This window comes from Roseitranquillus sediminis, assembly GCF_016918935.1.
Classification (GTDB): Bacteria; Pseudomonadota; Alphaproteobacteria; order Rhodobacterales; family Rhodobacteraceae; genus Roseitranquillus; species Roseitranquillus sediminis.
Genome location: NZ_JAFFOB010000009.1, coordinates 1 through 57,141, shown reverse-complemented (window position 1 = coordinate 57,141; position 57,141 = coordinate 1). Strand labels below are relative to the sequence as shown.

Sequence of the window (57,141 nt, the reverse complement as noted above, 5' to 3'; positions counted from 1 at the left end):
TCAGCTCGATGATGATCGTGTTCTCCGGGTCCTTGATCTCTGCCATCGTCTTTCTCCCTTGGGATGCGCGGCGGACCCTAGGGCGCCCGGTGCGCTCTGGAAAGGGCCGGAGCATTGACGCGCGCGCCTGCGGCGGTTCTAGAAGACGCGACACCGAACGGAGGATGTGCTGATGGCCTGGAAGACGCTCGACGACATCGACATGGCCGGCAAGATCGTGCTGACGCGCGTGGACCTGAACGTGCCGGTCGATGATGGACGCGTGGCGGATGCGACGCGGATCGAGCGGATCGTGCCTACGGTGCGCGACATCCTCGACCGCGGTGGCAAGCCGGTGCTGCTGGCGCACTTCGGCCGGCCCAAGGGCAAGCCGAACCCGGACTACTCGCTGACCGTCGTGCGCGAGCCGCTGGCCGAGGCGTTGGGCGTGCCCGTCACCTTTCACCCCGACTGCATCGGCGCCGAGGCGCGGGCGACCGTCGAGGAGATGCGCGAGGGCGAAGTGGTCCTGCTAGAAAACACCCGCTTTCACGCCGGCGAGGAGGCGAACGACGCCGGCTTCGCCGAGGAGCTGGCGAAGATGGGCGACATCTACGTCAACGACGCTTTTTCGGCGGCGCACCGGGCGCACGCCTCGACCGAGGGGTTGGCGCGGCGGTTGCCCTCGGCGGCGGGCCGGCTGATGGAGGCGGAACTTTCGGCGCTGGAAAAGGCGCTGGGCTCGCCGGAGCGCCCGGTGGTGGCGATCGTCGGCGGCGCGAAGGTGTCGACGAAGCTCGACCTGCTGGCGAACCTCGTGCGCAAGGTGGATCACCTGGTGATCGGCGGCGGCATGGCGAACACGTTCCTCGCGGCCGAGGGCATCGACGTGGGCCGGTCGCTGGCCGAGCACGAGATGGCGAGCACGGTGCGCAAGATCATGGCCGCGGCTGACGAGGCGGCGTGCGAGATCCTGCTGCCCGTCGACGTGGTCGTGGCGCACGAGCTCAAGCCGGGCGTCGAGACGCGGGTCGTCTCGGCCGACGCCTGTCCCGCCGACCAGATGATCCTCGATGCGGGGCCGCGGACCATCGACAAGATCACGGCGATCCTCGCCGAGGCTCGGACGCTGATCTGGAACGGGCCGGTCGGCGCCTTTGAGACGACGCCGTTCGACGCCGCCACCGTGGCCGCCGCGCAGAAGGCGGCGGAGCTGACGAAGGCGGGGCACCTGATCTCGGTCGCCGGTGGCGGCGACACCGTGGCGGCGCTGAACCGCGCGGGAGTGACGGATGATTTCACCTACGTCTCGTCCGCGGGCGGCGCCTTCCTCGAATGGATGGAGGGCAAGACGCTGCCCGGCGTCGCCGCGCTCGGCGGCTGAGGCTCCCGGCGTGGCCGTCGATCTGGTAGCCTCGCTCCCAGCGGAGCAGGGAGGCGAGCGATGGCGAGGGAGTGGGCACTGATCACCGGCGCGTCCGAGGGGCTTGGGAGCGAGTTCGCGGACATCGCCGCCGCTGCCGGCTACGGCGTGATCCTCGCCGCGCGACGGCGTGACCGGCTCGAAGCACTGGCGGCGGAATTGGCCGAGCGCCATGGTGCGGAGACCGCGGTGATCGTCATCGACCTCTCCGACCCGGAGGCGCCCGATGCGCTCTGGCGCGAGGCGACGGACGGGCGGCATGTCGCGATCCTCGTGAACAACGCCGGCCTCGGCCGCCACGGGCGCTTCGACGACGGCGGGTGGGAGCAGGAGCTGCAGGTGGTCCAGGTCAACGTGCTGGCACTGGCGCGGCTCTTCAAGCTGGCGGTGGCCAGCATGAAGCGCGCGGGCGGCGGGCGGATCCTGAACGTCAGTTCCACCGCGGCCTTCATGCCGGGTCCGAACATGGCGGTCTATCACGGGAGCAAGGCCTTCGTGCAGAGTCTCGGCGAAGCTGTGGCGCACGAGCTGCGGGGCACGGGCGTAACGGTGACGACATTTGCGCCCGGCGCCACGGCGACCGGCTTTCAGAGGGTTGCGGCGATGCAGGGCGCCCGCATCACTCGCGCGGGGATGCAAGACGCGCGAAAGGTGGCCGAGGCGGGCTGGCGCGCGATGATGGCCGGTCGCCGGAGCGCCGTGCCGGGGCTAGTGAACTTGGCCTTCAGCCTCGGACCGCGCCTGCTGCCGCGGTCTTGGAACGCCGCCGTCGCTGAAGTGGCCCTGTCGAAGGGACGGCCGCGTTAGCGCCACCGGCCCTTGGCCACGGCGCTCGACCGGCCTACACCGAGCGGCAAGCCGCAGTGCCAAAGGGAGACAGCCGATGAAGGCGACACGGACCGTCCAGAAGATCCTTGCGAACTACGAGGGCGAAACGCCCGGCGTAAAGGGCAAGCTCTGCCAGATGCTGATGCACGGGCGCCTCGGCGGCTCGGGCAAGATGATCATCCTGCCCGTCGACCAAGGGTTCGAGCATGGGCCCGCGCGCTCGTTCGCGCCGAACCCGGCCGGCTACGATCCGCACTACCACTACCAGCTGGCAATCGACGCGGGGCTAAACGCCTTTGCGGCCCCGCTCGGGATGCTCGAGGCGGGAGCCGACACGTTCGCGGGTCAGATCCCGACGATCCTCAAGGCCAACAGCGCGAACTCACTAATGAGCGATACCGCGGGCAAGAATCAGGCGATCACCGCGAGCGTCGGCGACGCGCTGCGCCTCGGCTGCTCGGCGATCGGCTTCACGATTTATCCAGCCTCGGACTCGGCGGTCGACATGTTCGAGGAGATCCGCGAGATGCGCGAAGAGGCGGCCTCGCTCGGGCTCGCCACCGTCATCTGGTCCTATCCACGGGGCGAGGCCATTTCAAAGGACGGCGAGACGGCGATCGACATTGCGGCGTACGCGGCGCAAATGGCGGCACTGCTCGGCGCGCACGTCATCAAGATCAAGCTCTCCACCGACCATCTCGAACTGCCGGAAGCCAAGAAGGTCTACGAGGAGCAGGGGATCGATGTCTCCACCCCGGCGGCGCGTGTGCGGCACTGCATGCAGGCGGCCTTCAACGGTCGTCGGATCGTCGTCTTCTCCGGTGGCTCCAAGAAGGGTTCCGACAGCGTCTATGACGACGCTCGGGCGATCCGCGACGGCGGCGGCAACGGCTCGATCATCGGCCGGAACTCTTTCCAGCGCCCGCGGGACGAAGCACTGGAGCTGCTGGGCAAGCTGGTCGACATCTACAAGGGCCGGGACTGACGAAGGGGCGCGCCCGGCGGGGTGTCGAGCCTCGCCGGCCGCCGCCGCATGCGCGGCGGTTGGGCGGGGTGTCCGGCACCGCGCGAAATGGCACGGCTCCCGCCGGACGCCGACGGATGCGTAGTAGAGCTCTGCGATGAATGGGGTGGGCGAGCGGGCGCCGGTCGAGGTTTGAATCACCTTCGAGCGGATCCACTCGGTCACCGGCAAGGCCGGGAACCGCAGGAACGGGCGCGACTGTCGAGGTGCGGCGGAGATGATTACGCAGATCAGGGTAGAGGTGGTCCCATCCAAGGAACCCAGAACAGCACCAGTTATCCCAGCGAGGGGCTGTCGCCGCGTCGATCCTCTGGCGTCCGTCGCCCGGATTGCCGGCGAACGTCTTGCCGATGCCAGCGCCGGCGCAGACCCTGCGGCTGCACCGGCGGTCAGTGAGCCGTCAGCGGCCCCAGGAGCGGACGTCGCCGCAGTCCATGTGCACGAAATTCGAGCTTGAGTACCGGCCGACGCCACCCGCATGGCAGGCTGCCGCGGCCCGCGCCATCTGATCGACCGACCGCGACCGAAGCCTCAGATCCGCGGCTTGGCCCTTCATGTGAAGCGAGTTTCTGGCGACACCGCTCGAGCGGCGGCGCAGCATTGCATTGGTGGCCGGGGAACGGTAGCCGGAGAGGAGCATGTAGGGCTCGTCCACGTCCAGCAGGTTGTGCGTGGCGCTCATGATATCGACCGTGCGCGTGTCGATTTGCTGCACCTCGTTGTTGCGCCAGTCCCGCATGAAGTAGGTGATCTCGTTCAGCGCCTCAGGGATGTAGTCGCCGTCGATCCAGTAGATCGTGTCCAGAGATTCCCCCGTCCGACCCGAATAGATGCGAATGCGCCTGACATCTCCCGAACCACGAAGGAACCCGAAGGCGTTGGAGTAGGTTGGTGCCGCTGTGACGATTCCTGCCGCAAAGGCGCCCAGGAGGGTGCGCCTGTTCACGCACGTCCCGCGATCATGTGTCATGTGATCCTGTGTCCCGTCGCTTGCCCGTGGCCGCTTTAGTTCGCGGTCATTCATCTTCCCGTGTTCCCCCACGGCGTGCATCGGGTATGGCATAGGCATTCTGCCTGACCAAGAGAGTGTTGCGGCCGGCAGCGTGGGTACGCCGCCATAGGCAAATATCTGCTTAACGCTCATGTGACCCTGCTGTCGGAACATTGCCGGAACTGTGGAGTTGCGGCTCGGCAACATCACTGCGAGGCCTGTGCAGTCGAGGCTGGACGAAATGGGGCAGGAGGCAAAACAATGAAAATCAGCACGGCAAGGAGGCAGGCCACGTGAATTTAGCAGATCTGCTGCGGCGCGGAACGCACGCAGCCGTATTCGCATGTCTGGCCGCCGCGGCGACTGCGCAGTCTGGCCTGCCCGAGCCTGCGGAACTGAGCCTCTTCGACCAGGCGATCGCCGAGATCGCGGCTGAAGATCCTGTGCTGGGCGCGTTCTACCGCGACAACGGCTACAACGCGCTCTGGACAGATGACACGCTGGAGGATCGTGAGAGGCTTGAGGCGTTCGTAACCGCGCTTGCTGACGCCGGTCACCACGCGCTCCCCGTCGTGCGTTTCCGTCCGGAGGCGCTGCGCAGCATTCTTGCGGACGCCGACTCGGATCGCGAGCGCGGTAGTGCAGAGGCCGAGATCAGCCGCCTCTACCTCGCCTATGCGGATGCCTTGCAGTCGGGGATTCTGTCCCCGCAGCAGATTGACGGAATCAAGCGCGAGGCGCCGCGGAGGGACCACGCGGAACTCCTGAATGACATTGCGAACCGTGACCCGCGCAAGGTGCTCCGCGCGCTGGCGCCCCAGTCGCCGGAATATACTCGGCTGATGCGGGCCAAGATGGAGCTCGAACGCTTGATCGATAGCGGTGGCTGGGGCGAAGCGGCAGCCGATGTGCGCCTCGATCCAGGCGAGCGCGGGGACGAGGTCGTGGCACTGCGAGCCCGTCTGGCGCGGATGGGCTACGGCGACGACACCGGCAGCGACCTCTTCGATCCCGCGCTCGAGGAGGCGGTGCTCGCGTTTCAGGCGGACCACGGCTTGCTGGAAGACGGAATCGCCGGCCCGAACACACTTGAGCAGATCAATCGCTCGCCTCAAGAACGGATGGGACAGGTGGTGGTGGCGATGGAGCGCGAGCGGTGGCTCAACTTCGACCGCGGCGAGCGCCATGTCTGGGTCAACCTCGCCGACTTCACCGCGTCCATCATTGATGACGGAAAGGTGACGTTCCAGACCCGCTCGGTGGTGGGCGCGACCGCATTGGATCGCCGCAGCCCTGAATTTTCGGACGAGATGGAGCACCTCGTTGTCAACCCGACATGGCACGTCCCGCGCTCGATCGCGGTCAACGAGTACATGCCCGACTTCAAGCGTAACCCCTACGCGCACGGTCAGCTGGAGATCCACTACAAGGGCGAGGCAATCGCGCGCGAGCGGATTAACTGGCACCTCGTGACGGCATCGAATTTCCCGTTCGCGCTGAAGCAGCCGCCGTCGCGGTCGAATGCGCTCGGGCTGGTGAAGTTCATGTTCCCGAACCGCTGGAACATTTACCTGCACGACACACCGGCGAAGGACCTCTTCAATCGCACCACGCGCGCTTTCAGCCATGGCTGCATCCGCCTGCAGGAGCCGTTCGAATTCGCGTACGAGCTGCTGTCGCGCCAGTCGGACGATCCGGAGGCGCTGTTCCAGTCGCGGCTGGCGCAGGGCGTGGAGTCAGTCCTGCCGCTCGAGCAGCCGGTACCGGTCCACCTGGTCTACCGGACGGTGATCACGACGCCGAAGGGTGGGCTGGAGTATTGGCCGGACATCTACGGCAGGGACGCCGCGATACTGGCTGCCTTGCTGGAGGCCGGGGTGGAGATCGGCGCGCGTCAGAGCTAGACACCTACCTGACCGCTGCCGGAGTGCCGGCACAGCTGGGAGGTCTGTCATGGGCTACACGATCCGTCAGATCGCGGACGCGCTCGGGGCTCAGGTCCTGGGCGACGACAGCATTGTCATACACCGTCCCGCCGAGCCGGCCGCGGCGGGCCCGGACGACCTCGCGCTGGCGATGGATCCGAAATATGCCGTGGGTCTGGGGCAGGGCAGAGCCCGCGCCGCGATCATCTGGAATGGTGGCGACTGGCGCGGCCTCGGCCTAGAAGCCGCAATCATTGTGCCGCGGCCACGCTATGCGTTGGCGGGGCTGACGCGCCTGATGGACCCGGGCCCGCAGATCGCCGCCGGTATCCACCCGACGGCCCAGGTGGATGCCTCGGCAGAGGTCGGAGTTGGCGCGGCCATCGGCCCCTTCGTCGTGATCGGCGCCGGATGCCGCATCGGTTGTGACGCACGCATCGCTGCCCACGTCACCGTGGCGGAAGGCGCTGAACTTGGCGAAAGCGCGCTGCTCTCGCCGGGCGTCCGCATCGGGCCGCGCGTTCGGATAGGCGATCGCTTCATCGCGCAGCCGAACGCGGTGGTCGGCGGCGACGGCTTCTCCTTCGTGACGCCCGACAAGTCCGGTGCCGAGCGGGCGCGCGAGACCTTGGGGGATCAGGGCCAGATCACCGCACAGAGCTGGACCCGCATCCACTCGCTCGGTTCCGTCGTCATCGGTAACGACGTGGAATTGGGCTCCAACGCCTGCATCGATGCCGGCACCATTCGTCCCACGCGCATCGGCGACGGCACCAAGATCGACAACCTCGTCACTGTCGCGCACAACGTCGAGGTTGGGCGCGACTGCCTCTTTGCCGGCCAAGTCGGCATCGCCGGCTCCACTCGCATAGGCGACCGCGTCGTGCTCGGCGGGCAGGTGGGCGTGGTCGACAACATCTTCATCGGCGACGACGTCATTGCGGGCGGCGGCACCAAGATCCTGTCGAATGCGCCGGCCGGCCGGGTGATGCTGGGCTATCCTGGCACGAAGATGGACACGTTCCTCGATGGCGCGCGCAACATCCGGCGCCTGCCACGGCTTATGGAGAAGGTCGCCGAGCTGCAGAAAGCGGTTTCAAAGTCGGAGCGAGACGACTAGATCGCGCCCAAGCGAGGAGGTTCCGCCATGGCCGGGAGCGTGAAGGACAGGGTGGTCGCGATCGTGGCCGAACAGGCCGTGCTGGAGCCCTCCGACATCCGCATGGATCAGACGCTCGAGGATCTCGGCATCGACAGTCTGGCGCTCGTTGAATGCATCTTCTCGATCGAGGAGGAGTTCGACGTCGAGGTTCCCTTCAACGCGAACCAGCCCGAGGAGTCGGAGTTCGACATTTCGAACGTCGCCTCCATTGTCGCCGCGGTCGAGGAGCTGGTGGCGCGGCAAAACGCATGAGGCGCGTCGTTATCACCGGCGCGGGCACGATCAACCCGCTCGGCCAGGACGTCCCTGAGACGCTCGCCGCTATGCGGGAGGGGAAGTGCGGCATCGGTCCGCTCGACGTGCGCGATGTCGAGCGCTTGTCGATCCAGATCGGCGGACAAGTCCACGACTACGACCCCGAAGCGCACTTCAATCGCCAGCAGATCGCCCTGTACGACCGGTTCACGCAGTTCACGCTGCTGGCCGCGAAGGAGGCGCTGGCGCAGGCCGGTCTCGACTTCTCCGGACAACTCGCAGGCGAGACCGGCGTAGTGCTGGGCACTGCGGGCGGCGGTGTAAATACTTGGGACGAGAACTACCGGGCCGTGTACGAGGAGGGGAAGAACCGCGTCCACCCGTTCGTCGTGCCGAAGCTGATGAACAACGCCGCCGCGAGCCACATCGCGATCGAGCATGGCCTCCACGGCCCGTCTTTTACCGTCGCCACCGCCTGCGCCAGCTCCAACCACGCGATGGGCCTGGCGTTTCACCTGATCCGGGGCGGCTCGGCAACCGTTATAGTCACGGGCGGATCGGAGTCGATGCTCTGCTTCGGCGGCATCAAGGCGTGGGAAGGGCTGCGGGTCATGTCGCGCGACGCCTGCCGTCCGTTCAGCGCCAATCGCAACGGGATGGTGCAGGGCGAGGGCGCCGGCATCTTCGTCTTCGAGGAGCGGGAGCACGCGCGTGCCCGCGGCGCCGAGATACTGGCGGAGGTGATCGGATTTGCCATGAGCTCGGACGCGGCTGACATCGTGATGCCGTCGAAGCAGGGCGCGGCCCGGGCGATGTCGGGAGCGCTTGCCGACGCGCGCCTCGCGCCAGAGGAGGTGGGCTACATAAGCGCCCACGGGACCGGGACCGCGGCCAACGACAAGACAGAATGCGCGGCGGTGGCCGATGTCTTCGGCGCCCATGCCGCGGACGACCTGATGATCTCGTCGACCAAGTCCATGCACGGCCACCTGATCGGGGGAACCGGGGCGGTCGAGCTGCTCTCGTGCATCATGGCGGTTCGCGACGGCATCGTCGCGCCCACCATCGGCTACGAGGAACCGGACCCGGAATGCGCGCTGGACGTCGTGCCCAACATCGCGCGAGAGGCGAAGGTGGACGTTGCACTGTCCAATGCCTTCGCCTTCGGCGGGTTCAACGCGGTGCTGGCGCTGCGGCGCGCCTGAGGTGAAGTCAGTTGTTGCCGGCCGCCGCGTTGGCTTCGGCGACGGAATCATACCCTGCAGTGAAGCCCGAGAGCGAGACGGTCAGGTCCACCGTCTGGTCCGGCGCAGCCAGCGGGCGAATCGAGATCGTAGCTTCACGCCCGCGCTTGAACTGCTGGACCTCCGCCTCGGTGAAGCCGATCCGGCTGAAGCACCCAACCTGCGAGCAGAAGGTGAAGGGATAGCGCCGCGCCGCGCCGCCATCGACGCTGAGCGACACCTGACCGGTCAGGAGCGTCTCGAGCGGCGTGATGATCGTCGCGCCGGCTGCGGCCTCCTGCGCCTCGGGCAGGGCGAACATGCTGATCTCGGCGACGTTGTTGCCCTCGTCGTCCTGCAGGAGCTGGTAGAGCTGGCACGGATCGTTGCCCTGCTCGGTGCGGATGCAGCGACGCTCCCATTCGCCAAAGACTTCCGCGGTGTAGGTCTGGCCCACCTCCTCGGCCTCCTCGCCCATCGAGAGGCCCATCGTGTCGGTCGTGGTGGCCTCTGCGCCCCCGGTCTTCGTGGACTCGGTCGCTTCGGTCGCGGGCTCTTCGGCTGCCTCCTGCTGCGCCGAAGCGGCGCCGGCAGCAAGCGCGGCCAGAAGGGCCGCGGCGACGATTCTGGTCAGATCGGGCATGTTCCGTCTCGTCCTGTTGTCGAAGGTCGAGGTGCCCTAGCACGCCGGGCAGGCCGTGTCAGCCGGGCCAGGCGAAAGAACGATGGGGATTGAAAAAGGGCCCATCACCGGGGCCCTTTTCCTTACGTCTCATCTCCCTGTCGGACTGGCCGACTTAGTCATTGCGCCGGACGCTAGGACAGAAGGATTCACAGGTCAAGCTGCGCGAACAGAGCTTGGTTTCAAAGCAAAAAAAGCTGCGCCCGAAGGCGCAGCCAGTTCGATCAGGGAGGAAGTCGTCCGTCTGCGACGAACTTCCGCAACCTGACCGATAAGGGTTAACAGATGGTTCTGCCACAGGTCGCGCCGCGCCGCCGCAGCCGCTCCGTCCCCACCGCCTGAGGTGGTGACGTCGCAGGCTTTGCGGTTACTATACGTAAACCGCGAACGACAGGGAGAGGCACATGAGACCGATGGAATGGATGCGGAAGGCGGCGCCTGCAGCTGCTCTCGGGATCGCGATGCACGGACTGCCCGCGTCGGCGCAGACGCCTTCCGGCGTCCTCGTCGTCGGGCAGATCGCGGAGCCGCAGGCGCTGGACCCTGCCGCGGTCACGGCCGTCAACGACTTCCGCATCCTGATGAACGTCTATGACGGGCTCGTGCGCTACAAGGCCGGTACGCTCGAGGTCGAGCCGGCGCTGGCCGAGAGCTGGGAGGTCAGCGACGACGGCACCACATACACCTTCGATCTCCGCGAGGGCGTGAACTTCCACGACGGCACGGCTTTCGACGCCGAGGCGGTGAAGTTCAACTTCGACCGCATGCTGAACGAGGACCACCCCTACTACGATACCGGCCCGTTCCCGCTGTCGTTCTTCTTTTCGGCTATCGACGAGGTCGAGGTTGTGGACGACCAGACGGTGCGCTTCCAGCTCTCCGAGCCCTACGCGCCCTTCCTGTCGAACCTCGCCTATCCCACGGGCCTCATCGTCTCGCCTGTAGCGGTCGAGCAGCACGGCCAGGACTTCGGCCGCAACCCTGTCGGCACCGGACCCTTCCAGTTCGTCGAATGGCGCCCGAACGAGGCCGTGGTGGTCGAGCGCAACCCCGACTACTGGGACGGTGCGCCCGCGCTGGAGGCGGTGGTCTTCCGGCCGATCACCGACGCCAACACCCGCACGGCCGAAATGCTTGCGGGCGGCATCGACCTGATGGTCGAGGTGCCGCCGGTGGCACTCGGCCAGTTCGAGGGCGAAGGATTCCAGGTGGTCGAGCAGGCGGGGCCGCACGTCTGGTTCCTGATTCTCAACGCCAAGGAGGGTCCGTTCGCGGACCAGCGGGTGCGGCAGGCGGCCAACTACGCCATCGACAAGGAGGCGCTGGTCAACGACGTTCTGGAAGGGACCGCCGAGGTCGCGGCCGGACCAATCCCGCCCGCCTTCGCTTGGGCGCACAACGATGCGGTCGAGCCATATCCGCATGATCCGGAGCGGGCGCGGCAGCTCCTTCAGGAGGCCGGGGCCGAGGGTGCGGAGCTCACTTTCTATGTGACGGAGGGCGGTTCCGGCATGCTCGACCCGGTGCCGATGGCCACCGCGATCCAGGCCGACCTCGATGAGGTGGGCTTCGACGTGGGCATCGAGACCTACGAGTGGAACACCTTTCTCGGACAGGTGAACCCAGGCCTCGAGGGCAAGGCCGACATGGCCGAGATGGCGTGGATGACGAATGACCCCGACACGCTGCCCTACCTGACGCTGCGCACCGAGGCGTGGCCGGAGAACGGCGGCTTCAACTCGGGCTACTACTCCAATCCGGAGGTCGACCGGCTGCTGGAGGAGGCCCGCACCTCGACCAGTCAGGAGGAGCGCGCCGAGCTCTACAAGCAGGTGCAGGCGATCGTGCACGAGGACGCGCCCTGGGTCTTCGTGGCGAACTGGAAGCAGAACGCCGTGGTCAGCGATCGGGTCGAGGGCTTCGAGCTCGAGCCGTCGTTCTTCCTGCTGCTCGGGGACGTGACGAAGAACTGAGAAGGCACGTCTGCAGATTTTGGGCGGCACTGGCGGCTGAAGAACGGCCGCCTGCGGCGAGGACATCTTTAGAGCAAAGAGGGGCGTTGCCGATGGGCGCCTACATCGTGAAGCGCCTGATCTCCGCCATCCCGGTGCTGCTCGGCATCACGGTGATCGTGTTCGCGATCATGGCACTGATCCCGGGCGACCCGGCTACGGCGATCCTCGGCAGCTACGCCACGCCAGAAAACGTCGAGCGGCTGAACCGCGACCTCGGCCTCGATCGGCCAGCGTGGCAGCGATACTTCGTCTGGCTTGCGAACATGCTGCAGGGCGAGTTCGGTCGCTCGTTCCGACTCAACCGCCCGGTGATCGACGAGGTGCTGGAGCGGTTCAACGCGACGCTGATCCTCGCCGGCACCTCCTTCGTTCTCTGCACCATCTTCGGTATCCTTGCCGGCACTGTCTCCGCCGCCCGCCAGTACGGATGGGCGGACAAGGCGATCACCTTCGCCGTGCTGCTCGGCATCTCGATACCGTCCTTCTTCCTCGGGATGATGATGATCCTCATCTTCGCGGTGAACCTGCAGTGGCTGCCGGTCTCGGGGATGTACGCGATCTACGGCGGCGGCGACCTGCCTGACCTGCTGTGGCACCTCATCATGCCGGCGACGGCGCTGGCGGTCGTCGCCACGGGAGTTGTTGCGCGGCTGTCGAGGTCGGCGATGCTCGAGGTGCTGCGGCAGGACTTCATCCGCACCGCTCGCGCCAAGGGCGTGCCCGAGCGGCGGGTGATCTGGCGCCACGCCCTCAAGGCGGCAATGGTGTCGATCATCCCGGTGCTTGGCATCCAGGCCGGGTTCGTGCTGTCGGGGGCGGTCTACATCGAGATCGTGTTCCAATGGCCGGGCATCGGCAGGATGCTGGTCGATGCGATCCTGACCCGCGACATCCTGCTGGTGCAGGGCGGGGTGGTGTTCGTCGCCGCCTGCTACGTGCTCTTCAACATTGTCGTGGACGTGGCGCAGGCGCTCCTCGATCCGCGGATCAAGACGTGAGCTTTCTGCGCCGCCTGTCGCGCAACCGTCTGGGGCTGCTCGGACTGATCGTCCTCTTCGTCGTCGTGCTGCTCGCGCTGGTCACGCCAATCCTGCCTCTGCAGGACCCGAACGCGACCGAGACCGCCGACCGGTTCCTGCGGCCGTTCTCGGAAGGGCACCTGCTCGGCACTGACCATCTAGGGCGCGACCTGCTCAGCCGCCTCCTCTGGGGCACGCGGCTCAGCCTGACGGTCGGCTTTGCGGCGGCGGTGATCGCGGCCACCATTGGCGCGGCCATCGGCATCGTCGCGGGCTATTTCGGCGGCACGACCGACAACGTCATCATGCGCGGCGTCGACATGCTAATGGCGTTTCCCTACATCCTGCTCGCGCTCGCCATCGTCGCCGCCCTCGGCCCCGGCCTGCTGAACGCGCTGATTGCGGTTGCCGCTGTGAACGTGCCGTTTTTCGCCCGAAACATCCGCGGCATCACCGTCGGCCTCGCGCACAAGGAGTGGGTGGACGCCGCCCGGCTCTCCGGGATGGGCCACGCTCGGATCATCCTCTCGGAGATCCTGCCCAACGTCGTGCCCGTCATCGTCATCGCCATGTCGACCACCGTGGGCTGGATGATCCTCGAGACCGCGGGCCTCAGCTTCCTCGGGCTCGGATCGCAGCCACCCACCGCCGATCTCGGCTCGATGCTGGGCGAGGCGCGGGCGGCGCTGATCTCGGCCCCGCACACGTCGGTGGTGCCTGGCCTGATGATCCTCATCGTCGTGATGTCGATCAACCTCCTCGGCGACGGCGTGCGCGACGCGCTCGACCCGCGGCTCCGCTCCGGCGCCCTGACCCGGCCGCGCCCGGCGACGATGGTCAGCCGCAAGAGCGTGCCGAAGGGCGAGGGGCGCGGCATCCTCGCCCTGCAGGACCTCGAGACCCAGTTCCATGTAGGTCGCCGGGTCTATCGCGCCGTCGGCGGCGTCTCTCTCCATGTCGAGCCGGGTGAGTGCCTCGGCATCATCGGTGAGTCGGGCTCCGGCAAGTCCGTCACCGCGCTCAGCGTCATGAGCCTTGTCGCCTCGCCACCCGGCGTCATCACCGGTGGCGCGGTGCGCTACAGGGACCGCGACCTCGTCGGCATGCGCTACCTCGACCTCCGCCACCTGCGCGGTGACCGCATCGCCTACATCTTCCAGGACCCGCTCGCGACGCTGCACCCGCTCTACCGCGTCGGCGATCAGCTGACCGAGGCGATCCGGGTGCATCACCGCGTCTCTGGCCGCGAGGCGTGGGACCGCGCCATCGACCTCCTGCGCCAGGTGCGTATTCCAAACGCCGCTGAGCGCGCGAACTCGTATCCGCACGAGATGTCGGGCGGCATGCGCCAGCGGGTCGGCATCGCGATGGCGCTCGCCAACGACCCCGACGTCATCATCGCCGACGAGCCGACTACGGCGCTTGACGTCACTGTCCAGGCGCAGGTGCTCTCCATCCTTGACGACCTGCGCCGCGACCGAGGCCTCGCGATCGTCTTCATCACCCACGATTTCGGCGTGGTGGCGCAGCTTTGCGACCGGGTGGCGGTGATGTATGCGGGCAAGATCGTCGAGCAGGGGCCGACCCACGTCGTCCTCAACGACCCCGCGCACCCCTACACTCGGCTCCTGATCCAGTCCGTTCCCGAGCTTGGCCAAGGCCGGCGCGACCTCGTCTCGATCTCCGGCCTGCCGCCGCCGGTCGAAGACCTGCCGCCGGGCTGTGCCTTTGCTCCGCGCTGCCCGAAGTGCGAGCCCGACTGCACCGTCGCGCCCATCCCGATGCTGGGCAGCGACCACCATGCCGCCCGCTGCATCCACCCCGAAACCCCACTCCGAGAGGCCGCCGAATGACCGCCGCCCTTCGTCTCACCGACCTCTCCAAGACCTTCCCGGTCGGCAAGCGCCTGTTCGGCCCGCCCAAGGGCCGCGTCCGCGCCGTCCGCCCCGTCACCCTGATCGTCGAGCATGGCGAGACGCTGGGCATCGTGGGCGAGTCCGGCTGCGGCAAGTCAACGCTGGCGCGGATGCTGGTCGGCCTGATCCCGCCCTCCACCGGCACCATCGCGATCGACGGCCGCGCCTTCGACAACTCCGACCCCGCCGCCTTTGGCAAGCGCGTCCAGTACGTCTTCCAGGACCCGATCAGCTCGCTAAATCCGCGCAAGTCGATCCGGCAGGTCATGGAGGCGCCGCTCAAGCACCTGCATGGCATGAACCGGGCGGAGCGCGCCACGCGCATCGCCGAAATATTCGACCTCGTGAGCCTGCGCCAGGAGTTCCTCGAACGTTATCCGCACGAGTTTTCGGGCGGCCAGGCGCAGCGCATCGGTATCGCCCGCGCGCTGGCGGCCGAGGCACGGATCCTGATCCTCGACGAGCCGGTCAGCGCGCTCGACGTCAGCGTGCAGGCGCAGGTGCTCAACCTCCTCAACCGCCTCAAGACCGAGTTGGGCCTCACCTACGTCTTCATCTCGCACGACCTCGCCGTGATAGAGGCGGTGAGCGACCGGGTCGTGGTCCTCTACTTCGGCTCGGTCGTCGAGGTCGGTCCGGCGGATGCGATCTTTGCACGACCCCGCCACCCCTACACGCAGCTCCTGGCTGACAGCGCCCCGCGCGTGGGGCGCCCTCTCGAAGCGCCGGAGGCGCGCGAGACCGAATTGCCAGACCCGCTGAACCCGCCGCCCGGCTGCCCGTTCACGCCGCGCTGCCCGCGTGCGACAGAAATCTGCCGCGCCGAGGACCCGCCGCTTGAGGCCAAGGCGCCGGGTCAGCTAGCCGCCTGCCACCATCCGCTCTAGCGGGGTTCGCGTATCCACTCGTGGACGAAGCCCAGCTTTTCGCGGACCGGGGCCGAGATCACGAACGGATAGAGGTCCGAGTGACCCATGGACCGATTCACGTGGTTGAGTGCGATGCCAAGCTCGGCCGCCACTGTCAGCAGCTGCTCGGAGTCCGTCTCCTGATAGGAATCGTAGGTGCCTTCCGCCAGCGTGGGCGAGTGCAGGCCCGCTGCCACGAAGCTGTCGGTGATGTCGGCGAGGTGCAGCAGGTGTGCGAACGTCTCCGCCCAGTCCTCGTGCGGGTGCGCGGTGGCGTAGTTGGTGATGTGCTCGGCCGGCGGCGCCTCGTCGCCGTCGGCCCGCGCATAGTGAGCCTTGAGCGCCTCTCCGTAATCAGCACGCTCGTCGCCAAAAAGCACTCGGAAGCGGTCGAGGAAGGCCTCGTCCCGCGACATCCGCTCGAAGAAGAAGTGGCCCAGCTCGTGGCGGAAGTGCCCCACCATAGTCCGGTATTTCTCGCCCAGCCCTTCGCGCCGCGACACCCGTGTCTCGGGATCCGCCTCGGCGACGTTGATGGTCACGAGGCCGGAATCGTGTCCCATCGTCACCTGCACGTCGCCCGAGGCCGTCGTCTCCGACAGCAGGTCAAACACGGGGCGCGGCCCTTGGTCCGCCTCCTTGAACCAGCCCCAGCGCCCGAGGTTCGCCAGGACCCAGCGCTTGGCCAGTTCCGCCTGCGTCCAGAGAGAGCGGTTATCACCCTGAAAAGCGTCCGGTACCGTTCGCGTCATGGCGCAGGCGCGGCAAAGGCCGCCGTCTTGCGCGGCGGTCCAGTTGCAGTCGATCGTCGGCCGGTTCGGACATGGGGCAGCGCCGGTGACGAAAGCTTCGGCATCGGGTTCGTAGGCAACTTCGGCCCCGCAGGAGCAGGACAGGTTGTGAAAGTAGAGCGGCTCGCCGCAGCTCGGACACTTGAAGATCCGCAAGGCTCCCTCCGTTCGCGACCCGCGCCATGCGGGCGAGGGTGAATGCGCGAGACTGTCACGGGTTGCAGCGGCAGGCAAAACTTCTGCCGCTCCTCTAGTTCCCCGCGGCTTTCTTGGGTGGCACCTCTCCGCGGTTGCGGACGAGACGACGGCGGGTCGGGAAGAGTTGGAGCCCTGTTGCCGCGTGAACGATCCCCCAGAGCCCGCGTGGCGCGAAGAGCATGAAGGCGATGGCAAGGACACTCAGGACCGCCAGGAGCCAGTCACCGTACCCGACCAGGGCGCGTTGCAGAAAGTAGAACGCCAGCACGCCGAGGATCGGCCCCTCGATCGTGCCGAGGCCGCCGATCACCACGATGAAGATGACGCAGATCGTCCACTGCACCATGTCAAAGGCTGTGTCGGGCGCGACCCGCGCGCCCTGCAGGAAGATCAGCGCCCCGGCGACGCCGGTGCCGAAGGCCGCAGCGAGAAAGACCATCCAGCGCATCCGCGCCGGGCGTACCCCCACCGACTGCGCCGTCACGAGATCGACCCGAGCGGCCGTCATGCCGAGGCCGCCGCTGGTTCGCAACAGCCGGTAGACAAAGCCGACGGTCAGCACAGCGAGCGCGAGTGCAGACCAGTATACGAGGATGTCGCGGGCCGCCGCAGCCTCAACGTCGAAAGTGGCCCCCACCCAGTCGGCGCCGAGCATGCCCTCACGCGCCTCGAGCGGTAGAGACAGGTCGGCGCCACCACCGGCCGCGTTCCATTGCGTCACGCCCAGCCGCACGGCTTCGGCGAAAACCCAGGTGCCGATGGCGAACTGCACGCTGCCGAGGCGCAGGGCAAGGACGGCAACCGGGATCGCCAGAACCAGTGCCGAGGCACCGCCGACCAGTATGGCGGGCAGCGGGTCGAGTCGGTAGGCGATGACGGCGGCGAAAAGCCCGTAGGCGCCGATGCCGACGAAGGCCTGCTGTCCCAGGCTGACGAGGCCGGCATGGTGGGCGAGCAGGTTCCAGAACTGAGCGAGGACCAGCATCGTCAGCAGAATGGACAGCTCCCCGAGCAGCTCGAACGAGGCGTAGGCCGGCAGCACCACCGCTCCGCCGACGAGTACCACCGCCATCAGCCCGGCGGCGACCGAGGCCGGGGTGCGGGTGCTCATCCGCCACGCCATCAGCCGGATGCCCGCGGGAAGAGGCCGCGCGGTCGGACCAGCAGCACGGCGAGGAAAGCGACGTGCCCCGCGAGGACCTCCCACTCCGGGTCGAGCGCCGCGCCCGCCGTCTGCGCCACGCCGAGGACGATGCCGCCGGCAAGGGCGCCCCAGGGCGAGCCGAGGCCGCCGATGAGAACCGCCTCGAAGGCGATGATCAGGTACGCCGTCCCGCTGGCCGGCTGAAACTCCGCCAGCGTCCCGGCATGAAGCGCCGCGATTGTCGCCACCACCAGCGAGACGCCTGTCACGCCGGCGAGAAGTCTCGGCGGAGAGATCCCCACCATCGACGCCGTCGCGGGGTCGTCCGAGATCGCTCGCAGCGCCCGGCCTGTCGCGGTGCGCAGAGCCACCCACTGCAACACCAGGACTACCAGCACCGCCGATCCCAGTGACAGGAGCGGCAGGAGACTCACAACCGCCGGCCCGACCTCCACCGTCGCCGTTTCGAGCGGTCCCGGGGAAATCCGCCGGCTCTGGGCAGAAAGGCCCTTTTCCAGCCCAGTCTGGATCACGATCGAGAGGCCCAGCGTGACCAGAAGCGGAGGCAGGATGTCTTCGCCGAGCAGGCGGTTCAGCAGCAGCCGCTGCAGCAGCCAGCCCGCGGCGAAGAGCGCCGGCGCCGCGATCAGCGCCGCGAGGAGAGGCCCGATTTCCAGCAAAGACGCCAACAGCAGGATGACGTAGGCCGCCAGCACGATGAACGCTCCATGCGCAAGGTTGGCGAGCCGCATGACCCCCAGCACCAGGTAGAGCCCCGCAGCGAAGAGCGCGTAGAGCCCGCCGAGCGTCACGCCCTGCATGACTGTCTCGACCCAAATCATCGGCGCCACCCGGACCGCCTGGGCCGGGTAGGGAAGCGAACGCCTTCATGGCTCACGCTCGGACCCCGAAGTAGGCGTCGTGGATGTCGTGGCGCCTCATGTGCTCCGGCCGCCCGAGCAGTGTCACCCGCCCGGCGGTCAGGCAATAGACGCGATCCGCGACCCGCAGCGCCCGTCCGATGTCCTGCTCAGCCAGCACGACCGAGGCGCCAGCCTCGCGGATGCGGGGCAGGATGGCGTAGATGTCGCGGATCAACTCGGGCGGGAGGCCTAGGCCGATCTCGTCGCAGAGAAGGATCCGCGGGTTCGACATCAGTGCGCGCCCGATTGCCGCCATTTGCTGCTGTCCGATCGTCAGCGCCGTGGCGGGGGCCTTGCGCCGCTCGCGCAACATCGGGAACAGCCCGTAGACCGTGCCGAGCGACCATTGCCCTTTGGACCGGCCGTGCCGCCCGCCGATGAGCAGGTTCTCCTCGACACTGAGCGACGGAAAGAGCCTCCGCCCTTGCGGCACCGTCGAGATCCCGAGGCGCGTGACCTGCTCGGCGCTCAGCGCACCGATCGGCCGGCCGTCCAGCCGGACCATCTCAGGCGCATTCCGCACGAGACCGGCGATGGAGCGCAAGAGCGTTGACTTGCCGGCGCCGTTCGCGCCGATGACCGCCACCGTCTCGCCCTCGGCCAAGCCCACCTCCACACCGAAAAGCGCCCGGCAATCGCCGTAGTCCGCGTCAAGCTCCAGCGTCTCTAGGAACGGCTTCGTCACAGCTCAAGCGCGACGTAGGTCTCGCGTACCTCGCGCGAGGCCAGGACCTGCTCCGGCTTGCCGATCGCGATCACGCGACCCTGGTCGAGCACCATCAGCCGATCGACCAACGCGGCCATGGAACGCGATACATGCTCGGTCCAGATGATCGCGGCGCCCTGCGCCCGGATGATTGGCAAGATCACGTCGCGCTCGCTCTGCGTCAGTCCGGCCGTGATCTCGTCGAGGAGGAGCAGGCGCGGCCCGGTCGCCAGCGCCCGTGCCAGTTCCAGCCGCCTGCGCTCGAACGGCGAGAGACTTGCGGCGGGCGTGTCGGAGCGTGACATGAGCCCCGTCTGCTCCAGCACCTGCGCGCAGGGCTCGGCCACCGCGCGCTCGCTGCGGCCAGTGCCATGCGCGGCGGCGACCAACAGGTTCTCGAACACCGTCAGCTCTTCGAAGGGCCGCGGGATCTGAAAGGTGCGGCCGACGCCCAACCGGCACCGACGCGCCGCCGAGGCGCGGGTGAAGTCGCGCTGCATCAGCTCGATGCGGCCAGCATCGGCGGACAGCTGTCCCGCAACGAGGTCCAGCAGCGTCGTCTTCCCGGCGCCGTTCGCGCCGATGATGCCGAGCGCCTCACCCTGCCGCACGTCAAGGCTGACATCGTCGACCGCCTTCGCCGCGCCGAAACGCTTCGAGATGTTCTCCAGCCTCAACAGGCCGGTCTCCGAAGCGATGTGACTACGGCTATTGCCCCACCACCCTACGCGCCAGCGCGACAGTCGGCTCCGTGGTCGGGCTGCGGTTGCGCTCATCACGGCGCGTCAAAGGGCGGACGGCCGGCTGCGAGCGCGGCGAGGATGGCGTCGAGCGCCCCGATCTCATGCTCCGAGACCTCGTGCGTGCGGCCTGGGAACACCTCGGCCCGGACCCGTGCTCCCGCATGGCCGAGACTGACCGTGGCCGCGGCGAAGGCATCGAGCGGGATCCAAGGGTCTTCGTCGCCGCAAGTCGCATAGACGGGCAGGCGGTCGAGCCTTGCGACCGGCCGCTCTGTCCGGACGCCGACGCGACAGCCTGTCAGTACAGCCAGTGCGCCCGGCCACGCTCCCTGGCTGCACGCCCATTCGAGTGCGACGCAGGCGCCCTGGCTGAACCCCGCAAGCAGGAGCGGCCTGCCGGGCGCAGCTGCGCGCAGCTCCGCCACCGCTGTTCCCACGGCATCGAGCGCGGCGGCGAGTTGCACCTCGGTCCGCTCCGTGAGCGGGTCGATTGCCCTTGCCTTGTACCACGACTTGCCGCTCGCGCGGGGCAGTCGGTAGGCGGCGACGGGCGTCGAGAGGCGGCCGAGCACCAGGTCCGCGATGTCCTCCGGCGTCTGCCCTCGGCCATGCACGAAGACGCACCCGACCCTGGCGGCGGTTGCCTCCACGCCGAAACTGAAAGCCTTGCTCACGGCGCGGCCGCGCTCCCGCGCACGGGGAGATCAGCGTGGGAATGGCATCTCATCCTGCCGCGGGCCCGGCGCGCGACGCCGCGCGTCCGCGATACCAGTTGAAGCCGAGCAGCACCGCCAGCGCCAACGAGCCCGCCAGCTCGACCTGAAAGTTGGGATGGAAGACCGCGATCGTCGCCGGGATCACCAGGAGGCGGGAGACGACATCCATCGGCGCGAAAAGATACCCCTCCAGCGCCGCGGCGAAGGCGGCGAGCGCCAGAGCCGCGATGACGCCGGTGAAGATCACGTAGGCCACCGGGCCGCCCAGCACGATCTCGGGATTGTAGACCATGAAGACGGGGATCAGGTAGAGACCCTTGGCGAACTTCCACGCCTGCATCGAGGTCTCGAGCGGCTTGGAGCCCGCGATTGCCGCTCCGGCGAAGCCCGCCAGCGCGATCGGCGGGGTCACGTTGCTGTCCTGCGAATACCAGAACACCACCAGGTGCGCGATCAGCAGCGGGATGCCGAACTCCTGGCTGAGGGCGGGGCCGACCAGCACGATCAGCACGATGTAGGAGGCCGTCACCGGCAGCCCCATGCCGAGGATCAGGCTCGCGATCAGCACCAGGATCAGCGCCAGCACGAGGTTGCCGCCGGAGAAGGCGACCATCATCGACGAGAACTTGAGCCCGAGGCCCGTCAGGCCGACGACACCGACGATGATGCCCGCCACGGCACACGCCATCGAGACCGCGACTGCGTTGCGCGCACCCAGCGCCAGCGCCTCGACGATCAGCGCCAGCCCCGCCTTGCACGCGGCGATGAGGCGAGAGGCGGAGAGGCGCTCGCCCCGGCGCGGCTCGAGGATCAGCATCTCGAGCGCCCCGCGCAGGAACGCCACCGCCACCACCGACACGATCGCCCAGAAGCCCACGCGCATCGGCGAGATGTTTGCGACCAGAAGCCAGATCAGCAGGAAGAGCGGGATGATGAACTGCCAGCCCGCCGCCAGTACGGCGCGCACCTGCGGCAGCTCGGCCGAGGGCATGCCCTTCATCCCCGCCTTCATCGCCACGATGTGCACGAATAGGTAGACGGTCCCGAGATAGAGGATCGCCGGATAGATCGAGATCAGGACGATGTCGATGTAGGGGATGCGGGTGTATTCCGAGATCAGGAACGCCCCCGCGCCCATCAGCGGCGGCGTGATCTGGCCACCGGTCGAGGCGGCGGCCTCGATACCCCCCGCCTGCGCCGGCCGGTAGCCGAGGCGCTTCATCAGCGGGATGGTGAAGGCGCCGGTCGTGACGACGTTGGCGATGGCCGAGCCTGAGATCGAGCCCATGCCCGCGCTGGCCAGCACCGCCGCCTTGGCCGGCCCGCCTGCCTTGCGGCCGGTCGCCGCGTAGGCGAGGTCGATGAAGAACTTGCCCGCTCCGGTGACCTCGAGGAACGCGCCGAAGAGGACGAAGACGAAGATGTAGGTCGCCGCGACGCCGAGAGGCAGACCGTAGATCCCCTCCTGTCCCAGGTAGAGCTGGCCCACCAGCCGGTCCACGCTGTTGCCGCGGTGCGAGAGGATGCCCGGCAGCCATTCGCCGAGCCAGGGCAGCGCGCCGCGCGGCCCGGCGAGGGCGTAGAGGATGGCGACGAGGCCGATGATCGTCATCCCCATGCCGATTGCGCGGCGGCTGGCCTCCAGCACGAGGACGGTGGTGAGGACCCCCATCCAGATGTCGGCCTGGCTCCAGAAGCCGGCGCGCGCGAAGATCGCGTCGAGGTTCCAGACCAGGTACCACCCGCTCGCGACCGCCCCGGCGAGAAACGCCGCATCGATCAACCAGCCCAATGCCCCTCGCTGCCGGTTCGCGCCCCAGACCGGGAACATCAGGAGGGCCAGCACCATGATGAAGGCGAGGTGGATGGAGCGCTGGTAGAAGAGGCCGAGCGGCTCGATTCCCGCGGAGTAGAGCTGGAAGAGCGACAGCGCAATGCCGACCACCAAGATCGCCAGCGCCACCGGCCGCGTCTGCGCCGGCGCGCCGGTCGGGTCGGCGAGGGCCTTTTCAGGCGGCTGCGTCTGTTCGCCGTAGGTCATCGGTACCTCAGGGTGTTCGGTCGAGGCGCAGCGAGACACGTTCGCCCGCAGCCATGGCCGTCAGGTCGTGGACGTCGCCGGCGACCACGAGGCGGTGGTCGACCGAGCCGCGCCCGACGCGCAGGATCAGCCGGTTTTCGGCCACGGGCTCGTCCATATCCTCGATCCAGTAGCCGCCGCCTTCGGCAGTGCGCATCCAGCCGCGGCCGGCGATGGTCCCGAGGCCGGCGGCGAAGTCGTGCAGGAAGGAGCGGTCAAGGATCATGGTGCCACCGTCGTTCCTGAAGCAGTCGGCGACGTCGCCGCCGGTCACGGAATGCTGCCACTTCAGGCACCATTCGGCCCCGTCTGCGACTTCGACCGAGACCAGTGTCGCCCCCTCGGTCTCGACGCTGAGCACATCGGCCGTCGCGGCCGAGGCGAAGGCGGAGAGGGCGGCCGCAATCGGCCACCCCCGGCGCGGCAGCATCAGGGCCGCAGGTCTTCGAGCACGGTCTGGCCGGCCTCTTCGTAGTACCGGATCGCGCCCGGGTGGAACGGGATCGGCGTCGAGCTCAGCGCGAAGTCGACCGTGGTGTCATTTGCCGCCGGGTGGATCGCAATCAGCTCGTCGACATGCTCGAACATGTTCCTGGTGATCTGGTAGGCCAGTTCCTCGTCCATGTCGGCGTGCACGACCAGCACGTTCGGGATCGAGATGGTCGGCACCGGTTCTTCCACGCCGTCGTAGATGCCGGCCTGCAGCGTGTAGGGTGCGAACACCGGCTCCACGCCCACGGCCGCCTCGATCTCCGCCTCGCTGAGCGGGATCAGGCGGATGTCGCGCGTGGCGGCGAGGTTGAGGATGGACGAGGTCGGAGGGCCGACGCTCCAGAACCCGGCGTCGATGTCGCCATCGCGGAGTGCGTCGGCGGTCTCGTTGAAGTTGAGACGCTGCTCCTCAATGTCATCGTAGGTGATGCCGTTCGAGGTCAGGATCTGCTCGGCGTTCACCTCGGTGCCCGAGCCGGGCGCGCCGACGGAGACGCGCTTGCCGCGCAGGTCCTCGAGGCTTTCGATGCCGCTGTCCGCCAGCGTCACGATCTGCACCGCGTTGGGGTAGATCGAGGCGAGGGCACGGGCCTCTTCCACGGGCCGGTCGGTAAAGGGGTCGATCGTGCCCTGGTAGGCGCCGTAGACCGTATCGGCCAGCGCTATCGCAAGGTCGCTTTCCTGTCGCGCGATGAGCGCCATGTTCTCGACCGATGCGCCCGTCACCTCGGCCGTGGCCGACGCGCCGTCGATGTGGTTTCCGATCAGCTCCGCCAGACCGCCGCCATAAGGATAATACACCCCGCCGGTGCCGCCCGTGGCAATGGAGAGCTCCTGCGCCGGGGCGGCCGAGCCGAAGGCCAGCGTCGCCGCGAGGGCGAGTCCCAGTCGTTTCATCATATCCTCCCATGCTATTTCGATATCCCTCCGGCGTGCGGAGGGCGCCCAGCTATCGACACCCCAAGCGCGGCCGGCGTCAAGCAGATGCCGGCCGCGTGGACTGATTACCTGAGGGTCACACGACCGAAGGGAGAGGGATGTGGCGATGCCTCGCTCGTCGCGCACGGGGGCCGGCCCGTGTCGAACCGGCCCCGCCGCGTCAGCCGATCGCGCTGCGCAGCGCGTCCGCCGTTACGTCCACGATGCGGTCCGCCTCTTCCCGCGTCAGGCAGAGCGGGGGCGCGAAGCCGATGATGTCGCCCTGCGGCATGGCTCGGGCAACGACGCCGCGCCGCACCATCTCCGCCACCACTGCGCCCGCCTTCTGCCCGGCCGGCTCGAAGAAGCGTCGTGCCCCCCGATCCTCGACCAGCTCGACCGCGCAGAGCATCCCCTCGCCGCGAACCTCGCCGACATGCGGGTGCTCCGCCAGCGCCTCGGCCATCCGATCGTTGAGATAGGCGCCGACCGTGCCGGCGTTCTCGACGAGGCCGAGGCTGTCGACCAGCTTCAGGTTGGCAACGCCCGCCGCCGCGCCGATCGGGTGCGCTGAGTAGGTCCAGCCGTGGCCGATGGGTCCGTTCTCGTCCGTGCCCTGTTCCAGCACCTTCCACATCCGCTCGCCGATGATCGAGCCGGAGAGGGGGGCGTAGGCCGAAGTCAGGCCCTTGGCGATCGTGATGAGGTCGGGCTTCAGCCCGTAGTGCTTCGACCCGGTCATCGAGCCGAGGCGGCCGAAGCCCGTCACCACCTCGTCCGCGATCAGCAGGATGTCGTGGCGGCGCAGCACCTCCTGGATCGCCTCCCAATAGCCGGCGGGTGGCGGGACGATGCCGCCGGTGCCCAGCACCGGCTCGCCGATGAAGGCGGCAATAGTGTCCGCGCCTTCACGCTCGATCAACGCCTCGAGCTCGGCGACGCAGTGCGCGGTGAACTGGGCCTCGCTCATCGCGGTGTCGGGACGGCGGAAGTAGTAGGGGGCCTCGGTGTGGATCACCTGACTCAGCGGCAGGTCGAACTTCTTGTGGAAGAGGTGCAGCCCGGTCAGCGACCCCGTCATCAGGCCCGAGCCGTGGTAGCCGCGCCAGCGCGAGATGATCTTCTTTTTCTCGGGCCGGCCGAGGATGTTGTTGTAGTACCAGACCAGCTTGATGTTGGTCTCGTTCGCGTCCGACCCGCTCAGGCCAAAATAGACCCGCGCCATCCCCTCGGGCGCGCGGTCGAGGATCATCCTGGCCAGCGTAATGGCCGCCTCGTTCCCGTGGCCGACATAGGCGTGGTAGTAGGCCAGCTCGCGCGCCTGCTCGGCGATGGCGTCGGCGATCTCGGTCCGGCCGTAGCCCACGTTGACGCAGTAGAGCCCGGCGAAGGCGTCGAGCAGGCGGTTGCCGTCGCGGTCCTCGATGTAGACGCCCTCGCCGCCGGTCACGATGCGCTGCGGCGCCTCGCCGCGCGAGAACTGCGCGAGATGGGTCGACGGGTGGAATAGGCTCTCGCGGTCCCACTGGGCGAGTTGGTCGTTGGTCAGCATCTTGTTCATGGCGGTCACTCCTCAGGCCCAGTCGCGGCAGACGTACTTGATGTCGGTGAAGGCCTCGAGCCCGTAGCGGGCCCCCTCGCGGGCGAGGCCGGATTGCTTCATGCCCCCGAACGGGATCGGTGCGCCGGTGACCTTGGTGCGGTTCACGGCGACCATCCCGAACTGGAGCGCGCGGGACGCGCGGTAGATCCGCCGCGGGTCCTGCGTGTGAAGGTAGGCGACGAGGCCGTACTCGGTCGCGTTGGCCCAACCCAGCGCCTCTTCCTCGGTGTCGAAGGGGGCGATGGCGGCGACGGGGCCAAACGTCTCCTCGTGCATGATCTTCGCGTCGGCGGGCACATCGGCCAACACCGTCGCGCGGTAGAAGAGCGGCCCCTGCGGATCACGCTCGCCACCGGTCAGCAGGCGAGCGCCGCGGTCGAGCGCGTCGCGCACGTGCTCCTCCTGCTTGGCCACGGCCCGCTCGTTCATCAGCGGGCCGAGGTCGGGGTCGTCCATGCCGGGGCCGAGGGTCAGCGCCTGCGTCCGCTCGGTGAAGCGGCGGCAGAACTCGTCGTAGACGCTCCGTTCGACGAGGAAGCGGTTGGCGCCGAGGCAGTCCTGCCCGGTGGTGGCGAACTTGGCCTTAATCGCCTCGTCCACCGCCTGCTCCATGTCCGCGTCGGCGAAGACGATGAACGGCGCGTGGCCCCCGAGCTCCAGCACCAGCCGCTTCACCGTGTCGGCCGACTGGCGGTAGAGCAGGCGGCCGACCTCGGTCGAGCCGGTGAAGCTGAGCGCCCGGACGCGGGTGTCGGCGGTCCAGTCGCCGACGATCTCGGGCGCGTCCCCGGTGACGACGTTGAAGAGGCCCGGCGGGAAGCCGGCTCGCTGCGCCAGCTCGGCCAGCGCCAGCGCCGAGAGCGGCGTCTCGGCGGAGGGATGGACGACGGTGGTGCAGCCGGCGGCGATGGCGGCAGCGGCCTTGCGGGTGATCATGGCGGAGGGGAAGTTCCACGGCGTCACCAGCGCGGCGACGCCGACCGGCTCGCGCCAGAGCTCGACCTCGGCGTCGGGCAGGTGCGAGGTCACGCCCTCGATGTTCGGGCGCCGCGCCTCCTCGGCATAGAACTCGACGAAGCTCGCGGCATAGTCGATCTCGCCTCGCGCCTCGGAGATCGGCTTGCCCTGCTCGGCGACCATGATCCGCGCCAGGCCCTCGCGGTGGGTCATCATCTCGCGGTGCCAGGCGTGCAGCAGGCGCGCCCGCTCCTGCGGCAGCGAGACGGACCAGGCGGGGAAGGCACGCTCGGCCGCCGAGACTGCGTCCGCGGCGCCGTCGGCCGTGACCTTGGCGACCCGCGCGACCTCGGCGCCGGTGGCGGGGTCTGTGACGGCGAAGGTCTCACCGGCAGCGACCCACGCGCCGCCGATGTGCGCCTCGCGGCGGAGCAGTCTCGGGTCTGCGAGCGACTGCGCCAGATCTGTCATGTCGTATCCCCACTCATTCTGATGCGAAATCCGGCCCATTCGTGCTCCTCCTCTCGGCTGTGGCCGGCATAGCCCGGGCAGAGTGGAGGATTTCTCCTGCCTCGGCGCCGCACGAGAGGATTCCTCTGTTCTCAGGGCCGCGCGGCGTCAGTCTTCTCCGGTGTCCCGGCGATGAGGTCGAGTGGCGGCGGCGACGTCTTCACCTCCTTCGTGACGACGTAGGTGAAATAACGCTTGAGCCCGATGCGCGCCGCTAGCATGGCGTCGATCAGCGCCTGGTAGCTGACGACGTCGCGGGTGACGACCTGTATCAGATAGTCGTAGCCGCCGCCGAGCGCCCAGCAACCGACGACCTCGTCATAGCGCGCGACCCCGCGCTCGAAGGCCTGGAAGCTCTCCGCCCTGTGGCTCTCCAGCTCGACGGTGACGAAGACGACCACGTGCGGGCCGAGCGCCGCGAGGGCAACGTCCGCGCGGTAGCCCCGGATGAGGCCGGCCTGCTCCAGCCGCCTCAGCCGCTGCCAGCAGGGCGTGGCAGACAGGTTCACCCGCCGCGCCAGCTCGGTCTTTGCGATCCGCCCCTCGCGCGTGAGCACGGAGAGAATGGCGATATCGCGGTCGTCGAGGGCGAGGCGTGGCATCGGAGCAGCCTTCTGACGCTGCCGCGGATTGTCAATCGCGCTCGGGCGGCGGAAGATCGTCTCATGACAATGTGGCCGCCAGAGCCGGATGCAATCGACCGCCCCGCCTACCGATCGCTCGCGCGCCACCTCGCCGCCGCGATCGAGGCGGGAGAGTTCCGGCCCGGCGACCGGCTGCCGACCCACCGCGACCTTGCCTGGCAACTCAACCTCTCGGTCCAGACGGTCAGCCGCGCCTACGACGAGCTCGCGCGGTCGGGCAGCATCTCGGGCGAGATCGGGCGCGGCACCTTCGTGCGCGGGACTGGCGAAGAGAACCCGCCCTACCAGCGACTGGAAGGGCGCGATGGAACGCTCGACTGCTCGATGCTGACGCCGGTCGTGGGCGGCGAGCACACCCGCGCCATGGAGGCGGTGCTGTTGGAGCTCGCCCACGGCGGCTGGAGCGAGGCGATGCGCTCGTTCCGCCCCCGGATGGCGCTGCGGGACCATGTCGAGGCGGCGCTGCCGTGGCTTGCCCGGTGCGGCGTCAGGACGCGCGGCGACCTCGTGCTGCCGACGAACGGCAGCACGCCTGCCATCGCCGCGGCCGTCGCGGCGGCGACCTCTCCGGGCGATTGCGTCGTGACCGAGGCGCTCGGCCACCACACGCTGCGTGGCCTCTGCCTCGGGCAGGGCCTTCGCCTGGCGGGACTGCCGCTTGATGCGGAAGGAGTCTTGCCGGATGCCTTCGCCCGCGCTTGCGAGAACGATCGGGTGCGCCTCCTCGCGGTGATGCCGGCGGGGTCGGGGCCGGCGACCTGCACGATGGGGGGGGAGCGGCGGGCGGATCTGGTGGAGGTGGCGCGGCGGCACGACGTCCTGATCCTCGAGAACGACGCCTGGGGCCCGCTCGAGCCAGGGCGCACCGCGCCGATCGCGGCGCTGGCGCCGGAGCGGACGTTCTACGTCACCGGCCTCGGCAAGTGCCTGATGCCGGGGCTGCGCGTCGGCTGGCTGGTCTCCCCCGAGTCCCTCGTGGCGACGGCGCGGGCGCGTCACCGCGCCGCCAACTGGATGGCGACGGCGCTGATGGCGGAGATCGCGACGCGCTGGCTGCGTGACGGCACCGCACGGCGTCTGCTGGTGTGGCAGCGGCGGACGCTGGCGCGGCGCAACCGGCTGGCGCGCCGGGCGCTGGCGGATACGGTGCATCGCGGAATGCCGCACGGGCTGCACGTCTGGCTCCCCCGGCGCGACGCGGAGGCCGAGGTCGCGCTGGTCGAGGCGGCGGCCCGCCGCGGCATCGCCGTCACGCCCGGCGCCGCCTTCGCCGTCGACGACCGGCAACGGCCCGCCGGCGTGCGCGTCTGTCTCGGCGGAGTGTCCGAGGCCGCGCTCGAGGCGGCGCTGACGCAGGTCTCGCTTGCCGCCGGCGAGGGCGGCGCCGGCGGTCCGGCGACTGCGGAACCGTCACGCAACTGATGCGGCGGGCGCCGCCGAAAGAGGCACCCGCGCCGCCGAACCTGACAATGCTTCCTGCAGATTGTCGTGATTCAATTATCGAATTGACGCTCTTTCGGGGACCAAACAGATTGGTCGCCGACGGGATGGCGGCCGTGGACACAGGATCGCAGCGGCCTGACGCTATGGAGATCAGGCGTCGTCGCGCGTCTCAGGGCGCCGAAGAGGGTTCAGATCCGGCCCAGGGAAAACCAGCCGTCCCGGCCGAGAGCCAGAACAGGGAAGGGAGAACGAACATGCACATCCTCAGAATGACCACCCGCGCGACCATCGCGCTGGGTCTGGCCGCTGGTGCGGCTTCGGCCGACACGTGGCGCTACGCGACCGAGGAAGCCGCCGAGACCGATGTCCAGAACGTCTTCGCCAACAAGTTCAAGGAAGAGGTCGAGGCCAACAGCGACCACACCATCGAGGTCTATCCGTTCGGCGCGCTGGGCGAGTCCGAGGCGCTGCTCGAGCAGGCGCAGGCCGGCATCCTGCAGTTCGTGGACCAGTCGCCCGGTTTCACCGGCTCGCTGATCCCCGAGGCGCAGGTCTTCTTCGTGCCGTACCTGCTGCCGCAGGACAACGAGGCGCTGGTCGAGTTCTTCCGCAACTCGGTCGCGATCAACGAGATGTTCCCCGAACTCTATGCCGAGCAGGGGCTCGAGCTCCTGACGATGTTCCCCGAGGGCGAGGTCTGCATGACCACGCAGGAGCCCGTCCGCACGCCGGAGGATCTCAACGAGGTCAAGTTCCGGGTGATGACCAACCCGCTCCTGGTCGAGAGCTATCAGGCCTTCGGCGCGACACCGACGCCGCTGCCCTGGGGCGAGGTCTATGGCGCGCTGCAGACCGGCATCATCCAGGGGCAGGAGAATCCTGGGTTTTTCCTGGAATCGACCAAGATGTACGAGGTGACCGACGTGATCACCTGCATTGGCCACAACAACTTCACCACGGCGGTGATGGCCAACAAGGACTTCTACGACGGGCTGTCGGAGGAGGACCAGCAGGTGGTCGACAACGCCATCGCGGCGGCGTTCGACTACATCGTCGAGTACCAGGCCGGGCTGCAGGAGGAGAGCCTGCAGAACATTCAGGAAGCCAAGCCCGACATGCAGGTCAATGTCCTCTCGGAAGAGGAGCGGCAGCCGTTCATGGAGACCGCGGGTCAGGTCGAGGACGCGTTCATCGACATGACCGGCGAGAGCGGCCAGCGCATCCTCGATCAGATGAAGCAGGATCTGGAGGCGGCGCAGTCGGCCACCTCGGGCTGATCCCGTAGCACCATGGGTCGGGCGGCAAGTCCGCCCGGCCCGCGCCCACGAGCCGGAGAGCCCGCGTGACCAATCCCAACGAGCCGGTCGCCGACAAGACCCAGACTTCGGCCGCCGATCAGCCGGACACGGACGACTACCATTCCGCGCTTCCCGGCGTGCTTGGCACCATTGACGTCGTAATCGCGCGCGTGGAGGCCGTGCTGCTCGCGGCCGGCGTCCTGCTGATGGCGCTCAACACGATCGCCAACGTGGTCGGCCGCTTCGCGCTGGGTCAGAGCATCTACTTCTCCGAGGAGCTCAACCGCATCCTCATCATCCTCATCACGTTCGCCGGGATCAGCTATGCCGCACGGCACGGCCGGCACATCCGCATGTCGGCAATCTACGACACGCTGCCCGCAAAGGGCCGCAAGGTGCTGATGATCGTCATCGCGCTCGTCACCGCCTTCTTTATGTTCGGGCTCTGCTACTACTCGTTCACATACATCCTGACGCAGGCCGGGCGCGGGCGGGTCCTGCCGTCGCTGCAGATCCCGGTCTGGTACACGCTGATCTGGGTCCCGGTCGGGTTCTTCATGACCGGGGTGCAGTACCTTCTGACAGCCATCAAGAACATGATCTCGCGGGACATCTTCCTCTCCACCGGGGTCCTCGAGGGTTACGGCGACGACGACGAGCGGGAGGTCTGAGACATGGCTGCGGGCATCTTCTCGATCATGATCGTGCTGCTGCTGCTGGGCTTTCCGATGATGATCCCGCTCATCACCGGCGCGTTTGTCGGCTTCTACGCGATGTTCGGCGGCCTCAGTCAGATGGAGACGATGGTGCAGCAGATGATGGCGGGCATCAGGCCCGCCTCGCTGATCGCCGTTCCGATGTTCATCTTCGCCGCCGATATAATGACCCGCGGCCAGTCGGCCGGCCGGCTCATCGACATGGTGATGGCCTTTGTCGGCCACGTACGCGGCGGCCTCGCCGTCTCGACCGCGGCGGCCTGCACGATGTTCGGCGCCGTCTCGGGCTCGACGCAGGCGACGGTGGTCGCCGTAGGCTCGCCGTTGCGCCCGCGGATGCTCAAGGCGGGCTACAACGACAGCTTCGTGCTGGCGCTGATCGTCAACTCCTCTGACATCGCATTCCTGATTCCGCCCTCGATCGGGATGATCATCTACGGCGTCGTCTCGAACACTTCGATCGCCGAGCTCTTCATCGCCGGAATCGGGCCGGGCCTCCTGATTCTCGTGCTCTTCTCGATCTACTCGGTCATATATGCGATCCGGCACAACGTTCTGCCAGAGCCTAAGGCGAGCTGGGGCGAACGGCTGAAGGCGGTGCAGAAGGCGCTCTGGCCGCTGGGCTTTCCGCTCATCATCATCGGCGGCATCTACGGCGGGATCTTCTCGCCGACCGAGGCGGCCGCCGCCTGCGTCCTCTACGCGCTGGTGCTCGAGACCATCGTCTTCCGCGAACTCGACATGAAGGGCGTCTGGGACACCGCCAAGTCCACCGGCCTCATCACGGCAGTGGTCTTCATCCTGGTCGCGGCGGGGGCGGCATTCTCGTGGGTGATCTCGTTCGCGCAGATCCCGCAGCAGATGCTTGGCGCGGTCGGCATTTCCGAGATGGGGCCGATTGGCGTCCTCTTCGTCATCTCCATCGCGTTCTTCATCGGGTGCATGTTCGTCGACCCGATCGTGGTAATCCTGGTCCTGGTGCCGATCTTTGCACCGGTGGTGAACGACGTGGGCCTCGATCCGGTGCTTGTCGGCACGATCATCACGCTGCAGGTTGCAATCGGCTCGGCCACGCCCCCCTTCGGCTGCGACATCTTCACCGCGATCGCGGTCTTCAAGCGGCCCTACGCGGAGGTGGTGCGCGGGACGCCGCCTTTCATCCTGATCCTGCTCAGCGTGTCGGTCGCGCTGATCTTCTTTCCGCAGATCGCGCTCTTCCTGCGCGACCTGGCCTTCGCGGAGTGAGGGGGCGGCATGTTCAAGCGAATACTGGTTGGCTACGACGGGTCCAAGGGGGCCGAGGGCGCCCTGCGCAAGGCGGTGGAGCTGGCCAAGGTCTGCCACGCGCAGGTCCTCGTGCTGACGGTCTACCGCCACCACAGCCTGCTCGAGGCGTCGTTCTCGATGGTCCGGCCGCAGGAGCCGGAGAACATGGACGACCTGATGCGCGGCCACGCGACCGAGGTCGCGGACTACGGCAAGAAGGTCGCGCGCGAGGCGGGTGCCGAGAACGTGCGCGCCTTCGTCAAGGCGGGCCAGCCGTCGCGCTCGATCATCGCATTTGCGCGTGAGCACGACGTGGACCTGATCGCCGTCGGCTGCCGAGGCCTCGGTTCTATCGAGGGATACATGGTGGGCAGCGTCAGCCACAAGATCACCGGCCTGGCCGACCGTCCCGTCCTCGTCGTCTGACGATGGAGGCGGCTTCCCCGTCGCGGATCGCGCCACATCCTGCGGAGCTCGAGAAGGTAGATCGTTTCGCTCGGCTCGGCTTTGTCGCGCTCGCCACCGACCTGACCTTCGAGCGGGACGCGGCGCGGGTGATCCCGCCCGAACTCGGCGTGATGCACGTCGCGCGGATCCACTTCGTAAATCCGACTACACCGGCCAACCTGCTCGCCATGAAGCCGCGGCTGACCGAGGCGGTGTCGCGCCTGGTGCCGGGGCACCCGCTGGCCTGCGTAGGATTCGGCTGCACCTCGGGCTCGATCGTGATCGGCGACGCCGAGGTGGACGCGGCGATCGCAGCGGCGCGTCCGAGGGTCCCGGTGGTGACGCCTGCGCGGGCCGTGCGTCATGCGTTGGCGGCGCTCCGCGTGCGCAGGCTCGCGCTGATGGCGCCCTACGTTCCCGAGACGACGGAGCCGATGATGGCCTATCTCGAGGCTGCGGGCTTCGAGGTCGTCGGCGGGGTCGGGCTGGGCCTCGCCGACGATGGTGACATCGCGCGTGTGACGTCAGACTGCATGGTGCGTGCGGCCCGCGCGGCGGACAGCGCGGAGGCGGAAGCGCTCTTCATGCCCTGCACTTCGCTGCCGGCGATGGCCGTGGCGGCGCGCATCGAGGCCGAGCTGGGCAAGCCGGTGCTGACCTCGAACCAGGTGACGCTCTGGTCGATGCTGGGTCATGCTGGGCTGCCGATGCCGCAGGGATACGGCCGCATCTTCGGAACGCCGCTTCCGGACCTGGAGGTCGCATGACTGGCGTCACGGCGGACGACATCGCGGCGGCGCGGGAGCGGATCGCCGGCCTCGTTCGGCGCACGCCGTGCGACCTGTCGCCCTCGCTTCAGGGCGTGGCGGGCGCGCCGGTCTGGTTGAAGCACGAGCATCACCAGACGACCGGCAGCTTCAAGCTGCGCGGCGCCAGCAACGCCGTCGCGTCGCTCGGGGATGCGGAGCGGGCAGGCGGCGTGGTCGGCGCCTCGACCGGCAACCATGGGCGCGCGCTGGCGCACGCGGCCCGGCGCGCCGGCCTGCGCTGCGTCATCTGCATGTCAGCGCTGGTGCCGAGGAACAAGGTCGACGCCATTGCCGCCGAAGGGGCGGAAATCGTCATCGTCGGCCGCAGTCAGGACGACGCCCAGGAAGAGGTCGACCGGCTGGTGGCGGAGGAGGGGATGACGATGATCCCGCCGTTCGACCACCAGGCGGTGATCGCGGGACAGGGGACGCTGGGCCTCGAGATGCTCGACGATGTGCCGGACCTTGAGACGGCAGTAATCCCGCTCTCGGGTGGCGGCCTGATCGCGGGCATCGCGGCGGCGCTGAAGAGCGCGCGGCCGGAGGTGCGGGTGGTGGGCATCTCGATGACGCGGGGCGCGGCGATGCACGCAAGCCTCGCCGCCGGCGAGCCGACGCTGGTCGAGGAGCTGCCGACGCTTGCGGATTCGCTCGGCGGCGGCATCGGCCTCGGCAACCGCCACACGTTTGCGATGGTGCGCAATCTGGTCGACGAGGTGGTGCTGCTTTCGGAAGCGGAGATCGCAGAGGGCGTGCGTCACTGCTATTGGCAGGAGCGTCAGGTCCTGGAGGGCGGCGCCGCCGTCGGTCCCGCCGCACTGCTGGCGGGACGGCTGACGCTTCGGGGGCCGTCGCTGCTCTTGCTCAGCGGCTGCAACATCGACATGGCCTTGCACCATCGGTTGATCTCCGGCGAGAACGTGGACCTGATGCGGGAGGCCGAGTGATGGCGGTGACGATCCTTACCGACGCGGAGCTGCGGGATTGCGTCCCGCTTGACCTGGAGGCGGTCGAGGTCGTGGAGGGCGCCTTCGGCGCGCTGAGCGAGGGCGGCGTGGTCATGCCGCCGGTCCTGTCGATGGCGATCGAGGAGGCGAACGGCGAGGTCGACGTCAAGATGGCTCACGTCCCGGGGCTGGAGAGCTTCGCGATCAAGGTCTCGCCCGGCTTCTTCGACAATCCCGGGAAAGGGCTTTCCTCCACAAGCGGCCTGATGATCCTGCTTTCGGCGCGGACCGGGCGGGTCGAGGCGCTGCTGCTCGACAACGGCTACCTGACCGACGTGCGCACCGCCGCCGCCGGTGCCGTCGCGGCGAAGCACCTGGCGCGCGAGGATGCGGCCACTGTCACCGTGCTCGGAGCGGGCCTTCAGGCGCGGATGCAACTGCGCGCGCTGGCGCTGGTCCGCCCGCTCGAGGCGGCGACGATCTGGGCGCGCAACCACGAGAAGGCCAAGGCCGCCGCCACAGAGCTTGCGCAGGAGCTGGGCTTTCCCGTGGGCGCGACGCTGGATCCGGCCGAGGCTGTATCGCTTGCCGACATCGTGGTGACGACGACGCCCGCCGCCGAGCCGATCCTCATGGCGGACTGGCTGCGACCGGGGCAGCACGTTACCGCCATGGGCTCGGACCAGGTTGGCAAGAACGAGATCGAGCCCGCCTGCATCGCCCGCGCCGACATCTACGTGCCGGACCGCCTGTCGCAGACGCGCGAGCTGGGCGAGCTGCGGGCGGCCGTGGCGGCCGGCGCAGTCGAGGCGGATGCCGAGTTCGCCGAGCTGGGCGATATCGTCACCGGCCGCGCGCCCGGCCGCACGAGCCGGGACGAGATCACGATCGCCGACCTGACCGGTACGGGCGTGCAGGACACCGCCATTGCCACCCACGCTCGCCGCCGTGCCACCGAGGCCGGAAGCGGAACCAGTTTCGAAAGCTGAATCATGGCCATAGTCGACACCTTTCGCTTCTCGGATGCAGAATACGAGACTCGCCTCGCCAAGGTGCGCCAGGCAATGGAGGCGGCGGGGCTTGACGTGCTGGTCACGTCAGATCCGTCGAACATGGCGTGGCTCACCGGCTATGACGGCTGGTCATTCTATGTCCATCAGGCGGTTGTCATCGGACCCTTCGGCGACCCGGTCTGGTTCGGGCGCGAGCAGGACGCGCAGGGCGCGCTACGCACATGCTACATGACCGACCCCGACATCATCGGCTATCCTGACTACTTCGTGCAGTCGCCCGACGTGCACCCGATGGACTACCTCGCCGCGAAGCTGACCGAGCGGAGTTGGCATAACGGGCGCATCGGCGTCGAGATGGACAATTACTGGTTCTCGGCCCGCGGCTATCAAGCCCTGAGCGCTGGCCTCCCGAACGAGCTGATCGACGCGACGAACCTGATCAACTGGCTGCGTGCGGTGAAATCGCCCGCCGAGCTGGACCGGATGCGCAAGGCCGCGCGGATCGTCGAGCGCATGCACGCGCGCATCGCGGAGAAGGTCGAGCCCGGCATCCGCAAGTGCGACCTCGTCGCCGACATCTACGACGCCGCGCTGCGTTACGATCCCGAACTGGGCTACGGCGGGGACTATCCCGCGATTGTGCCGCTGCTGCCGTCGGGGACCGACGCCGCGGCGCCGCACCTGACCTGGGACGACAAGCCGATGAAGGCGGGCGAGGGGACGTTCTTCGAGATCGCGGGCTGCTTTCGCCGCTATCACTGCCCGCTCAGCCGAACGGTGTTCCTGGGCAAGCCCACGCAGCAGTTCCTCGACGCCGAGCAGGCGGTGCTGGAGGGCATGGAGGCGGGGCTGGAGGCGGCCCGCGCCGGCAACGTCTGCGAGGACATCGCCATCGCCTTCTTCGACGTCCTGCAGCGCCACGAGATCATCAAGAACAACCGCACCGGCTATCCCATCGGCCTGAGCTACCCGCCCGACTGGGGCGAGCGCACCTGCTCGCTGAGGCCGGGCGACCGGACCGAGCTGCAGCCAGGGATGACTTTCCACTTCATGACCGGCCTCTGGATGGAGGACTGGGGCTTCGAGATCACCGAGTCGATCGCCATTACCGACGGCGCACCCGAATGCCTGGCGGAAGTCCCGCGCAAGCTCCTGGTCAAGCAATGACCGGCGAACGGCTCAAGTCGCCCATCGTCCCCACGGTCCCGTTCGATCGCGACGGCAAGCACCATGGGTTTCTCCGGCTGCCCTACTCGCGCAACGAGAGTGCCTGGGGCGCGATCATGATCCCGATCACGGTCATCAGGAACGGGGACGGGCCGACCGCGCTCCTGACCGGCGCCAACCACGGCGACGAATACGAAGGGCCGATCGCGCTGCAGGTCCTGTCGCACGAGATCGCGCCCGACGAGATCAGGGGCCGGATCATCATCGTGCCGTACATGAACTACCCCGCGTTTCGCTCGGCGACGCGGGTCTCTTCCGTGGACGGGATGAACCTCAACCGCAGCTTTCCAGGACGTGCCGACGGCAGCGCCACGCAGAAGATCGCGCACTTTTTCGAGGAGGTGCTGGTGCCGATGGCGGACGTCGTGCTCGACTATCATTCGGGCGGCAAGACGCTGGACTTCCTTCCATTCGCCTGCGCGCACCACCTCGAGGCGCAGGGCCAGCAGGAGGCCTGCGTGGCGGCGGTGCGCGCGTTCAATGCGCCGTTCTCGCTGATGCTGCGGGAGATCGACGCGGTGGGCATGTACGACACCTCCGTCGAGGCGCACGGCAAGGTCTTCGTCACCACCGAACTCGGGGGCGGCGGTACGGCCACGGCGCGCTCGGCGCAAATCGCGATCCGCGGCGCGCGGAACGTGCTGATCCACGCGGGCATCCTCGATGAGGAGATCGACGTGGCGCCGTCGGTGATGCTCGATATGCCCGGCGACGACTGCTACCATTTTGCCACGACCGAGGGACTCATCCAGCCGATGGTCGATCTGGGCGAGACGGTGCGGCGCGGCGACCTGCTGGCGCGGGTCTGGCCGGCGGACCAGACCGGGGTCGCGCCGCACGACTGCACCGCCCAGCGCGATGGGTTGCTGGCGGCCCGCCACTTCCCCGGCCTGATCCAGATGGGCGACTGCCTGGCAGTGGTCGCGAGCGTGCTTGAGTAGCCACGGATAGTGGTTGCGCCGATCGGCAATTGCCGCTAATCGGCGGCCCGGACGCGCCGCAGTAGCTCAGTGGTAGAGCGCACCCTTGGTAAGGGTGAGGTCGGGAGTTCAATCCTCCCCTGCGGCACCATCTTACTTTTTTGACCTGAAATTCCACCCAACACCTTGAAGGGAAAGGAAAATTCGGCAGTACCGAAGGGGTTCAGGGAACGCCAATCTGAGGACAGTTTGGCGCATTGCGAAGCAATCTTTTTCGTATATATTCCAAGGGCTTGACAGGAATTTGAGCGATAGTTCAATACATTCCTCTAGCCTCCCCTTTGGCGGCAGCACTCCCGCGACCTTTTCTGACAGCACCAGCTTCTCGCGTTCCAGTTTGGCGAGGCGCGTTTCGTAAGCACTGATAACGCTAGGGCTGGTAGCCTCAACGATACGATCCAGCAGGCTTTCGATCTGCTGCTCAGCCGCCTTGAGCTGGCGCTTTAGCTCCACTTGAGCAGCGCCTACCGATTCCAGACGCGCTTCCCATGCGTCCTGGAGCATCACCTTCGCGAGCGCGAAGAGCTGCTTGGTCGGTTGAAGGCTCTGCAAGATGGCGGCGAATTCGCCCTCGATCTTGCCGCGCGCGATTGACTTGTTCTTCTCCCCGCAGCCCCGAGTCATGCAGCGATAATACGCGTAGTGCTGACGGCAACCTTTCGACCATGCCGAGGTCATGGCGTTGCCGCACTCGTTGCACACCACAAAGTCGCGCTGCGGAAAGTCCTCATTGAAATCACGCCGCGCGGCAGGTCGTGCCTTTCCTTCGAGCGCTTCGAGTACGCGCTCATGCGTCTCGAAACTGATCAGGCCCTCATGTTCACCCTTACGAACCGACACGCCCCATGCAGGGGCCTCGACGTAACCGGCATAAACGACCTTCCTAAGCAGGCGGGAGACCGTCATCGGCCTCAGACCGCCATCCGGAAGGTCTTTTGGGAAGTGAGGGCACGCCTCCAAGAAGCGCTGGACTTCGGCTTGCGAGTTGAAACGGCCAATCGCATAGCCTTCGAGCGCTTCGCGCACCGTTGTAGCCAGAGGCTCATTCGGCACGAGAATTTTGCCGCCGCAACCTTTGGCGGCGACGTATTTGTATCCGACCGGCGCGCGGAAAACCCAAAATCCGTTCTCAACGCGTGCCTTCATCTTCTGGAGAACCTGGCGGCGGTTTTGCTCGCGCTCCAGCTCCCCTTGAGCCGCATTAATTGTCTCTATGAATTTGCCTTCTGGCGTATCTTCAAATTTGAAGTTCAGGCATTCAACGAGCGCGCCGCGCGCCTTGAATGCCTGACGCAGCTTGATATGCATCTCGGTCTCGCGCGCAAAGCGCTTAAGATCGTCAAATATAACAACGTAATTTTTGTCCGGCTGCGCATCGAGGTAGCTCAGCAGAGCCACCATGCCGGGGCGTTTCATGAAATCGCCCCCGCCCGATGCATCATCCGGAAAGACGGCTTCGACATCGTAGCCGCGCTCTACCGCATAGGCGCGGCAGCGTTGTTCCTGGCTTTCAAGGCCACCGCCGTCGATCTTCTGCTTTGTAGAAGAAACCCGGCAGTAAATTACTGCCCGAAGTTGGACTTCTCCTCTTTTTTTGTTTGCTGGCCATTTGGCTTCCTTTCTACACGGCATAGTATGGAATGCCGCAATTCGTACTTGTGAATACATTGATTTAGCTCTGTTTATTTCGGATCATTAGAATATATTTTCCCTTCCTCATCAAGCACTAAGGCCGCTTGATCACCTGCTTCTTGCTCCTGCACCTGCTGCGCAGGGTGGACGCCGAAGCCGAGATCGACAAACGCAGTGATAATGAGCCACAGCGCCTGAATGATCTCTTCCTTCTGATCCTCGCTGAGCGATGGATCATCCAGATATTTCTGATACTTGGCTGTATCGATCTCGACCGATGGCCGAGGCTTGGCCGCTACTGCGATGCCAAACTGATCGGACAGCGCTCCGCTATCGATTGTCCGTCCGTCTTCCATAGCATTGACCTCCTTTCCCCCAGATAGTTCAGGCGTGCAGATGGGCGCGCCTGCTCCGGGCGGGCGCAGCTCAGTCTTCTTTTCTTTTTGTGCTTTTTCATCCGGAACAAGCGAAGCTGCTTGTTGTATTTTAATTCTATCATGAGTTGTTAATTCCTCGCAAACTTGCGGAACCCGGCGGGTTTCGATCTTTGAATACTTCATGGTTCTTCTCCTTTTACATTTCAGCTTTTCGGCCGATGCCCATGGATGAAACTCCACTGGCCGTTCTGGTATTGCGGCAGGTGCGCATGCCTTGATGGCACCTGTTCGGTGATAACCCGCAAGTTTCGGCTTCCGCCCCACCAGGCGTGCACGCGCACCCTTGAGAGATCGCGGTCGAAATACGGGTTCGGGGCAAAAAGACCCCGATAGGGTTTCTGCGCGTAGTACGGCACCTTCTCCGCCAGAAATGGCGGGATGCCATAGCCACTAGCCATGACCAGCGCTTGGCTATGCGGCATGGTCAGGATTTCTTCGGGCGTGCGCAGCGGGCGTGCCATCTTGCGCTTGTGTGCGCGTTCGTATTCCAGCGCTTTCAGCGACAACCCAGTGCGCGAGGGATTGGCGTTGCCGAACAGCGCATCATGCATGGCCTCGCGCATGGCGCGGCTGGCACGCTCTTGCGTGAGATGGTCTTCCAGCTCCAGCGTCTGGTCGCCGAGCTTGGCGCTCAGATGCCGCGCGGTTTCCAGATCGGAAATGCCACCGCCGAGATAGACCTCGAGATCAGCGCTGGCCGAGAGCGTCATCGCCCCAGTTGGGCCGAGGTTGTTCCTGATCTGGCCGATGTGCTGATAGACGCAGACGGGGCAAAGGCCGAAGCCGCGACCGATGGAGTAGAACTCGGAAATTTCCGGGAAGCGGCCAAGCTGGGCGGCTTCATCAATCACGAGGTTCAGCGTTGGCGCATCCGGCCTTGCCTGCTTGAGCGTGCGCAGCGTCGAGAAGAACTGCCGGATGAGCGCAGCATTTTGCTGCATCATTTCCGGCGGCATGACGAAGAACACGAACACCGGATCAGCCGATTTCTCGCAGAGCACATCCAGCGTGAAATCAGCTTCGCGCGTGGCGACGAAGGCCGATTGCAGGCTCGGATCATTCAGAATCGCCAGCGCGTTGGTCATGCCGCCCATGACAGAGTCAAAGGTGCGGCGGCTGTCCTCAGCCATCTCGATCATTTCGGCAAAGGTGACCTTAAGATCAGGCTCACCGAGCCCGGCCATCATGCGGGCCGTATCGATCCACGCATCCGGATCAGAGCGGATCATGCCGACCAGATCATAGAGCGAGGTTGGCGAGACACCGCCATCCAGATGCACGAGACCGCGCATCAGCGGATCGAGCCAGTTCTGTGCCTTCTGGTCGAAGAAGTGAGAATCCCCGCCGCCGCTTTCCGGGAGGAGCGTTCTGGCCACGCGGCGGCTATCGCCGACCAAGCGCGGTGAGTCCGGCGTCAGGTGGCTAAGGATCGAGAGCCGGTGTCCCGTCACGCCATGCGTGAAATACGGGTTGATTTCGTAAACCCGCGCCTTGATGTGCGCGAGATATGGCTCCAGCACGGCGCGCAGCTCGCGCTTGGGGTCAAAGATTGCATAGCGCGGCGGCTCGCCCGAACGTCCGGGCGCGGCCATGATGTGTGAAAGGACGGAGGTAAATTTGCCCGAGCCAGCGCCGCCGATCAGCAGCATGCCAGCCTGCTTGGAGTGATAGAGCTTGCGCCCGCCGAAGAAGCCGAAGGGCACGCGGCCTTCGCTGCGAAAGGCACGGCGCACTTCCAGCGGCTGCGCAAAGCGCGCCGATCCGTATGGAGCTTGCTGTTCGAAGTGCATGGCTGAGCCTTTCAAGATTGTAGGTGGCTATGCGGCCTTGGCCTGTTTCGAGGCCAAGGCTTTCGGTTATCCGGTCAAGATCGAGACGATGATCCAGAGGACGAAAACCAGTACGGCAATTCCGCCTAGCGTCTCTTTCACCTTGTCACCGAAGGTCTTGACCGTCCGGGTGCGGTAGATTTTTCCGATTTCTTCATGGATTTGTTTCGGCATGACCTTTTTCCTTTTGGTTTGAACGGAGTCGTTAGATGAAGCGGTAGGCGAGATAGACGCCTGCCACCGTGAGCGCCGCGCCGATCCCAGCGCGCGCGGCGAAAAACACGAAAGGGAAGCAGGCGATCATCCAGGCAATGCGAATAATCTCCACCACGTCATGCGGATAGCTCCGCTGAGCGAGCCAGATCACATACGGTGCCGTGACCTCGTTGAGCGCCGGGCTCGCCAGCATTGCGATCATCGCGGCTGCCGTCGTCGCGAACCCGCCCTTGAGATCGTCGCCAGGGCCACGGCCTCCGCCGGGGCGGTAGTCTGGACGATTGGAAAACATGGCGCGCCCCTCCTTTCTTGATGCTTCCGGCACCGCCGGATACAGTTCTCCCGTTCGCCGGAATCTGTTCTTCCCGGCGTGGGTTATGTTCATCTGTTCGTTTTGAAGCCGCAGGCTTTGCTAGGTGTTCAGCGGCTATGACTTGAAGGTAGGAGCAGGTGCCTTTCTTGTCACGCGGGCACCATCGAGCTTGTCAAGTTGACGGCCAGGGGAGGAGCGTGAGCGGTATGCAGGCAGCGAAAAAAAGCTCGCAGAACCGGTTCTTGCCAAACCTTCGCATATCCGAAGTCGCCTTCGCGCATATTCTATATTGCTGGCTGCGCGGAGATATCTATTCGTCCATCCCCGAGACACTTGCGAAGCCCGGTGGCGACTTGGATGCAGCGCTGTCGAAGATGAACAGCATGCTTGACGGCAACCTCAAGCTTAGCGACCGGGGCCGAGAAAGTATCTCCAGGCAAGCCTGTCACGCACTCATCGCAAAAGTATCTATAAAAGTCTTGGCCATGTCTTATTGGGCTAAGTCCCGCTATAATAAAAAACTGGCAAACGGGGGTTGGCGAGAGGTAATGAAAGGAAGCGGCGGATTGGGACGGTTTCTGAGGGCGCAGGATTCTGAATTCAGGGATGAATTAATCGCGAGCATGGCGAATGAAACAATCTCCGATTACGTTGAAGGACAGTGGAAGGTGGTCCGGTCCGTATCATCCGGGAATATCGATTTCGAAAACTACAAAGCTGTGAGGGGTGGTCGATCAATCGACGCGGTTCACGTTCCCGTAGTCCTTCAAAAGATGCAGGAAAGATATGGCCGATTTCGTGGCTATCATTCCTCAGCAAGAAACTCGCATATTGCGCATTATAGGTGTCTGATAAATTCGACTGTCTATATGGATAGTGATAAGGATTACGAGGATCATAGAAACCTTCATTTCGCAACGCAAGAGGAAAAAGAACGGTACTGGTTCAACTGCACTACCCGTGCCGTGATGCTTGTTCTTGTCCAGTTGGAGAAGAAGCCTTTTTTTGACCAGTTGAGAGAGTGGATTTTGAACGGTTCAAGTCATGGGGATTACCTCCACGATTGGGAGCTGGTTGAAAAATACCGGCAAATAATGAGCCGTGATAAATGAGAGCATAAGGCACACTAATGTGCCGCGAGCCTAATGTCACCGATGGGTTCCACGAGGCAATCGAAGTTCAAACCTTGGGCGAGACGCTGGTGATGGTACTACGAAACGACCATGGACGAGCAAACGGCAGAATAAGAGCGAACGCAAGCTGTGCGTGGTACTACCACGCTGCTTGGCAAGGGGGCTCGCTGCGCGCCCCCGTTGCATCCCCCAGGCCCGTGGCTCTTTCAGGGCATTGAGCCCATTCCAGAGCCATCAGACCGTATCGCCGGTCAAACACTCGCGGGAGACTTCGCTCTCCCTGCACCCATCGATGCCTTCAGCAGGATCGGAGGCTATCGCGCCCCCTGAACCCACTCGCAGGGCTTGGAGACGTGCCTCTCCACCTGCACCGAACCATGCACGAACGGCTGCCCCTCCGATCACCAATCAGGGGAGCATTCTGCGCTACCCCCGATACCCCCACGACCATTTCATGGAGACCAGGAAGGGAGCATTTCATTGCTGCCCTTACCTTGGAACCTTCCCATCGACCAAGGGGCGTTCCTGCCCCTATGGAACCCAGACCAACCCCGCCGGTTGGATACCGTCACCATATCGGCGCTGAACCTGACGATTTGGCTGAGCCGCCTTGATCCGGCAGGTAGCTACGTGCCATCGCCCTCGGCAGTTTGCTCCGCATTCGCGAGCAATGGCGGTCGCTCTTGCATCCGCCACCGCCGCACCACGTTCATCACATAGTCTGTATCTGCGCAGTCGGTCTCCCATAGCGTTGCGAACGGCACATCGGCGCTTTGCGGCATATGGGCTTTGTCGAGATCGTTGAAGCGCAGCCGAACAGGCACGACGGTGCCTTCACCGACGACCAGGGCTTCTTGCGTGCGCAGGGTCGGCAAGATGCTCACGAGGCTGCGCACTGAATCGGGCAGCGCGCGCTGGACGAAATTCTGATCCTGTTCGTTGCTCATGCGCAGCGCAATCAACGTGTTGCACTGTGAAAGGATCGACTCGGCCAGCTCAGAGGGGCGCTGCGAGATCAATCCCAGCCCAACACCGTATTTTCGTCCTTCCTTTGCGATCCGTGACAGTGCCTGTTTGGTCGGCTGGAACGCGGCATCGTCGCGCCTAGGCGCATAGCGATGCGCCTCTTCACAGATCAATACCACCGGCACCTGTACCGGGCGGGGGCTCCATATCGCGAAGTCGAAGATCATGCGGCAGAGCACGGAGACGACCACATCAACAACATCGGATGGAACCCCTGACAGATCGATGATGGATAGCGGTTTGTCGCCTACCGGTATGCGCAGATACTGACTGACGATCTCGGCAAGCTGATCGCCCACGGTTGCATCAGGACGCATCATAAAACCAAAGCGGCTGTCCTGTTGCAGCGTCTCGGCCTTATTCTTGATCTTGAGATACGAATCCTGCTTCGAAGCCTGCGTCGGCATCGCTGCATCGATATGTGCCAACATATCACCAAGACGGTATGGCACCGGGGTATCGACCGTGATTTTCTCCGTTGGAATACCTTCCGCTCCGAAATCGCGCCGCGCTGCCAAGATGGCATCCTTGAGGATGTTGGTCTGACTGGTAGCGACATGCTCCGTCTTGCCAATAAACAGCTCGACGCTTTCTTCAAAGTTCAGGAGCCAGTGCGGCAGATTCAGCGTGGTTGGATCAATTACCTCTGCAAGATCTGGAAATGCGCGCCGATACTCATTGTGCGGATCAAGCAATATTACGTGGGAGCGCGGCGCAACTTCCAGGATGGAGCGTAGCAATACCGTGACCGAACAGGACTTTCCTGATCCGGTAGTGCCCAGGATAGCAAAGTGCTTACCCAGCAACTCGTCGGTCAGCAAATATACCGGCAGGGATGCGGCTTGCGAAAGCGTTCCAACATGGACGCTCGGCTTGTCGGGACGATTGTAGATTCGTTGAAGCTCAACGACGCTTGCCACGAATATGCCCTGTCCCGGTAGCGGGTAGGTCACCACACCGCGCTGAAATACAAACTCGCTTTCGCCGAGGCCGGTTCGTACAGCTTCGCCGAACAGCTCGATTTCCAACCACTTTGCGTCTGATGCGCCGTCAGCCGGTGCGTCGCGACCGGTAACGCCAGCCCCGCCTTCAAGCATGGTTTCGGTCATCCGAAGTGCCGTCACCACGCCGAAAACAAGTTTGTCGCCCGCTTCGATCTTTACAATGGAGCCGACCTGGCCAACTGCATATCGGCGGCTCTTATAGGTCCGGTGCAGGTCTTCTACCGTTCCTTCAAGCTCGCCGATCAGCTTGGAACCGGAAACCTCCACCACGCGCCCGATTTTCAGAATTGGATCGCTCATCAGTTCCCCCCGGCAATATAAGAAACCAGATTTTCAAATCTCCAAAGATCGGCTTCCAAGACGCCGAGGGACGATTCCACATCGAGGGCATGCCCGATAAATCCGCCATTGTCCTTGCCGCCCACAAAGACGCTAAAGCGAGAATCACAGCGGTCACAGAGCGCTTGCAAGCGCTGGTCCTGCCTATCACGATCCTGTTCTGGCCCTACGAAGGCGATGACGGTGAGATTGCTTTGCGGAGAGTTTATCGCATCGCAAATGGCTTCATTGATATGTTCATCATTGAAGCTGTACCCCAAGACGACCAAGTGATTGTTGACACCGGTCCGCCGGAGGCGTTTCCGAAACCGGCCAATCAGGGTTTCATAGACCCCGTACTGGGTTTGCAGATATTTCTGCTCCGACGGATAAACTACTACCGGCTCATCGGCAGCGTCTTCGTTTGCATTGCGTCCCCGCCTGACATGTCCGTCCGCGTCACGCGTCCAGTTGATGGAGCCGTGGAGCTTATGAATTCGGTAGGCTATTCCCGGCCCGGCCTCATCAAAAGTTTCCGGATCGAACCAAGCTCGATTGGTACCGCGAAAGCCATCAGCGTATGGCAGCCGGAGAGAATCCAGACTCGCTTCCAGCAACGTATCGTAATTCAAACTGAATATGTCGCGAGGACCGCGCTCACGAGCGCCGCGCAGTCGTTGCAAGAAACGCTCGTGATAATCGCACGCCTGCCAATCATCCGCGACTTCGCTCACGATGCGCTTCTTGATTTCGGTGAGCCATTCATCGATTTCATCGACGGTAAGGCTGTGCGCGTCGGCGGTTGTGATCGTGCTCAGAATTTCACGATAGCGGACCAGATAATTGATCAAATCTTCGATTGTCGGAGGGCGATCAGACAGCGGTTTCAATGCGTCGAATTGATCAAGTAGTTTCTGATCCAACCCGTTCAGGACGTTTTCGGTGAGCTTGCCAATCAAAGGCTTGCTCGCACAAGCGCTGCAACCTGCTCCGATCAGAAAGCAGGTGTCGTTGCCGGTGAGCCATTCTGTGATTTGTTCACGTACATCGCTGCTCATATTGTGCCCCCCAATTTTGTGCCGCCGTTACATCGCTCATGAGGGCACCGGTACGGATTCAATAATTTCTGCATCATCGTCTGACAGGCCGAACGCTGCGCTCACCTGGCGCTGTAGCTGCGCCCGTGCATCATTGGCCGCGCGCTCGCGCCGTGTCCGTTCATGGGGAGTGCGCGCCGCATTCAATGCTCTGAGCGCGCTCACCACTCTTTCGGCTTGTTGTTCGATAGCGGCCTTGGCTGCCTGATCCTGAGGAACGGGGATCGGCAAGTCTTTAATAAATTGCTTGCCGTGGGAATAATACCCACCCCTGAATACACTGGTATTCGTGCGGATCATCGCCTCACAAAGCGGGTGGTTTAGAACAGCTAGCAGATAGAGCGTCGAGACCGGCGCATCATCCTTCGCACGGATCATGTAATACGGGCCGTTACCGCCACCGGTGATAATCGTGTTCGTTTCATCATAAGCGTAGCGCGGCTCGCGTGAGAGAACGGGCAGGATGATTTTCGGGCTGTCGAACTTCGTCAGGCTTTGCGAGCGCCCATACTGATAGAATTGCCGCTCGTCCGCCGCGCCGCCGACAACATTGCGGCCTTCGAGGGTTTCGCGCCGCGCGCTCAGATATTCCAGGCAATGCGGGTAATCGGCTGCCATTTCATCGGGCTGCAACAGCCGGGCGCGCAGCTTGCCTTTTGGCGTGGTCACCAACTCGTAAGGGAAGATCATCCAAGCGTTGGCCACCGGTTGGCCAAAAGCTTCGAGCCGTGCATCATGAAGGCAAGGGCGAAGGATGCCACGCTCGATCTGCCATTCGCGCTCGTTCCACTCTATCCAGATATACTCATCATCAGAGCGTGTGGGGCGCAGGAAATAAATCTCATCAGCGCTGGTCTGAACGCCCACCTCAATATTTGCCAGCGTGTCCAGTCTGCCCGGCACTTCGCCTTTGATCCGCGCGAAGAGCGCCCGCACATCCTCCTGGCCGGATGTCCAAGCCTCGTCACTCAGCTCTGCGGCGGGAATGGTCGAGATCACACCCGTCCGGCCATAGCGCCACTCCTCCAGCGGCCCGGCTTCCTCCACACGGACCGTCTCACAGCCAATGCGATCCATGACGAGAATGCAGGTATAGTTGGACGTGCCTTGTCCAAAGACGGGCTTCACCCCGAAATTCACGATCTCTTCCAAAACCGGCGCGCGGGTCAGAAGGCCGCGCAGCGCCCGCCCGGATCGTATCGTCATGAATTTGTTGGGAACTATAACGCCGACGCGGCCCTGATCTTTGACCAGCGCCAGCGAGCGCTCGATGAACAAGGCGTATTTGTCGAAATTGTCCTGCCGTGCCGTGCTGTAGGGCGAGCCCGCCGCATGGTAAAAAGCTGCCTCTTCCGGCGAGTAGGTCACCATGTTCTGAATGCGGATATAGGGCGGGTTGCCCACCACCACGTCAAAGCCGCCAGCGGCCATTTCGTCAGCAAACTCGTCTTCCCAACGAAATGGATTGATCGCATCATGCAGTGCCGCTGGCAGCGGCCCGCATGCGGCTTCCCATTCCTGGGTGCTCACAAGAGAGTTGCCGCAGCGAATATGGCCATCGAGTTCCGGAAGCGCGGCGTGCTTCTTCCGTCGCACATAATCCTTGAGCGCTGCCTCGCTTTCATCCTCAATGAGCTTGAGCAGCAAGCTGAACTGCGCCACTTCGACGGCGTTGGGATCGATATCGACGCCGCGCAGATGCGCTAGCAGGATGCGGCGCTTCTCATCGAAAGTCAGCCGCCAGATGTTCTCACCGGCCTGATAAATCGCGGTGCCTGCATGCTTCTCCGTACCGTCCGCCACATACCAATCCAGATAGTGACCGAGCAGGAAGTCATAGGCCGAGAGCAAAAAGATGCCGGAACCGCAGCACGTATCGGCCAGAGTGAAGGCCGAAAGTTCTTGTGGGGAGCGACCAGCAAGGAGCGGGTCGAGAGTGCGGGCAACAATAGCATCAGCGATGAAGCTCGGAGTGGGCACAACGCCCCCGCTTTCGCGAATCTCCGGCTTGCTGGTGATGGTGACAGCACCATCCTCCACCACGATCACTTCACCGAGGAATTGCTCATAGATTTCCCCTAGCACCTCGGTTTCGACCACGGCGAAGGTGTAGGGGCTGAGCGGATAATACAACTCGGCAATGATGCCTTGCAGCACATCGTCACTGATCCGAATGCCGAGCGGATCATCATCGATCAGGCGGAACAGCCCGGAATCGTAAAATTCATCCGCACGGCGCAGGACATCCATGAGGGCATCAAAGGTGGCGTTGCCATCAAGATTCTTGAGCGTTTCGTATTTCTCGATCTCGCGATCTTCGCAAATCCGCAGAAAGACTATGCGCGAGAGAAAAAGTTGAACCCCGTAGGTCAGCTCTTCGGAGCTGAGGCCGGGCGTGTTCTCGTGGATATCGGCGGCGAGGCGGGCGCGCCAGTCACGGACTTGATTCAGAAAGAAATCATCAAATTGCTGCGCGCCATGGCGCGTCGTATCAATGGCAAAGCGCCGGTCGAACGCGCCCGAAAGAACGCTTTCTTGCGAAAGCAGTGACCATAGCTCGTCAAACCGTGCCTCGAATTCCTCATAGCCGAACAGATGCAGTCTCGCGACATGCGCCTCGTCGGTCTCGACCGGCACCGATTTACAATCATAAATGGCGAGTTGATGAAAATTGGTAACAACCGAGATCGGCAAGCTGGCCGAATACCCGTAGCGCCGCGTCTGAAACGCAGGGGCGCGATCACGATCAATTCGGACGCTTGGCTTCTTCGCCTCAATGAAAATCTTGCGCTGGCGCGCAAGTCGAAGCTCATAATCTGGCCGCTTGGACAGCCGCTCTTCCCCAACTTCGACGGTCGCCTCTTCGATAACCTCACGGTAGATCAGCGGCAGGGCGCGCCGGTTGTGAACATCCCATCCCAAGGCTTCAAGTAGCGGGGTTATGAACTCAGTGCGAGCCTGAGTTTCGTTGTACCCAGCATCGCGGCAATCAGCTTCGTTGCGGCGGAAGCGCTCGACAAGCTCAGCTATGAGGGCGCGGGCATGTTCTTTCGCCTCATCACCATCAACAGCGGCGAGAGCTATGGTTCCGGCTTGCGCCTCATCACTCATCCCTGGCCCCGCGGTTTCTTTCCGGCACGGCGGCGCGCCAGACGCCGGTTTCGCATCTTCTCCCAGATGCCCCGCAGCATCGTGCACTCTGCCTTCGAAAGCCCCATTCCTTCAATCAGGATGCGACGGCTGTTCTCGTCAAGGGCGCTCTCAAGCCGCCCGGCGCGGATCATCGCATCGCACTCTTCGAGCGGCAGGGCATCGCCCAGCGTAGCAGGCATCAGAAGCTTTTCTGCTTCTGTCGGTTCCAGCTCCAGCACGCCGCCGCCATAGCTGCGTCCTACGATCTCTGCCGAGGCGGCGCTCAGATAGCTATAGCTATTGGCGACAATGGCGCGCGGATCCGCGCCACGGCTGCGCATGCGGTGTATGGTATCGGTGGCCGTCGCTCCGGCATCATTAAAAACAATGCGAGGGAAGTCATAAATCTGGCGGAAGACAAATGCATCGGGCACATAGACCGAAGGCACGGCATACCAAGGTGTGCGCACAGAGCACTTATAGCCCTTATGCACGTCTTGAGCTTCGCCAAGCCGGATATAGCTGGCAAGCGCGCCTTTAGGCTTTGTGCCGTTGATCGGGGCCAGATGCAGAAGATGCACCCGTTGATCCTCATCGGCCAGCGTGCGCCAGCCTGCCTTATCGACCAATGCGCCTTCCAGGTGGGCGGAGCGTGCCATAAGCGGCATGGTATAGCCTTGAAGGCCAAGCTGTTCGACCTCGCTTTCGCGCAGCACAAAAAACTGGTTCTTGCCGGTGACCACACCGACATTGACCGAAGCATAGCTGCCCAGCTCGGTTGTGGTCTCACCGGCGCGCAGCGCGCGCATGAAGGAAATCTCGTCAGCGTTCAGGAAGTATTTTAGCCATTTCTCGCTGTCATGGCAGACCGTTTTGGGGGACGCGCCGCGCAGCACCTCGCGAGGCGTGCGCTTGACGATATCTGCGACTAAATCGCTCTCCGTCAAATTGACCTTGCACGGATTGCTGGCCGAAGGTGCAGGCCGCGCTTCTTCGGCCAGCAGAAGCAACACTTCCTGCTCAGCCTTTTCAAAGAACAGCTCGTTGCAGGCGATCAGATCGACGCGGCCAAACCGGTCTGTCAAAAATGACCGCAACTGCGCCGCATAACTTACCTGCAAAAGCTCGGCAGGAAGGACAAGCGCCATGCGCCCGCCTGCCTTAAGCGCCGCCGCCGCAGCAACAACAAACGGCACCCATATATTTGTCAGGCGGTTGGGCCAGAGCCCCTGCTGATGCATGATATCCATCGCGCGGCTGCGATGGGGCTCGGGAAAGCTCTGATAACGGATGAAGGGCGGGTTGCCGATCACCACATCGAATTCCGGACGCTCGGGGCGGCTCCACCACGCAAAAAAATCGCTGTTCACGACAACATCGGCGGCGCGCATACCTAAGCCATCCCTGAGGCGCAGGCGGGCTTTATCGGCCTCATCGGGATTAATCTCGATCCCGCGCAGATGGTTTGCACGGGCGGGGCCGTGTGCGCCCAACCCTTCAAGCCGCGCGCTGGCCGCTTCAAGAAATGCGCCATCACCGCAGCTCGGCTCTAGCACCAGCTCATCCGCATCCCGGATTGCCCAGGCGCAGAGCCAGCGCGCTAGCTCCGAGGAGGTATAGTAGCCGCCGCGCAGCTTGTCGGCGTCGAGTGCCGTGAAACGTCCGCTATGTGTCCGCTCTTGCGCGCCATCAAGCGCTATGCCGCTCACGTGCCTGTTCATGGCTCTTGCCTCACATGGAACAACGGCTGTTCGTCTTGAAGCAGGCGCTCGATAGCCTCACGGACCACCCAGGCCACGGACACCTTGTTCTTTTCTGCAATTTCAACAAGTTCCGCATGCTGGTCTTCAGTTAGGCTGACCGATAGGCGATGCGACGCTTTAGGCGTGCTCCTTTTGGCGGCTGAAGGCATAGCGTGCGATTCCCTGTTTGCACCGGCTTACACCACTGTGGTGCACACTGTAAGCAGGATTCGGCGCATTCATCTTTCTTAAATTTCTGGTGTTGCAGTTGGGGCAGGCAGGCATCGTTGTGAGTTATCCGGAACATAACAAGAACATAATGCAGAAGGAACCCCGAGGCCAGAGCGAACTGAGACGCACCCTCACGGGCCGGGCTGTCGTGAACCGAGCCTGTAGTCTCGGCCCTTCGGGCTTCAATCCCTTGCGCAGGTGGCGGGCAGCGGCGCTGCCCTTGAGGCAGGGCGCAGGCGCTTCGGCACCCGCGCGAGCATCTTTCTTCGTTTCCAGGGGCTGATCGCCCCATCAACCGTCAAGACCAAGCCCTTCGCTATGGCTTCGGGCGAAAGTCATGGGCCGTGGCTCGCCTCTCGGCTGCGCCCGCACCACCCCATGCCCTTCGGTCTGGACGGTCTCCCCCCTCTCTTCGCCAGAGGGGCAGATCGGTTGCATGCGCAACCGATAACAGGAGAAAAGGAAATGAAAACCGACATTTATCAGAAAGTAACCGACAAGATTATTGCTGATCTGGAGCAGGGCGAGCTGAGCTGGCTCAAGCCGTGGAGCGCTGGCAATCTGGAAGGCAAGATCACCAAGCCGCTACGGCATAACGGCATGCCCTATAACGGGATCAACATCCTGATGCTGTGGGGCGCGAGCGTTGAGGCCGGTTATCTCTCCCCATACTGGATGACATTCCGCCAAGCCAAGGAGCTGGGCGCGCATGTGAAGAAGGGCGAGCGCGGCAACCTGGTCATGTACGCAAACACCATCACCAAGACGGAAGAACAGGACGATGGCAGCGAGGAAGAGCGCAAAATCCCCTTCATGAAGGGCTATAGCGTTTTCAACGTCGAGCAGATCGAAGGTTTGCCCGAACACTACTACACCAAGCCCGAGCCGATCATTGGTCCGGCCTTGCGCATCGAGCATGCGGACGGGTTCTTTGCCGCCACCCGCGCGGACATTCGCCATGGCGGGAATAGCGCGCATTATAGCGGCGGCAGCGATCATGTGCAGATGCCAGCCTTTGAGACGTTCCGCAGCCCAGAGGCCTACTATGCAACCCTTGCCCATGAGCTGACCCACTGGACGAAGCACAAGAGCCGCCTTGATCGTGATTTGGGGCGCAAGCGCTGGGGCGATGAAGGCTATGCCCGCGAAGAGCTGGTCGCCGAGCTGGGCGCAGCATTTCTTTGCGCCGATCTGGAGCTGACACCGGAGCCGCGCAGCGATCACGCCGCATACATTCAAAGTTGGCTGAAAGTCTTGAAGGAAGACAAGCGCGCAATCTTTAGCGCCGCCGCCCATGCGCAGCGCGCCGCCGATTTCCTGCATGGTCTTCAGCCCATGATCGAGGACGAGCAACCCCGAGCCAAGGAAGGAGTCGCCGCGTAAGCGGCGGCTCCCCGCATGAGGGAGGCAAGAGACTTGGAACAGTACAACATCACATGGCGCGGCATCGCGCTGGGAATCACCTTCACGCCGGAGAATTTCGGCTTGGTGGATCATATTGAGATCATGAGCGAAGGCCGCGCGCCGCTACCAGTCACCGAGACGGGCTATCGTTCGCACTTTATCCCCGCCGGAACCGTGGCCGAGCACGGCGGCGCGGTCGCATTCGTCACCGCATGGCTGGAGCATGAAGCGGAGCGCACCGGCTGGAGCGGCGCGCAGCTCAGCTTTTTCTGAGAGCCGAAAAATTTCCGCGCCCGCTTGGGCGGACGCGGATCGGCAAGGAGCCCCGTCATAACGACGGGGCGCGCGGTTTTGGTGCTGGCGGCACCTGGCGCTTGCGCAGCACGGCCTCCACGCTGGCCAGAGCGGCGTGCAGGTTTGCGCGCTCGCATTCTTGCAGATCAGCGTTGCCGAGCGCTTGGCGCAGCGTCTCGCGAAGATGTTCGAGTGCGTTGGTGGGCAGCCCGTGCAGGGCGTGATGATTGAAGATCGGTGACATGATGGCCTCCATTTCCATTGAGACCCGGACAATCCAGGTCTTTCTGGCGGAGGCAGGAGGCGCATCTCAGGGGATCGGAAGCACCGGCTTCGGGCGCAACGAAAGTGAAGCAGGGCACGGCAAAGCCTGCCCTTGTTCCGGCATCATCCCCGGATGGGCCAAACGGAATTGCCCGAAAAGAACTGATTGCATGTCTGGAAATTGAAGGATTTGTCGCCGCTGATATAAATCATCGACCCTGTAATGGCGAGCCACCGCGCCTTCTATACAAGTATTTGACAATTAATAACAAAAGCAGATACGCTTAATTAGGTCTGTTTAAAAAACAGACTCGGGGCGTCAGAACCTCTTACATAGACGGCTGGCATCAGCCGTGATTGATGATGTCTTAATCAGTATATGAGGCAAGAACATCGAAGATGTCGCTTCTCGGAATGTGTCCGGGGAGCGGCAGCGTATGTCCAGTGGCGCATGTCATAACGGCTGTCGCGCCGTCTTTCTATGTAGCGGTTCTGAATCCCCGGTCGCCAGAGATATCTGGTGACCGTTTTTATTAAACAAAAAAGGGATTCCGATAATGCGCCAGCGCTATTTATTACTCATTGCGACGATACTTGCTTTTCATTTACACCTTCCAGCCAGCGCGCAGCAAGGCAAGACTTCACCCCCCAATATGAGATCCGGAGACAAGACACAAATACTGACCGATCAGGAAAAAGGCACCGTCACTATCATCATTGATGGCCAGTCCGCTGTGATGATCGACAAAACCGGCCTCTATGTCGTGAACGAGATCATGTATGGGCGTTCCTTGACTGATACCGGGCCGGATTGGGTAAAGGCGCGAATAGAAAAGGGGGCTGACGATGCTTCGAAGGATTTGGTAGAGGGAGGTGTTAATGAGGAGTAGCCTCTTTTCATTCCTTGTTGCGGCCTTCGTGGCAATGCCAGTGGCCCTCGTATCCGCACAGGAGCCCCGGCCATGCGATTCCTGCGCCGGTTATAATCCCGGCTCCTTCATGCGGAGCGGCGGGCCGGAGTTGGGCGGCGATACCTTTCGACTGTCCTGCCAAAGCGGTGTGTGGGAGGATTTGGACGGCGGTTCATGTGTCTTCGCGGATTGCACCCTCGACGGCGAAACTGTCGCGCACAGCGCAAGCTACACGTTCTACAGCGCCGAAGAGGACGCGGATTGCGCAAGCATCAGCCAGTCCCGCACCTGTACCGATGGTACGTTGGATGGTAGCGCGAGCTTCCAGTACGCAAGCTGTAGCGCTCCTGACATGTCCTGCTTGAGTGACGGGGAAGAGGTAGGCGGCCAGCGCTGGTTCTACGGAGCCTATGGTCAGTCCTGTGATGCAGTCTGTTCGGGAGAGAGTCTGTATTATGACGAGGCGACGCGCTCTTACGCTGGAAGCGATGGAACAAATGCAAATTGCGTGGCTGTTCTCTATGCACTTGGCGCGACCGGGACCACTGTCTCCACCTATTCCTTCACTGCCGCTGGTTGTGGTTACTCCAGCAGCCTGTCAAGCCGCTTCCGTATGACGGTGGCAACAAGATCCGCACAATCTTCGGGCACCGCTAGACGGGCTTGTGCCTGCACCGATACAGCGCCTCCCGCCAATTGCACCCTGGACGGCCAGACCGTGAACCATGGTGATTCCTACACCTTCTACAGCGCCGAAGAGGACACCGATTGCGCTGGAAACAGCCAGTCCCGCACCTGTAATGATGGCACGCTTGATGGTGACGCAAACTTCGAATACGCAAGCTGTGAAGAGCCTCCGTCCTACGCGTGTCCAATCGGCAGCGGTACGGCAATGTATACGACCCCTGGTAGTGCAAACTTCACGATTCCTACAGGCGCAGAAGATTGCCAATTTAGTATTTATGTCCTCGGCGGTAATGGCGGAAGGCCTGATGAGACTCCACACGTATATGGGAAAGGCGGAGGCGTTAAGTTCACGTACACACCCGGCCAAGCTGGGGATATAGACATTTTTGTGGGCGAAGGCGGGTCCGTCACGCCATTAAAAACGGTGATTGGGGGCGGTGGAGCAGCAGCACTTCGAGGGACGTTTTACGGGGATACGATTTATAGGGGGCAAGCTGGCGGTGGCGGCGCCAGTGCGATCAAATTTAACAATGGCGCTACCGAAACGCTTCTTGCCGTTGCCGGCGGCGGCGGCGGCAGAGGAGAACACACATCCGGTACCATGATTGTGGGAGATGGAGGTCCCCGCAACAACAGCAGCGGTGTATTTGTCCTCGCAGGCTCGGATGGTTTGATGGATCAAGATGGGGGAAAAGGGGGTGCAAATAATGTTGGTGGGGCTGGGCTTTCCTATGGCGGAAGTGGTGGAAGCCATGGGGAAGACGGCCATGATGGCTCTGGTTACGGTAATCCTGGCGGCGGCGGAACTGGGGTACCGGACTTCATGATCTCAGGCGGCGACGGCGGCGGTGCTAGTGCCTCGTCTCATGCGGCCGGCGGCGGCGGCGGCGGATATGGCGGGGGCGCTGGAGGCCCTACCGATGGCCCGGCGGGGAATAGCAGTGGTCGCCCTGGCGGTGGTGGCGGTGGCTATCTGAACTACTCGGTGGTCGGTACAGAATATGAGGCAATAAGTGGACCTGAGCAAACGACCCTCGGTAATGGGCGCAATGGTGCTGTGGCTATCACTTGGGGCGGTGAAGAACCATCATGGTAAATTCATAATTTAGAAAGTTCTCACTACCTTCATCAAGACAAACCAGCCCGCAATGTCCGCACTAGCCGCCGCGCAGGAAACGACCCGCCCACTGTCTGGCGCATAGAACTCGGCTGCACTCCGCGTTCCTTCGATCACGAAAAGCCGTTCTCCTGCATTAATCCACGCGCCGATCTTTGGCGGCTGGAAATGCAGCAAATCGCCGAGAGCCGCCTGAGCTTCGGCGCTCAGACCAACATCGATATGCCCGTCGCGTTCGCGCACACGCTCGCCGGTTTCTGTGATGTAAATGCGCTCGCTCATAGCGGAGATGCCTCTGGCTTTCTGGCTGCGCAGGGTTTGCATTCTGGGGCAGATGTACCCTTGCGGTGCATGGCTGATCTTGCCCCCGTTTCGCCGGACACTCAGGCGGTTGCGGTTTGAGCTGCGATGAACTCGCGAGGCGAGCGCATCT

Annotated in this window: 53 protein-coding genes and 1 tRNA gene (1 of these 54 only partly in view); 27 read left to right on the top strand and 27 right to left on the bottom strand. The window is 64.5% G+C overall.

Translation table 11 applies throughout. The features are described from left to right. Positions 1–46, bottom strand: the 5' portion of a protein-coding gene (locus JM664_RS05590; RefSeq protein ID WP_227418936.1) for a peptidylprolyl isomerase. 458 nt of this gene lie to the left of the window's left edge; only the first 46 of its 504 coding nucleotides appear in the window; its start codon is at positions 44–46; its stop codon lies off the left edge, out of view. A gap of 126 nt (positions 47–172) precedes the next feature. Here JM664_RS05590 and JM664_RS05585 point away from each other — a divergent pair, with 126 nt between their 5' ends. The 3 genes from JM664_RS05585 (at position 173) to JM664_RS05575 (ending at position 3,215) form a co-directional block, all read left to right on the top strand. Continuing rightward, the gene (locus JM664_RS05585) at positions 173–1,363 is read left to right on the top strand and encodes a phosphoglycerate kinase (RefSeq protein WP_227418935.1); all 1,191 of its coding nucleotides are present in this window, start codon (positions 173–175) and stop codon (positions 1,361–1,363) included. A gap of 60 nt (positions 1,364–1,423) precedes the next feature. Beyond that, positions 1,424–2,209, top strand: coding sequence for an SDR family NAD(P)-dependent oxidoreductase (locus JM664_RS05580; RefSeq protein WP_227418934.1), 786 nt, complete (start codon positions 1,424–1,426; stop codon positions 2,207–2,209). A gap of 76 nt (positions 2,210–2,285) precedes the next feature. After that, the gene (locus JM664_RS05575) at positions 2,286–3,215 is read left to right on the top strand and encodes a class I fructose-bisphosphate aldolase (RefSeq protein WP_227418933.1); all 930 of its coding nucleotides are present in this window, start codon (positions 2,286–2,288) and stop codon (positions 3,213–3,215) included. Between the two features lie 439 nt (positions 3,216–3,654). On the opposite strand, the gene JM664_RS05570 is transcribed toward JM664_RS05575, so the two are convergent. After that, positions 3,655–4,224, bottom strand: coding sequence for a YcbK family protein (locus JM664_RS05570; protein WP_227418932.1), 570 nt, complete (start codon positions 4,222–4,224; stop codon positions 3,655–3,657). A 194-nt stretch (positions 4,225–4,418) separates the two neighbouring features. Here JM664_RS05570 and JM664_RS05565 point away from each other — a divergent pair, with 194 nt between their 5' ends. Genes JM664_RS05565 through JM664_RS05550 form a run of 4 tightly spaced genes read left to right on the top strand, consistent with a single transcriptional unit; the run spans position 4,419 to position 8,792 of the window. Beyond that, positions 4,419–6,149, top strand: coding sequence for a L,D-transpeptidase family protein (locus JM664_RS05565; RefSeq protein WP_227418931.1), 1,731 nt, complete (start codon positions 4,419–4,421; stop codon positions 6,147–6,149). 49 nt (positions 6,150–6,198) lie between these two features. Continuing rightward, positions 6,199–7,290, top strand: coding sequence for a UDP-3-O-(3-hydroxymyristoyl)glucosamine N-acyltransferase (locus tag JM664_RS05560; protein WP_227418930.1), 1,092 nt, complete (start codon positions 6,199–6,201; stop codon positions 7,288–7,290). Positions 7,291–7,317: 27 nt separating this feature from the next. Next, positions 7,318–7,584 (top strand): acyl carrier protein, encoded by a 267-nt coding sequence (locus JM664_RS05555; RefSeq protein ID WP_227418929.1) that lies wholly within the window; start codon positions 7,318–7,320, stop codon positions 7,582–7,584. After that, positions 7,581–8,792: a beta-ketoacyl-[acyl-carrier-protein] synthase family protein gene (locus tag JM664_RS05550; RefSeq protein ID WP_227418928.1), complete on the top strand. Its 1,212-nt coding sequence runs from the start codon at positions 7,581–7,583 to the stop codon at positions 8,790–8,792. Before JM664_RS05555 ends, JM664_RS05550 begins: the two co-directional genes overlap by 4 nt. A gap of 7 nt (positions 8,793–8,799) precedes the next feature. Here the strand turns inward: JM664_RS05550 and JM664_RS05545 are convergent, their stop codons facing one another. Then, positions 8,800–9,453 carry an invasion associated locus B family protein gene (locus tag JM664_RS05545; RefSeq protein ID WP_227418927.1) on the bottom strand — a complete coding sequence of 218 codons (654 nt, stop codon included), beginning with the start codon at positions 9,451–9,453 and terminating at the stop codon, positions 8,800–8,802. Between the two features lie 443 nt (positions 9,454–9,896). Here JM664_RS05545 and JM664_RS05540 point away from each other — a divergent pair, with 443 nt between their 5' ends. From JM664_RS05540 to JM664_RS05525, 4 genes are all read left to right on the top strand, one after another. Beyond that, complete coding sequence (locus JM664_RS05540; RefSeq protein WP_227418926.1) at positions 9,897–11,465, top strand: ABC transporter substrate-binding protein; 1,569 nt, start codon at positions 9,897–9,899, stop codon at positions 11,463–11,465. 92 nt (positions 11,466–11,557) lie between these two features. Continuing rightward, positions 11,558–12,505, top strand: a complete 948-nt coding sequence (locus JM664_RS05535; protein WP_227418925.1) for an ABC transporter permease — start codon at positions 11,558–11,560, stop codon at positions 12,503–12,505. Then, positions 12,502–14,379: a dipeptide/oligopeptide/nickel ABC transporter permease/ATP-binding protein gene (locus JM664_RS05530; RefSeq protein ID WP_227418924.1), complete on the top strand. Its 1,878-nt coding sequence runs from the start codon at positions 12,502–12,504 to the stop codon at positions 14,377–14,379. The genes JM664_RS05535 and JM664_RS05530 overlap by 4 nt, the downstream gene beginning before the upstream one ends. Beyond that, positions 14,376–15,329, top strand: coding sequence for an ABC transporter ATP-binding protein (locus JM664_RS05525; RefSeq protein ID WP_227418923.1), 954 nt, complete (start codon positions 14,376–14,378; stop codon positions 15,327–15,329). The genes JM664_RS05530 and JM664_RS05525 overlap by 4 nt, the downstream gene beginning before the upstream one ends. On the opposite strand, the gene JM664_RS05520 is transcribed toward JM664_RS05525, so the two are convergent. The 12 genes from JM664_RS05520 to JM664_RS05465 form a co-directional block, all read right to left on the bottom strand. Beyond that, complete coding sequence (locus JM664_RS05520; protein ID WP_227418922.1) at positions 15,326–16,297, bottom strand: zinc-binding metallopeptidase family protein; 972 nt, start codon at positions 16,295–16,297, stop codon at positions 15,326–15,328. The genes JM664_RS05525 and JM664_RS05520 overlap by 4 nt on opposite strands. Before the next feature lie 94 nt (positions 16,298–16,391). Beyond that, positions 16,392–17,450 carry a branched-chain amino acid ABC transporter permease gene (locus JM664_RS05515; RefSeq protein ID WP_227418921.1) on the bottom strand — a complete coding sequence of 353 codons (1,059 nt, stop codon included), beginning with the start codon at positions 17,448–17,450 and terminating at the stop codon, positions 16,392–16,394. Between the two features lie 11 nt (positions 17,451–17,461). Next, positions 17,462–18,325, bottom strand: a complete 864-nt coding sequence (locus tag JM664_RS05510) for a branched-chain amino acid ABC transporter permease (RefSeq protein ID WP_227418948.1) — start codon at positions 18,323–18,325, stop codon at positions 17,462–17,464. Positions 18,326–18,377: 52 nt separating this feature from the next. Next, positions 18,378–19,091 carry an ABC transporter ATP-binding protein gene (locus JM664_RS05505; RefSeq protein WP_227418920.1) on the bottom strand — a complete coding sequence of 238 codons (714 nt, stop codon included), beginning with the start codon at positions 19,089–19,091 and terminating at the stop codon, positions 18,378–18,380. Further along, positions 19,088–19,789, bottom strand: coding sequence for an ABC transporter ATP-binding protein (locus JM664_RS05500; protein ID WP_227418919.1), 702 nt, complete (start codon positions 19,787–19,789; stop codon positions 19,088–19,090). Before JM664_RS05500 ends, JM664_RS05505 begins: the two co-directional genes overlap by 4 nt. Positions 19,790–19,887: 98 nt before the next feature. Beyond that, positions 19,888–20,529, bottom strand: coding sequence for an alpha/beta hydrolase (locus JM664_RS05495; protein ID WP_227418917.1), 642 nt, complete (start codon positions 20,527–20,529; stop codon positions 19,888–19,890). Between the two features lie 49 nt (positions 20,530–20,578). After that, a complete protein-coding gene (locus tag JM664_RS05490) occupies positions 20,579–22,612 on the bottom strand; it encodes a TRAP transporter permease (protein WP_227418916.1) in 2,034 nt (677 codons plus the stop codon). A 7-nt stretch (positions 22,613–22,619) separates the two neighbouring features. Further along, on the bottom strand, positions 22,620–23,081 hold the full coding sequence (locus tag JM664_RS05485) for a DUF1850 domain-containing protein (protein ID WP_227418914.1): 462 nt from the start codon (positions 23,079–23,081) through the stop codon (positions 22,620–22,622). Further along, entirely contained in the window at positions 23,081–24,040 is a 960-nt protein-coding gene (locus JM664_RS05480; RefSeq protein ID WP_227418913.1) for a TAXI family TRAP transporter solute-binding subunit, read from the bottom strand. The genes JM664_RS05485 and JM664_RS05480 overlap by 1 nt, the downstream gene beginning before the upstream one ends. Before the next feature lie 202 nt (positions 24,041–24,242). Next, positions 24,243–25,613 carry an aspartate aminotransferase family protein gene (locus JM664_RS05475; RefSeq protein ID WP_227418947.1) on the bottom strand — a complete coding sequence of 457 codons (1,371 nt, stop codon included), beginning with the start codon at positions 25,611–25,613 and terminating at the stop codon, positions 24,243–24,245. Between the two features lie 21 nt (positions 25,614–25,634). Then, the gene (locus JM664_RS05470; protein ID WP_227418946.1) at positions 25,635–27,092 is read right to left on the bottom strand and encodes an NAD-dependent succinate-semialdehyde dehydrogenase; all 1,458 of its coding nucleotides are present in this window, start codon (positions 27,090–27,092) and stop codon (positions 25,635–25,637) included. Between the two features lie 131 nt (positions 27,093–27,223). Then, positions 27,224–27,733: an Lrp/AsnC family transcriptional regulator gene (locus JM664_RS05465; protein WP_227418911.1), complete on the bottom strand. Its 510-nt coding sequence runs from the start codon at positions 27,731–27,733 to the stop codon at positions 27,224–27,226. Between the two features lie 63 nt (positions 27,734–27,796). Between JM664_RS05465 and ehuR the strand changes: the two genes are divergently transcribed. The 11 genes from ehuR to JM664_RS05410 all read left to right on the top strand — a co-directional run bounded on the left by ehuR (position 27,797) and on the right by JM664_RS05410 (position 38,012). Continuing rightward, positions 27,797–29,197 (top strand): MocR-like ectoine utilization transcription factor EhuR, encoded by a 1,401-nt coding sequence (ehuR, locus tag JM664_RS05460; protein WP_227418910.1) that lies wholly within the window; start codon positions 27,797–27,799, stop codon positions 29,195–29,197. Positions 29,198–29,472: 275 nt separating this feature from the next. Beyond that, positions 29,473–30,495, top strand: a complete 1,023-nt coding sequence (locus JM664_RS05455; protein WP_227418909.1) for a TRAP transporter substrate-binding protein — start codon at positions 29,473–29,475, stop codon at positions 30,493–30,495. 158 nt (positions 30,496–30,653) lie between these two features. Continuing rightward, positions 30,654–31,187 (top strand): TRAP transporter small permease, encoded by a 534-nt coding sequence (locus JM664_RS05450; RefSeq protein WP_227418945.1) that lies wholly within the window; start codon positions 30,654–30,656, stop codon positions 31,185–31,187. Between the two features lie 3 nt (positions 31,188–31,190). Next, entirely contained in the window at positions 31,191–32,477 is a 1,287-nt protein-coding gene (locus tag JM664_RS05445) for a TRAP transporter large permease (protein WP_227418908.1), read from the top strand. 9 nt (positions 32,478–32,486) lie between these two features. Then, positions 32,487–32,924, top strand: coding sequence for a universal stress protein (locus JM664_RS05440; protein ID WP_227418907.1), 438 nt, complete (start codon positions 32,487–32,489; stop codon positions 32,922–32,924). A 2-nt stretch (positions 32,925–32,926) separates the two neighbouring features. After that, positions 32,927–33,712 carry a maleate cis-trans isomerase family protein gene (locus JM664_RS05435; RefSeq protein ID WP_227418906.1) on the top strand — a complete coding sequence of 262 codons (786 nt, stop codon included), beginning with the start codon at positions 32,927–32,929 and terminating at the stop codon, positions 33,710–33,712. Further along, positions 33,709–34,701 carry a hydroxyectoine utilization dehydratase EutB gene (gene eutB / locus JM664_RS05430; protein ID WP_227418905.1) on the top strand — a complete coding sequence of 331 codons (993 nt, stop codon included), beginning with the start codon at positions 33,709–33,711 and terminating at the stop codon, positions 34,699–34,701. The genes JM664_RS05435 and eutB overlap by 4 nt, the downstream gene beginning before the upstream one ends. Further along, positions 34,701–35,690, top strand: coding sequence for an ectoine utilization protein EutC (eutC, locus tag JM664_RS05425; protein ID WP_227418904.1), 990 nt, complete (start codon positions 34,701–34,703; stop codon positions 35,688–35,690). Before eutB ends, eutC begins: the two co-directional genes overlap by 1 nt. A gap of 3 nt (positions 35,691–35,693) precedes the next feature. Continuing rightward, positions 35,694–36,881, top strand: a complete 1,188-nt coding sequence (doeA, locus tag JM664_RS05420) for an ectoine hydrolase DoeA (RefSeq protein ID WP_227418903.1) — start codon at positions 35,694–35,696, stop codon at positions 36,879–36,881. Beyond that, complete coding sequence (gene doeB, locus JM664_RS05415) at positions 36,878–37,882, top strand: N(2)-acetyl-L-2,4-diaminobutanoate deacetylase DoeB (protein WP_227418902.1); 1,005 nt, start codon at positions 36,878–36,880, stop codon at positions 37,880–37,882. Before doeA ends, doeB begins: the two co-directional genes overlap by 4 nt. A gap of 55 nt (positions 37,883–37,937) precedes the next feature. Then, positions 37,938–38,012 (top strand) — tRNA-Thr (locus JM664_RS05410). A gap of 2 nt (positions 38,013–38,014) precedes the next feature. On the opposite strand, the gene JM664_RS05405 is transcribed toward JM664_RS05410, so the two are convergent. The 5 genes from JM664_RS05405 to JM664_RS05385 form a co-directional block, all read right to left on the bottom strand. Beyond that, a complete protein-coding gene (locus tag JM664_RS05405; RefSeq protein ID WP_227418901.1) occupies positions 38,015–39,589 on the bottom strand; it encodes a recombinase family protein in 1,575 nt (524 codons plus the stop codon). Positions 39,590–39,603: 14 nt separating this feature from the next. After that, positions 39,604–40,113: a hypothetical protein gene (locus JM664_RS05400; protein WP_227418900.1), complete on the bottom strand. Its 510-nt coding sequence runs from the start codon at positions 40,111–40,113 to the stop codon at positions 39,604–39,606. A 20-nt stretch (positions 40,114–40,133) separates the two neighbouring features. Then, entirely contained in the window at positions 40,134–41,780 is a 1,647-nt protein-coding gene (locus tag JM664_RS05395; RefSeq protein ID WP_227418899.1) for a type IV secretory system conjugative DNA transfer family protein, read from the bottom strand. Positions 41,781–41,846: 66 nt separating this feature from the next. Then, positions 41,847–41,993: a hypothetical protein gene (locus JM664_RS05390; RefSeq protein ID WP_227418898.1), complete on the bottom strand. Its 147-nt coding sequence runs from the start codon at positions 41,991–41,993 to the stop codon at positions 41,847–41,849. Positions 41,994–42,024: 31 nt separating this feature from the next. After that, on the bottom strand, positions 42,025–42,327 hold the full coding sequence (locus JM664_RS05385; RefSeq protein WP_227418897.1) for a hypothetical protein: 303 nt from the start codon (positions 42,325–42,327) through the stop codon (positions 42,025–42,027). Between the two features lie 218 nt (positions 42,328–42,545). On the opposite strand from JM664_RS05385, the gene JM664_RS05380 reads away from it, so the two are divergent. Continuing rightward, on the top strand, positions 42,546–43,460 hold the full coding sequence (locus tag JM664_RS05380; protein WP_227418896.1) for a hypothetical protein: 915 nt from the start codon (positions 42,546–42,548) through the stop codon (positions 43,458–43,460). 647 nt (positions 43,461–44,107) lie between these two features. Here the strand turns inward: JM664_RS05380 and JM664_RS05375 are convergent. From JM664_RS05375 to JM664_RS18965, 5 genes are read right to left on the bottom strand one after another with little or no spacing between them, the layout of a single operon-like run. Next, entirely contained in the window at positions 44,108–45,811 is a 1,704-nt protein-coding gene (locus JM664_RS05375; RefSeq protein ID WP_227418895.1) for an ATP-binding protein, read from the bottom strand. Then, the gene (locus JM664_RS05370) at positions 45,811–46,887 is read right to left on the bottom strand and encodes an SIR2 family protein (RefSeq protein WP_227418894.1); all 1,077 of its coding nucleotides are present in this window, start codon (positions 46,885–46,887) and stop codon (positions 45,811–45,813) included. The genes JM664_RS05375 and JM664_RS05370 overlap by 1 nt, the downstream gene beginning before the upstream one ends. A 36-nt stretch (positions 46,888–46,923) precedes the next feature. Beyond that, entirely contained in the window at positions 46,924–50,037 is a 3,114-nt protein-coding gene (locus tag JM664_RS05365) for an Eco57I restriction-modification methylase domain-containing protein (RefSeq protein ID WP_227418893.1), read from the bottom strand. Then, positions 50,034–51,779, bottom strand: a complete 1,746-nt coding sequence (locus tag JM664_RS05360; RefSeq protein ID WP_227418892.1) for an Eco57I restriction-modification methylase domain-containing protein — start codon at positions 51,777–51,779, stop codon at positions 50,034–50,036. Before JM664_RS05360 ends, JM664_RS05365 begins: the two co-directional genes overlap by 4 nt. Next, positions 51,776–51,970, bottom strand: coding sequence for a ribbon-helix-helix domain-containing protein (locus JM664_RS18965; protein WP_227418891.1), 195 nt, complete (start codon positions 51,968–51,970; stop codon positions 51,776–51,778). Before JM664_RS18965 ends, JM664_RS05360 begins: the two co-directional genes overlap by 4 nt. Positions 51,971–52,496: 526 nt before the next feature. Between JM664_RS18965 and JM664_RS05350 the strand changes: the two genes are divergently transcribed. Beyond that, on the top strand, positions 52,497–53,414 hold the full coding sequence (locus tag JM664_RS05350; protein WP_227418944.1) for an ArdC family protein: 918 nt from the start codon (positions 52,497–52,499) through the stop codon (positions 53,412–53,414). Positions 53,415–53,447: 33 nt separating this feature from the next. Further along, a complete protein-coding gene (locus tag JM664_RS05345) occupies positions 53,448–53,708 on the top strand; it encodes a hypothetical protein (protein ID WP_227418890.1) in 261 nt (86 codons plus the stop codon). A 55-nt stretch (positions 53,709–53,763) separates the two neighbouring features. On the opposite strand, the gene JM664_RS05340 is transcribed toward JM664_RS05345, so the two are convergent. Then, complete coding sequence (locus JM664_RS05340; protein ID WP_227418889.1) at positions 53,764–53,973, bottom strand: hypothetical protein; 210 nt, start codon at positions 53,971–53,973, stop codon at positions 53,764–53,766. Positions 53,974–54,550: 577 nt separating this feature from the next. Here JM664_RS05340 and JM664_RS05335 point away from each other — a divergent pair. Beyond that, the gene (locus JM664_RS05335) at positions 54,551–54,883 is read left to right on the top strand and encodes a hypothetical protein (RefSeq protein ID WP_227418888.1); all 333 of its coding nucleotides are present in this window, start codon (positions 54,551–54,553) and stop codon (positions 54,881–54,883) included. A gap of 130 nt (positions 54,884–55,013) precedes the next feature. Then, positions 55,014–56,687 (top strand): hypothetical protein, encoded by a 1,674-nt coding sequence (locus tag JM664_RS05330; RefSeq protein ID WP_227418887.1) that lies wholly within the window; start codon positions 55,014–55,016, stop codon positions 56,685–56,687. Positions 56,688–56,696: 9 nt separating this feature from the next. Here JM664_RS05330 and JM664_RS05325 read toward each other — a convergent pair. Next, positions 56,697–57,141 (bottom strand): glycine cleavage system protein H (locus JM664_RS05325; RefSeq protein WP_227418886.1); only part of this gene is annotated, 445 nt, incomplete at its 5' end.

Excerpts from the sequence above, each read along its gene's own strand:
- JM664_RS05350 (WP_227418944.1), top strand. The coding sequence starts at position 52,497 with ATGAAAACCGACATTTATCAGAAAGTAACCGACAAGATTATTGCTGAT.
- JM664_RS05390 (WP_227418898.1), bottom strand. The coding sequence starts at position 41,993 with ATGCCGAAACAAATCCATGAAGAAATCGGAAAAATCTACCGCACCCGG.
- JM664_RS05360 (WP_227418892.1), bottom strand. The coding sequence starts at position 51,779 with ATGAACAGGCACGTGAGCGGCATAGCGCTTGATGGCGCGCAAGAGCGG.
- JM664_RS05340 (WP_227418889.1), bottom strand. The coding sequence starts at position 53,973 with ATGTCACCGATCTTCAATCATCACGCCCTGCACGGGCTGCCCACCAAC.
- JM664_RS05545 (WP_227418927.1), bottom strand. The coding sequence starts at position 9,453 with ATGCCCGATCTGACCAGAATCGTCGCCGCGGCCCTTCTGGCCGCGCTT.
- JM664_RS05395 (WP_227418899.1), bottom strand. The coding sequence starts at position 41,780 with ATGCACTTCGAACAGCAAGCTCCATACGGATCGGCGCGCTTTGCGCAG.
- JM664_RS05570 (WP_227418932.1), bottom strand. The coding sequence starts at position 4,224 with ATGACACATGATCGCGGGACGTGCGTGAACAGGCGCACCCTCCTGGGC.
- eutC (WP_227418904.1), top strand. The coding sequence starts at position 34,701 with ATGGCGGTGACGATCCTTACCGACGCGGAGCTGCGGGATTGCGTCCCG.
- JM664_RS05435 (WP_227418906.1), top strand. The coding sequence starts at position 32,927 with ATGGAGGCGGCTTCCCCGTCGCGGATCGCGCCACATCCTGCGGAGCTC.
- JM664_RS18965 (WP_227418891.1), bottom strand. The coding sequence starts at position 51,970 with ATGCCTTCAGCCGCCAAAAGGAGCACGCCTAAAGCGTCGCATCGCCTA.
- JM664_RS05375 (WP_227418895.1), bottom strand. The coding sequence starts at position 45,811 with ATGAGCGATCCAATTCTGAAAATCGGGCGCGTGGTGGAGGTTTCCGGT.
- JM664_RS05560 (WP_227418930.1), top strand. The coding sequence starts at position 6,199 with ATGGGCTACACGATCCGTCAGATCGCGGACGCGCTCGGGGCTCAGGTC.
- JM664_RS05385 (WP_227418897.1), bottom strand. The coding sequence starts at position 42,327 with ATGTTTTCCAATCGTCCAGACTACCGCCCCGGCGGAGGCCGTGGCCCT.
- JM664_RS05540 (WP_227418926.1), top strand. The coding sequence starts at position 9,897 with ATGAGACCGATGGAATGGATGCGGAAGGCGGCGCCTGCAGCTGCTCTC.
- JM664_RS05485 (WP_227418914.1), bottom strand. The coding sequence starts at position 23,081 with ATGCTGCCGCGCCGGGGGTGGCCGATTGCGGCCGCCCTCTCCGCCTTC.
- JM664_RS05480 (WP_227418913.1), bottom strand. The coding sequence starts at position 24,040 with ATGAAACGACTGGGACTCGCCCTCGCGGCGACGCTGGCCTTCGGCTCG.
- JM664_RS05405 (WP_227418901.1), bottom strand. The coding sequence starts at position 39,589 with ATGTATTCACAAGTACGAATTGCGGCATTCCATACTATGCCGTGTAGA.
- JM664_RS05510 (WP_227418948.1), bottom strand. The coding sequence starts at position 18,325 with ATGATTTGGGTCGAGACAGTCATGCAGGGCGTGACGCTCGGCGGGCTC.
- ehuR (WP_227418910.1), top strand. The coding sequence starts at position 27,797 with ATGACAATGTGGCCGCCAGAGCCGGATGCAATCGACCGCCCCGCCTAC.
- JM664_RS05575 (WP_227418933.1), top strand. The coding sequence starts at position 2,286 with ATGAAGGCGACACGGACCGTCCAGAAGATCCTTGCGAACTACGAGGGC.
- JM664_RS05550 (WP_227418928.1), top strand. The coding sequence starts at position 7,581 with ATGAGGCGCGTCGTTATCACCGGCGCGGGCACGATCAACCCGCTCGGC.
- JM664_RS05470 (WP_227418946.1), bottom strand. The coding sequence starts at position 27,092 with ATGACAGATCTGGCGCAGTCGCTCGCAGACCCGAGACTGCTCCGCCGC.
- JM664_RS05400 (WP_227418900.1), bottom strand. The coding sequence starts at position 40,113 with ATGAAGTATTCAAAGATCGAAACCCGCCGGGTTCCGCAAGTTTGCGAG.
- doeB (WP_227418902.1), top strand. The coding sequence starts at position 36,878 with ATGACCGGCGAACGGCTCAAGTCGCCCATCGTCCCCACGGTCCCGTTC.
- JM664_RS05475 (WP_227418947.1), bottom strand. The coding sequence starts at position 25,613 with ATGCTGACCAACGACCAACTCGCCCAGTGGGACCGCGAGAGCCTATTC.
- JM664_RS05365 (WP_227418893.1), bottom strand. The coding sequence starts at position 50,037 with ATGAGTGATGAGGCGCAAGCCGGAACCATAGCTCTCGCCGCTGTTGAT.
- JM664_RS05370 (WP_227418894.1), bottom strand. The coding sequence starts at position 46,887 with ATGAGCAGCGATGTACGTGAACAAATCACAGAATGGCTCACCGGCAAC.
- JM664_RS05490 (WP_227418916.1), bottom strand. The coding sequence starts at position 22,612 with ATGACCTACGGCGAACAGACGCAGCCGCCTGAAAAGGCCCTCGCCGAC.
- eutB (WP_227418905.1), top strand. The coding sequence starts at position 33,709 with ATGACTGGCGTCACGGCGGACGACATCGCGGCGGCGCGGGAGCGGATC.
- JM664_RS05525 (WP_227418923.1), top strand. The coding sequence starts at position 14,376 with ATGACCGCCGCCCTTCGTCTCACCGACCTCTCCAAGACCTTCCCGGTC.
- JM664_RS05580 (WP_227418934.1), top strand. The coding sequence starts at position 1,424 with ATGGCGAGGGAGTGGGCACTGATCACCGGCGCGTCCGAGGGGCTTGGG.
- JM664_RS05535 (WP_227418925.1), top strand. The coding sequence starts at position 11,558 with ATGGGCGCCTACATCGTGAAGCGCCTGATCTCCGCCATCCCGGTGCTG.
- JM664_RS05515 (WP_227418921.1), bottom strand. The coding sequence starts at position 17,450 with ATGAGCACCCGCACCCCGGCCTCGGTCGCCGCCGGGCTGATGGCGGTG.
- JM664_RS05445 (WP_227418908.1), top strand. The coding sequence starts at position 31,191 with ATGGCTGCGGGCATCTTCTCGATCATGATCGTGCTGCTGCTGCTGGGC.
- doeA (WP_227418903.1), top strand. The coding sequence starts at position 35,694 with ATGGCCATAGTCGACACCTTTCGCTTCTCGGATGCAGAATACGAGACT.
- JM664_RS05555 (WP_227418929.1), top strand. The coding sequence starts at position 7,318 with ATGGCCGGGAGCGTGAAGGACAGGGTGGTCGCGATCGTGGCCGAACAG.
- JM664_RS05585 (WP_227418935.1), top strand. The coding sequence starts at position 173 with ATGGCCTGGAAGACGCTCGACGACATCGACATGGCCGGCAAGATCGTG.
- JM664_RS05440 (WP_227418907.1), top strand. The coding sequence starts at position 32,487 with ATGTTCAAGCGAATACTGGTTGGCTACGACGGGTCCAAGGGGGCCGAG.
- JM664_RS05465 (WP_227418911.1), bottom strand. The coding sequence starts at position 27,733 with ATGCCACGCCTCGCCCTCGACGACCGCGATATCGCCATTCTCTCCGTG.
- JM664_RS05455 (WP_227418909.1), top strand. The coding sequence starts at position 29,473 with ATGCACATCCTCAGAATGACCACCCGCGCGACCATCGCGCTGGGTCTG.
- JM664_RS05335 (WP_227418888.1), top strand. The coding sequence starts at position 54,551 with ATGCGCCAGCGCTATTTATTACTCATTGCGACGATACTTGCTTTTCAT.